The organism is Aquibium pacificum (genome assembly GCF_040839445.1).
Lineage (GTDB): Bacteria > Pseudomonadota > Alphaproteobacteria > Rhizobiales > Rhizobiaceae > Aquibium > Aquibium pacificus.
The window spans coordinates 336177-392129 of the sequence record NZ_JBDPGJ010000001.1 but is presented as its reverse complement, the minus strand read 5'-3'; the positions used below and the strand labels follow the sequence as shown (position 1 = coordinate 392129).

General features: G+C 62.9%; 54 protein-coding genes, 1 tRNA gene, 2 pseudogenes and 1 riboswitch (1 of these 58 cut by a window edge). Of the genes and pseudogenes, 21 read left to right on the top strand and 36 right to left on the bottom strand.

All coding sequences use genetic code 11. The features are described from left to right. The 7 genes from ABGN05_RS01925 to ABGN05_RS01895 all read left to right on the top strand — a co-directional run. On the top strand, window positions 1-416 hold the final stretch of the coding sequence (locus ABGN05_RS01925) for an IclR family transcriptional regulator (RefSeq protein WP_367952300.1). It extends 550 nt beyond the left edge of the window; the window shows 416 of its 966 coding nt (coding positions 551-966); its start codon lies off the left edge, out of view; its stop codon occupies window positions 414-416. A gap of 207 nt (window positions 417-623) precedes the next feature. Next, entirely contained in the window at window positions 624-2078 is a 1455-nt protein-coding gene (locus tag ABGN05_RS01920; RefSeq protein WP_367952299.1) for an FAD-binding oxidoreductase, read from the top strand. Beyond that, complete coding sequence (locus ABGN05_RS01915; protein WP_367952298.1) at window positions 2075-2824, top strand: FadR/GntR family transcriptional regulator; 750 nt, start codon at window positions 2075-2077, stop codon at window positions 2822-2824. Before ABGN05_RS01920 ends, ABGN05_RS01915 begins: the two co-directional genes overlap by 4 nt. Then, complete coding sequence (locus tag ABGN05_RS01910; protein WP_367952297.1) at window positions 2821-3258, top strand: VOC family protein; 438 nt, start codon at window positions 2821-2823, stop codon at window positions 3256-3258. The genes ABGN05_RS01915 and ABGN05_RS01910 overlap by 4 nt, the downstream gene beginning before the upstream one ends. A gap of 56 nt (window positions 3259-3314) precedes the next feature. Beyond that, entirely contained in the window at window positions 3315-4370 is a 1056-nt protein-coding gene (locus ABGN05_RS01905; RefSeq protein ID WP_367952296.1) for an ABC transporter substrate-binding protein, read from the top strand. A gap of 4 nt (window positions 4371-4374) precedes the next feature. Further along, window positions 4375-5148, top strand: coding sequence for an ABC transporter ATP-binding protein (locus tag ABGN05_RS01900; protein ID WP_367952295.1), 774 nt, complete (start codon window positions 4375-4377; stop codon window positions 5146-5148). Continuing rightward, window positions 5145-5897 carry an ABC transporter permease gene (locus tag ABGN05_RS01895; protein WP_367952294.1) on the top strand — a complete coding sequence of 251 codons (753 nt, stop codon included), beginning with the start codon at window positions 5145-5147 and terminating at the stop codon, window positions 5895-5897. Before ABGN05_RS01900 ends, ABGN05_RS01895 begins: the two co-directional genes overlap by 4 nt. A 43-nt stretch (window positions 5898-5940) precedes the next feature. On the opposite strand, the gene ABGN05_RS01890 is transcribed toward ABGN05_RS01895, so the two are convergent. Beyond that, window positions 5941-6237, bottom strand: a complete 297-nt coding sequence (locus tag ABGN05_RS01890) for a type I restriction-modification enzyme R subunit C-terminal domain-containing protein (protein ID WP_367952293.1) — start codon at window positions 6235-6237, stop codon at window positions 5941-5943. A 300-nt stretch (window positions 6238-6537) separates the two neighbouring features. Between ABGN05_RS01890 and ABGN05_RS01885 the strand changes: the two genes are divergently transcribed. From ABGN05_RS01885 to ABGN05_RS01870, 4 genes are all read left to right on the top strand, one after another. Then, window positions 6538-7422 (top strand): alpha/beta hydrolase family protein, encoded by an 885-nt coding sequence (locus tag ABGN05_RS01885; RefSeq protein ID WP_367952292.1) that lies wholly within the window; start codon window positions 6538-6540, stop codon window positions 7420-7422. 626 nt (window positions 7423-8048) lie between these two features. Further along, window positions 8049-11717: a GAF domain-containing protein gene (locus ABGN05_RS01880; RefSeq protein WP_367952291.1), complete on the top strand. Its 3669-nt coding sequence runs from the start codon at window positions 8049-8051 to the stop codon at window positions 11715-11717. Beyond that, on the top strand, window positions 11714-12103 hold the full coding sequence (locus ABGN05_RS01875; RefSeq protein WP_367952290.1) for a response regulator: 390 nt from the start codon (window positions 11714-11716) through the stop codon (window positions 12101-12103). Before ABGN05_RS01880 ends, ABGN05_RS01875 begins: the two co-directional genes overlap by 4 nt. Then, window positions 12100-13347 carry an adenylate/guanylate cyclase domain-containing protein gene (locus ABGN05_RS01870; RefSeq protein ID WP_367952289.1) on the top strand — a complete coding sequence of 416 codons (1248 nt, stop codon included), beginning with the start codon at window positions 12100-12102 and terminating at the stop codon, window positions 13345-13347. Before ABGN05_RS01875 ends, ABGN05_RS01870 begins: the two co-directional genes overlap by 4 nt. A 42-nt stretch (window positions 13348-13389) precedes the next feature. On the opposite strand, the gene ABGN05_RS01865 is transcribed toward ABGN05_RS01870, so the two are convergent. From ABGN05_RS01865 to ABGN05_RS01830, 8 genes are all read right to left on the bottom strand, one after another. Next, entirely contained in the window at window positions 13390-13731 is a 342-nt protein-coding gene (locus ABGN05_RS01865; RefSeq protein WP_367952288.1) for a cytochrome P450, read from the bottom strand. A gap of 236 nt (window positions 13732-13967) precedes the next feature. Then, complete coding sequence (locus ABGN05_RS01860) at window positions 13968-14756, bottom strand: adenylate/guanylate cyclase domain-containing protein (protein ID WP_367952287.1); 789 nt, start codon at window positions 14754-14756, stop codon at window positions 13968-13970. Window positions 14757-14791: 35 nt separating this feature from the next. Further along, on the bottom strand, window positions 14792-15607 hold the full coding sequence (locus tag ABGN05_RS01855; protein ID WP_367952286.1) for a DUF2182 domain-containing protein: 816 nt from the start codon (window positions 15605-15607) through the stop codon (window positions 14792-14794). A gap of 14 nt (window positions 15608-15621) precedes the next feature. Next, complete coding sequence (locus ABGN05_RS01850) at window positions 15622-16260, bottom strand: DUF1326 domain-containing protein (RefSeq protein WP_367952285.1); 639 nt, start codon at window positions 16258-16260, stop codon at window positions 15622-15624. A gap of 546 nt (window positions 16261-16806) precedes the next feature. After that, window positions 16807-17304 (bottom strand): YHS domain-containing (seleno)protein, encoded by a 498-nt coding sequence (locus tag ABGN05_RS01845; RefSeq protein WP_367952284.1) that lies wholly within the window; start codon window positions 17302-17304, stop codon window positions 16807-16809. Window positions 17305-17549: 245 nt separating this feature from the next. After that, window positions 17550-18023, bottom strand: a complete 474-nt coding sequence (locus ABGN05_RS01840; RefSeq protein WP_367952283.1) for a nuclear transport factor 2 family protein — start codon at window positions 18021-18023, stop codon at window positions 17550-17552. Window positions 18024-18025: 2 nt separating this feature from the next. Continuing rightward, complete coding sequence (locus ABGN05_RS01835) at window positions 18026-18649, bottom strand: pyridoxamine 5'-phosphate oxidase family protein (RefSeq protein ID WP_367952282.1); 624 nt, start codon at window positions 18647-18649, stop codon at window positions 18026-18028. Window positions 18650-18705: 56 nt separating this feature from the next. Next, entirely contained in the window at window positions 18706-19251 is a 546-nt protein-coding gene (locus ABGN05_RS01830) for a carboxymuconolactone decarboxylase family protein (protein WP_367952281.1), read from the bottom strand. A gap of 123 nt (window positions 19252-19374) precedes the next feature. Here ABGN05_RS01830 and ABGN05_RS01825 point away from each other — a divergent pair, with 123 nt between their 5' ends. Together ABGN05_RS01825 and ABGN05_RS01820 are read left to right on the top strand one after the other, a co-directional pair. Then, window positions 19375-20280, top strand: a complete 906-nt coding sequence (locus ABGN05_RS01825) for a LysR family transcriptional regulator (RefSeq protein WP_367952280.1) — start codon at window positions 19375-19377, stop codon at window positions 20278-20280. Between the two features lie 533 nt (window positions 20281-20813). After that, a complete protein-coding gene (locus tag ABGN05_RS01820) occupies window positions 20814-21068 on the top strand; it encodes a Fic family protein (protein ID WP_367952279.1) in 255 nt (84 codons plus the stop codon). 225 nt (window positions 21069-21293) lie between these two features. Here ABGN05_RS01820 and ABGN05_RS01815 read toward each other — a convergent pair whose 3' ends face one another. Both ABGN05_RS01815 and ABGN05_RS01810 read right to left on the bottom strand, forming a co-directional pair. After that, window positions 21294-23147, bottom strand: coding sequence for an alpha/beta fold hydrolase (locus ABGN05_RS01815; RefSeq protein WP_367952278.1), 1854 nt, complete (start codon window positions 23145-23147; stop codon window positions 21294-21296). A 1098-nt stretch (window positions 23148-24245) separates the two neighbouring features. Further along, window positions 24246-24368: a type I restriction-modification enzyme R subunit C-terminal domain-containing protein gene (locus ABGN05_RS01810; protein WP_367952277.1), complete on the bottom strand. Its 123-nt coding sequence runs from the start codon at window positions 24366-24368 to the stop codon at window positions 24246-24248. A gap of 101 nt (window positions 24369-24469) precedes the next feature. On the opposite strand from ABGN05_RS01810, the pseudogene ABGN05_RS01805 reads away from it, so the two are divergent. Beyond that, window positions 24470-24640, top strand: a pseudogene (locus ABGN05_RS01805) (tyrosine-type recombinase/integrase); the annotation flags it as partial. Between the two features lie 72 nt (window positions 24641-24712). Here ABGN05_RS01805 and ABGN05_RS01800 read toward each other — a convergent pair. Then, window positions 24713-24786, bottom strand: a tRNA-Gly gene (locus ABGN05_RS01800). A gap of 537 nt (window positions 24787-25323) precedes the next feature. Here ABGN05_RS01800 and ABGN05_RS01795 point away from each other — a divergent pair. After that, window positions 25324-26109, top strand: a complete 786-nt coding sequence (locus ABGN05_RS01795) for an ion transporter (RefSeq protein ID WP_367952276.1) — start codon at window positions 25324-25326, stop codon at window positions 26107-26109. Window positions 26110-26113: 4 nt separating this feature from the next. Here ABGN05_RS01795 and ABGN05_RS01790 read toward each other — a convergent pair whose 3' ends face one another. Further along, window positions 26114-27241, bottom strand: coding sequence for a 2'-deoxycytidine 5'-triphosphate deaminase (locus ABGN05_RS01790; RefSeq protein WP_367952275.1), 1128 nt, complete (start codon window positions 27239-27241; stop codon window positions 26114-26116). A 61-nt stretch (window positions 27242-27302) separates the two neighbouring features. Beyond that, a riboswitch (SAM riboswitch) is annotated at window positions 27303-27380 on the top strand. 46 nt (window positions 27381-27426) lie between these two features. Here ABGN05_RS01790 and ABGN05_RS01785 point away from each other — a divergent pair. Next, window positions 27427-28617 carry an O-succinylhomoserine sulfhydrylase gene (locus ABGN05_RS01785; protein ID WP_367952274.1) on the top strand — a complete coding sequence of 397 codons (1191 nt, stop codon included), beginning with the start codon at window positions 27427-27429 and terminating at the stop codon, window positions 28615-28617. Here the strand turns inward: ABGN05_RS01785 and ABGN05_RS01780 are convergent, their stop codons facing one another. Next, a complete protein-coding gene (locus tag ABGN05_RS01780) occupies window positions 28618-29223 on the bottom strand; it encodes a CDP-alcohol phosphatidyltransferase family protein (protein ID WP_367952273.1) in 606 nt (201 codons plus the stop codon). Between the two features lie 131 nt (window positions 29224-29354). On the opposite strand from ABGN05_RS01780, the gene apaG reads away from it, so the two are divergent. Next, window positions 29355-29747 (top strand): Co2+/Mg2+ efflux facilitator ApaG/CorD, encoded by a 393-nt coding sequence (gene apaG, locus ABGN05_RS01775; protein ID WP_367952272.1) that lies wholly within the window; start codon window positions 29355-29357, stop codon window positions 29745-29747. A gap of 6 nt (window positions 29748-29753) precedes the next feature. Here the strand turns inward: apaG and ABGN05_RS01770 are convergent, their stop codons facing one another. From ABGN05_RS01770 to ABGN05_RS01760, 3 genes are read right to left on the bottom strand one after another with little or no spacing between them, the layout of a single operon-like run. Beyond that, window positions 29754-30794: an Hsp33 family molecular chaperone gene (locus tag ABGN05_RS01770; RefSeq protein ID WP_367952271.1), complete on the bottom strand. Its 1041-nt coding sequence runs from the start codon at window positions 30792-30794 to the stop codon at window positions 29754-29756. Next, a complete protein-coding gene (argF, locus tag ABGN05_RS01765) occupies window positions 30751-31671 on the bottom strand; it encodes an ornithine carbamoyltransferase (protein WP_367953122.1) in 921 nt (306 codons plus the stop codon). The genes ABGN05_RS01770 and argF overlap by 44 nt, the downstream gene beginning before the upstream one ends. A gap of 17 nt (window positions 31672-31688) precedes the next feature. After that, window positions 31689-32879, bottom strand: a complete 1191-nt coding sequence (locus ABGN05_RS01760; RefSeq protein WP_367952270.1) for an aspartate aminotransferase family protein — start codon at window positions 32877-32879, stop codon at window positions 31689-31691. Between the two features lie 393 nt (window positions 32880-33272). Between ABGN05_RS01760 and ABGN05_RS01755 the strand changes: the two genes are divergently transcribed. After that, window positions 33273-33782 carry a GcrA family cell cycle regulator gene (locus ABGN05_RS01755; protein ID WP_367952269.1) on the top strand — a complete coding sequence of 170 codons (510 nt, stop codon included), beginning with the start codon at window positions 33273-33275 and terminating at the stop codon, window positions 33780-33782. A 34-nt stretch (window positions 33783-33816) separates the two neighbouring features. Here ABGN05_RS01755 and phoU read toward each other — a convergent pair whose 3' ends face one another. Beyond that, window positions 33817-34530: a phosphate signaling complex protein PhoU gene (gene phoU / locus ABGN05_RS01750; RefSeq protein WP_367952268.1), complete on the bottom strand. Its 714-nt coding sequence runs from the start codon at window positions 34528-34530 to the stop codon at window positions 33817-33819. Window positions 34531-34615: 85 nt separating this feature from the next. After that, a complete protein-coding gene (locus tag ABGN05_RS01745) occupies window positions 34616-35884 on the bottom strand; it encodes an ATP-binding protein (protein WP_367952267.1) in 1269 nt (422 codons plus the stop codon). A 130-nt stretch (window positions 35885-36014) separates the two neighbouring features. Here ABGN05_RS01745 and ppk2 point away from each other — a divergent pair, with 130 nt between their 5' ends. Further along, the gene (gene ppk2 / locus ABGN05_RS01740) at window positions 36015-36899 is read left to right on the top strand and encodes a polyphosphate kinase 2 (protein ID WP_373695888.1); all 885 of its coding nucleotides are present in this window, start codon (window positions 36015-36017) and stop codon (window positions 36897-36899) included. Here the strand turns inward: ppk2 and ABGN05_RS01735 are convergent. The 4 genes from ABGN05_RS01735 to ABGN05_RS01720 all read right to left on the bottom strand — a co-directional run bounded on the left by ABGN05_RS01735 (window position 36818) and on the right by ABGN05_RS01720 (window position 41349). Further along, window positions 36818-38899 carry a glycosyltransferase family 2 protein gene (locus ABGN05_RS01735; RefSeq protein ID WP_367952265.1) on the bottom strand — a complete coding sequence of 694 codons (2082 nt, stop codon included), beginning with the start codon at window positions 38897-38899 and terminating at the stop codon, window positions 36818-36820. The genes ppk2 and ABGN05_RS01735 overlap by 82 nt on opposite strands. A gap of 77 nt (window positions 38900-38976) precedes the next feature. Continuing rightward, a complete protein-coding gene (locus ABGN05_RS01730; RefSeq protein WP_367952264.1) occupies window positions 38977-39726 on the bottom strand; it encodes an enoyl-CoA hydratase-related protein in 750 nt (249 codons plus the stop codon). 54 nt (window positions 39727-39780) lie between these two features. Next, window positions 39781-40419, bottom strand: coding sequence for an acyl-homoserine-lactone synthase (locus ABGN05_RS01725; protein WP_367952263.1), 639 nt, complete (start codon window positions 40417-40419; stop codon window positions 39781-39783). 198 nt (window positions 40420-40617) lie between these two features. Beyond that, on the bottom strand, window positions 40618-41349 hold the full coding sequence (locus ABGN05_RS01720; RefSeq protein WP_367952262.1) for a helix-turn-helix transcriptional regulator: 732 nt from the start codon (window positions 41347-41349) through the stop codon (window positions 40618-40620). Window positions 41350-41528: 179 nt separating this feature from the next. Here ABGN05_RS01720 and ABGN05_RS01715 point away from each other — a divergent pair, with 179 nt between their 5' ends. Beyond that, window positions 41529-42362 (top strand): ABC transporter substrate-binding protein, encoded by an 834-nt coding sequence (locus ABGN05_RS01715; RefSeq protein WP_367952261.1) that lies wholly within the window; start codon window positions 41529-41531, stop codon window positions 42360-42362. Window positions 42363-42387: 25 nt separating this feature from the next. Here ABGN05_RS01715 and ABGN05_RS01710 read toward each other — a convergent pair whose 3' ends face one another. Next, the gene (locus tag ABGN05_RS01710) at window positions 42388-42804 is read right to left on the bottom strand and encodes a tellurite resistance TerB family protein (RefSeq protein ID WP_367952260.1); all 417 of its coding nucleotides are present in this window, start codon (window positions 42802-42804) and stop codon (window positions 42388-42390) included. A 132-nt stretch (window positions 42805-42936) separates the two neighbouring features. Between ABGN05_RS01710 and ABGN05_RS01705 the strand changes: the two genes are divergently transcribed. Next, window positions 42937-44589, top strand: a complete 1653-nt coding sequence (locus ABGN05_RS01705; protein ID WP_367952259.1) for a lysine--tRNA ligase — start codon at window positions 42937-42939, stop codon at window positions 44587-44589. Here the strand turns inward: ABGN05_RS01705 and ABGN05_RS01700 are convergent. The 12 genes and pseudogenes from ABGN05_RS01700 to ABGN05_RS01645 all read right to left on the bottom strand — a co-directional run bounded on the left by ABGN05_RS01700 (window position 44586) and on the right by ABGN05_RS01645 (window position 55849). After that, window positions 44586-45413 (bottom strand): thermonuclease family protein, encoded by an 828-nt coding sequence (locus ABGN05_RS01700; RefSeq protein WP_367952258.1) that lies wholly within the window; start codon window positions 45411-45413, stop codon window positions 44586-44588. The genes ABGN05_RS01705 and ABGN05_RS01700 overlap by 4 nt on opposite strands. A 2-nt stretch (window positions 45414-45415) precedes the next feature. Further along, window positions 45416-46081, bottom strand: a complete 666-nt coding sequence (locus ABGN05_RS01695) for a S24 family peptidase (protein WP_367952257.1) — start codon at window positions 46079-46081, stop codon at window positions 45416-45418. 82 nt (window positions 46082-46163) lie between these two features. Then, a complete protein-coding gene (locus ABGN05_RS01690) occupies window positions 46164-46787 on the bottom strand; it encodes a 2-hydroxychromene-2-carboxylate isomerase (protein WP_367952256.1) in 624 nt (207 codons plus the stop codon). 6 nt (window positions 46788-46793) lie between these two features. Next, entirely contained in the window at window positions 46794-47102 is a 309-nt protein-coding gene (locus ABGN05_RS01685) for a type II toxin-antitoxin system RelE/ParE family toxin (protein ID WP_367952255.1), read from the bottom strand. After that, on the bottom strand, window positions 47092-47298 hold the full coding sequence (locus ABGN05_RS01680) for a hypothetical protein (protein WP_367952254.1): 207 nt from the start codon (window positions 47296-47298) through the stop codon (window positions 47092-47094). The genes ABGN05_RS01685 and ABGN05_RS01680 overlap by 11 nt, the downstream gene beginning before the upstream one ends. A 79-nt stretch (window positions 47299-47377) precedes the next feature. Then, window positions 47378-47919: pseudogene (locus ABGN05_RS01675) on the bottom strand (thioesterase family protein). A 152-nt stretch (window positions 47920-48071) separates the two neighbouring features. After that, window positions 48072-50288, bottom strand: coding sequence for a 3-hydroxyacyl-CoA dehydrogenase NAD-binding domain-containing protein (locus tag ABGN05_RS01670; protein ID WP_367952253.1), 2217 nt, complete (start codon window positions 50286-50288; stop codon window positions 48072-48074). Window positions 50289-50515: 227 nt separating this feature from the next. Then, a complete protein-coding gene (locus ABGN05_RS01665) occupies window positions 50516-51724 on the bottom strand; it encodes an acetyl-CoA C-acetyltransferase (RefSeq protein WP_367952252.1) in 1209 nt (402 codons plus the stop codon). 17 nt (window positions 51725-51741) lie between these two features. Beyond that, window positions 51742-52197 carry an OsmC family protein gene (locus ABGN05_RS01660; RefSeq protein WP_367952251.1) on the bottom strand — a complete coding sequence of 152 codons (456 nt, stop codon included), beginning with the start codon at window positions 52195-52197 and terminating at the stop codon, window positions 51742-51744. Window positions 52198-52207: 10 nt separating this feature from the next. Continuing rightward, window positions 52208-53380, bottom strand: coding sequence for an acyl-CoA dehydrogenase family protein (locus ABGN05_RS01655; protein WP_367952250.1), 1173 nt, complete (start codon window positions 53378-53380; stop codon window positions 52208-52210). A 75-nt stretch (window positions 53381-53455) separates the two neighbouring features. Further along, complete coding sequence (locus tag ABGN05_RS01650) at window positions 53456-55240, bottom strand: acyl-CoA dehydrogenase C-terminal domain-containing protein (RefSeq protein ID WP_367952249.1); 1785 nt, start codon at window positions 55238-55240, stop codon at window positions 53456-53458. A 156-nt stretch (window positions 55241-55396) separates the two neighbouring features. Further along, complete coding sequence (locus tag ABGN05_RS01645) at window positions 55397-55849, bottom strand: MerR family transcriptional regulator (RefSeq protein ID WP_367953121.1); 453 nt, start codon at window positions 55847-55849, stop codon at window positions 55397-55399. Window positions 55850-55953: the final 104 nt, after the last annotated feature.

Here is a 55953-nt window from a genome sequence, read left to right as displayed (position 1 = left end):
GGCGCTACACGATCATGCACATGCGGCCGGGCAACAGGCCGTTCAGGATCAGTTCGGCGGTCGGTCTTCAAATCCCTATCCCTTGGACGGCGTCCGGGCGCCTGCTACTCGCTGGCTTCAGCGGCCCCGAAATCGAGGAGTTGATCGCGGACGAGGACTTGATCCTGCCGGATGGACGACGAATCGACATCGATGAGTTCATCGAGGCAATAGGCGCGGCACAGCGTGATGGCTTCTGCCTGACCAAGGGCTTGGTCGATGCGGTCACCCAGTGCCTGGCCGCACCCATCTATGGCGCAGATGGAAAGGTCGAGGCCACGATTTGTCTCGTGCTGCCCGTAGACCTCTCGGAAGACCAGACCGCAGTCCTGCGAGAGCGACTGCTGGAAAGTGGACGGAAGCTCTCCTCGCGATAGATCCTCCGGTGAGGCTGCAGCCGACCGCAGAGAGGGAGTATCGATGATGTGATGTTCCCAACGATCGGCATCACCGTACCGGGTCGGCTTTAGGCGCTTGCGGGAAGCGCCAACTCTTCCACCATGGCTAGCTTCTGAAACGCAAAGCGACCTCTTGCGAAGTTGTAGGATGACAGTATGATCCGACCTCAGAACGGAGAGTCGATCTTGCTCGCTGCCGCCGCCACCACCACCATCGAGAGCCTTTGCGCCGATCTCGAAGGATCAATGGGCGGAGCCGGCGTGCTCGTGAAGTCGGAAGACAAGGTCGGCTTTCTGACAGACTGGTCGGGCGACTTGATCGGAAATGCCGTAGCGGTGGTGAGACCTCGCTCGATCGCGGAGGTTCAGGAGTGCGTGGAAATCTGCCGCCGGCACGGAATCGGCGTCGTGCCCCAAGGCGGGAACTCGGGGCTGGTCGGCGGTGGGTTCCCGCCTGCCGGAAGCCGGGAAATGGTGATCATCAATCTCTCTCGGCTGAACGCGATCCGCCGGGCCGACGCGGCTAATGCGACTCTCGAATTGGACGCCGGCTGCACACTCCAGAAGGCGAAGGACGCGGCACATGCGACCGGCCTGCAGTTTCCGCTCGCGCTCGGAGCACAGGGAAGTTGCCAGATCGGTGGCAATGCGGCCACCAATGCTGGTGGTGTCAACGTGCTGCGCTTCGGCATGGCGCGCGAACTGATCCTTGGACTTGAAGCGGTGCTTCCCGACGGATCGTTGTGGAGTTCAATGCGTGGCCTTCGAAAGGACAATCGTGGCTACGACTTGAAACAGCTCTTCATCGGATCCGAAGGCACGCTGGGAATCATCACTGGGCTCTGCCTCAAATTGCATCCAAGACCCGCTAGAATCGAAACCGCGTATGCCGGCGTCGGCTCCATCGAGGATGCCATGACGATCAGCGCTCTGGCGCGATGCGAACTCTCTGAACTCGTCACTGCCTTCGAACTCATAGGCACCGAATGCCTTCCGCTGGCGCGGCTTATCGACAAGGGGCTGACCTCGCCCGTCTCATCGGTCTATCCCTTCCACCTGTTGATCGAGCTTTCTTGCGGAAAGCGCCTGGACGGCCGAGCCCTTTTGGAGGGCTTTCTGGCCGACATGCTTGCGCGAGGCCTCATCGGAGATGCCGTAGTGGCGCAGAGCGAGCGGCAGGCGCGCAGCTTTTGGGCCATTAGGGAAGGCCTCGTTGAAGGACAGGCGCGACGCGGCTATCACGTGCGCAGCGACGTCTCGGTCAGGCTCGGTGATGTGCCGGCCTTCGTTGCCGCGGCGCGAGCTTTCGCCGCGCGCGACTGGCCCGACTGGACGCCGCAGGTCTATGGCCATGCCGGCGACGGAAACATCCATTTCAATCTCCTGCCGCCGCTCGGGATGCACCGCCGAGATGCACTGGAACTCGGCCTGCGCATCACCGAAAGCCTCTTTGCGATCGTCGAAGACTTCAAAGGCTCGATCAGCGCGGAGCATGGCATCGGCAGAGCGCGGATAGGAGCCTTCTGGGAAGGGCTGGGCGAGGTGGAGCGGCGGACGATGCGCGCGATAAAGAACACCCTTGATCCGCACGATCTGATGAATCCGGGATGTCTAATCCCGGTCCTAGAGGAGCAGGAATGAGAGAACGATCCAGCAGCATCGGTGTCTTCGAGGCGCTTCCCGGGCGTGTTGCTTCCCTGCTGTCCCGGGAGATCCAGACCGGAGGTTTCAAGCCAGGCCATCGGCTGCCGACCGAGCAGCAACTCGCCGACCGATTCGGCGTCAGTCGCAATGTCGTGCGCGAAGCCGTCGCGCAATTGCGCGCCGACGGGGTCATCGAGGCGCGCCAGGGCGTCGGCGCCTTCGTGCTCGCACCCGAGCAGCGGGCCGCGATCCGCATCGACCGCGATACGCTTATGGACGGCGACAACATGGAGCGGCTGTTCGAGCTGCGCTGCATCCTGGAAGCGGAGGCGGCGGGGCTGGCCGCCGAGCGACGCACGTCGGAACATCTCGTAGCCATCAAGACCGCGCTCGACCGCATGAGCGGGGAAGAGCGATGGGAAGACGGAAGTATCGAAGCGGACCTAGCCTTTCATCGGGAAATCGCGCGCGCAACCGGCAACAGCTACATCCACACCTTCATCTCCTTCATCTGTGAGCAGATTCGGCGTTCAATCCACTATGCGCGCGCGGTGAACCCCCTTCACGATCTGGTGGAAGTGAATGTCGGCGAGCACGTGCTGATCTACGAGGCGCTGGTCGCCGGCGATGCGGACGCCGCCGCGGACGCCATGCGCAGCCACATCGTCGGCGCAGCCGAGCGTGTCGGCGTGCGCTTGAAGAACACCAGAAGCAACCAGGAAACGCGGAGTGGCCGTCCATGACTTTCGGAACCGAGCAGCGCATCTCCGACATCTGCCTGCTGGTGGAGGATATTCAGCGCACGGTCGATTTCTATGTCGACAAGCTTGGCTTCCGGCTGCGCCGCCGGGCCGAAGGGTTCGCGGATTTCCACGGGGTGGGTGTCACCCTCGCCGCCTGGGAGATCGACCACATCAACCGCCACACCGGTGTATCCAACGCGCGCGCTCCACGCTCCGCCCACAAGGCGTGCGTGGCGGTAAATCTCGCATCGCCCGACGATATCGACCGGATCCACGGAGAGCTGTCGGCGAAAGGCATCCCCTTCTACGGGCCGCCGGCCGACTACGTCTGGAACGCGCGATGCGCCTATTTCACCGATCCCGATGGCACACTCTGGGAGCTCTACGCCTGGCTCGACGGCGGCCCCGGCGACTATCACGACGAACAGCCGTGACCCACACCGCCGGACGTGGGACCGGCGGGACGCAACAATGACAAAGGGGAAAGATCATGACAGGACATTTCGACCACCGCATCGACCGCAGGACCCTCCTCAAATCCGGCGCGGCGGCAGGCCTTCTCGCCGTTGCGCCGGGCATCCAGCTTCTCTCCGCGACATCCGCGAGGGCCGCTGCCAAGCTTGTCATCCAGTATGACTGGCTGATGTCGAACGGCCAGATCGGCGACATCGCTGCATTGAAGAACGGCTACTTCGAGGACGCCGGCTTCGAGGTCGCGTTTAGCCCCGGCGGACCGAACTCGGCGACCGTGCCGCCGGTGATCTCGGGCTCGGCGCAACTCGGACAATTTTCCGAAACACCCCAGCTCTTCGCCGCCCGTGCGAGCGGTGTGCCCGTCCGCATCATCGCCTGCGGCTTCCGCACCGGCCCCTATGCGCTGACCTCCAAGCCAGGCAAGCCGATCAATGGCGTGGCCGACCTGAAGGGCAAGACGATCGGCATCCAGCCGACGGCACGCTTCCTGATGGACGCCATCCTGTCCAAGAACGGCATAGCGCCCGCCGACGTGAACGTCATCAATGTCGGTTTTGACAAGGGGCCGCTGGTGCGCGGCGAGGTGGACGCCATCGGTGGATGGATCACCAACACCCAGGCGCTCTCTGTCGTCGGCGAGGATCGCGTCGATCTCCTCGTGCGCGACCTTGGTCTGGAGTCCTACGCCAACGTCTACTTCGCCACCGACGGCGCGATCGACAGCGACGCCGAGAGGCTGGCGAAGTTCATTGGCGCGGTGGCTAAAGGCTGGGGCTGGGTGCACGCCAACCCGCAGGAAGCCGTCAAGACGATGGTCGGCGCCTATCCGGAAATGGATCTCGGCTGGGAGCAGAAGACGATCGACCTGATCCTCAAGCTCGCCTTCGACGAGAACACCGCCGCCGAGGGATGGGGCACGTTCAGCCCGGACTCGCTCGACAGCCAACTGTCGCTGCTCGACAAGGTCGGCCAGTATCCGAATGGTCGACCGAAGACCGAGGACGTTTACACCACAGCGATCCTCGACCTGACGGCCGACAGCCGGCCGAAGCTCGCCGCGCCCGGCGCCTGAGCCGATGCCGCAAGCCGTCCGGACGGTCGGTCTCGACGTAGGCTATCCGACGGGAAAAACCCCCGTCACCGTCATCACCGGCCTCGACCTCACCGTCGAGGCCGGTTCCTTCTTGTCGATCCTCGGCCCCTCGGGGTGCGGCAAGTCGACCCTGCTTCGCGTGGTGGCGGACCTCCTGCCGCCGCTCTCCGGAACCGTCGAGGTGCTCGGCGAAACCGCCGCCGCCGTGCGCAGCAGGCGCGACGTCGCCTTCGTCTTCCAGGATTCCACCTTGCTGCCGTGGCGCTCGGTCAGGGAAAACGTCTGTCTGCCGCTCCAGGTCGGACGGGCGAGCCTGACACGCGCCATCTCCGACCAGAGCGAAGCCCTGCTCGACCTCATGGGTCTGTCCGGCTTTGGCGACCGCTATCCCAACCAGCTGTCCGGTGGTCAGCGGCAACGCGTCGCGATCGCCCGGGCGCTGATGGGTGAGCCCAAGCTGCTCCTCATGGACGAGCCGTTCGGTGCGCTCGACGAGATCACCCGCGACCGCCTGAACGACGAACTGCTCAACCTCTGGCGACGGACGGGAACGACGATCCTATTCGTCACGCACTCGATCGCCGAGGCGGCCTATCTCGGAGAGCGCGTCATCGTGCTCGCCGCCAACCCCGGGCGTATCTGTCTCGACCGCGACTTGAAGCCCATCAAGCAATCACAAAACCGCTGCACCCGCGAGGACCCCGCCCTGGTCGCCGCGATGGCGGAACTGCGCGCCGCGCTGGCGGAGGCATCGTGACACCGCTCCCGCCCCTTGCCCGGACCGTGCTGCCCGTCGCGGGAGCCGCCTCGCTCGTCGTCGCCTGGCAATTTCTCCTGCCGATGGCCGGCGTTCCCGCCTACATCGTGCCGACGCCGACCGCGGTCTTTGCCGTGCTGGCACGCGACGCGGCTCTCCTGTCGGGCCACTTCTGGCCGACCGCCATCGAAGCCGGCGCCGGCTTCCTGATCGGCAACCTCGCCGCCATCCTGCTGGCGGTCGTCTTCGTTCACAGCCGCGTGCTGCAGGCGGCATATTTTCCGGTCGTGCTGTTCTTCAACACGATCCCGGTGCTGGCGCTCTCGCCCATCATCATACTGATCTTCGGGCTTGGAATGACGCCCAAGATCGTCATCGCAGCGGTGATCTGCTTCTTCCCCACGCTGATCAACATGATCAGGGGCCTGGATTCGGCGGGGATTAACGAGCACGAACTGTTCCGCATGCTGTCGGCGAGCCGCTGGGAGGTATTCTGGCGCCTGCGCCTACCTCGCTCCATGCCGCTGCTCTTCTCCTCGCTCCGGATCAGTTCGGCAACAGCCGTCATCGGTGCGATCGTCGGCGAATGGATCGGCTCCGACAAGGGGCTCGGCGCGCTGATAATCCAGGCGACCTTCAACTACCAGTCCGACCGCCTGTATGCCGCGATCGTGCTGTCCTCCCTGCTGGCTATCGGCATCTTCGCCATGGTCGTGACGGCCGAGAGGCTCGTCGTCCGGGAGCCATGATCCCAAGGGGACTCTGTCCCCCGCCTTCAAGTGTGGAGTGTACTCACACTGCCTGCAAAGGCGGGTCGGCGGCGAGATCGAAGCCCCGGATCACCTCGACCAGCCGCTTCGTCTTTTCGAAGTCGAAGACCTGCCGCCGCACCTCCGGGGCCTTGTCGATGGACGGGCTTTCGTCCAGCAGTCCAGGATCCATCGCGCCTTTCTCGGTCAGATGTTCGATCACCATGTCGATTAACTCGATCTGTTCCGCCGTCGCCAAACGGCGGCGACGCAGGCCGTAATCGAACAACTCGCAAGAGCAAATCGGGAACGTCGTGTGTAAAACCTGCGGTAAAGCCACCGCCTCGAAGCGAGGCCGGTTTGCAACCAACCCGTTGATGCGAAAGCTGGAGCGGGTGAAGGGAATCGAACCCTCGTATGCAGCTTGGGAAGCTCAGGTTTCTTCACCCTTTTCAATGATACATAAGTAAAACTGAGATCTAGATCAGTCGAAAACACGCAATGGTTTTTATGCGTCTGTAAAGCGATGAGGAGGCCCAGGGGCTTGTCCCGAGGAGGTTTTCACGAGGTCTTTTGACTTTACGCCCACATCGGCCGGGTCCTCAATCATGGGCACTGCCACGAAACCGGGGAGCCTCACATGACCGCTCGTGCTCGCCTCACCATAATCCTCGCCCTTTCCTCCATTCCTGTCTTCGCGGGGGCCGCCGAGGAACGGGTGACCTTTTCCGTCGACGGCCTGACCGTCGTCGGCACGCTGAACTTGCCAAACGGAGTGGACAACCCCCCTGCAATCCTGCTGCTGCATGGCTTCACTGGTAGCCGCGACAAACTCGAGATCCCGGCGGTCGGCGAAGGCATCTACAAGCGCGCCGCACGGGCTTGGGCCGAGCAGGGCATCGCCAGCCTGCGCATCGACTACCGCAACAGCGGCGAGAGCGACGGCGACTTCGCCGATTCGACCATGAACGCCCACGTGGCGGACGGTCTTGCAGCGCTTGACTGGCTGGCGCAGAACCGCACCGTCGACGCCAGCCGCCTGGCGCTCGTCGGCTGGAGCATAGGCGGCGCAGTGGGTGCGGCGGTCGCCGCCCGAACCTCGCATTCGCTCAACGCTGTGGCTCTCTGGGCACCGGGCACGAACATGGCTTCCGCCATCGCCCTGATGTTCGGCGTGGAGAGGTTCAAGCAAGGGTTGGCTTCTGGCGGGGAGCCGGTCAAGGTCACGTTGCCTTGGGGCGCCGAGATAGCGCTCAAGTCCGGCTTCTTCGAAAGCCTCTACGCCATCGATCCCGTGGCTGAGATCACCCGCTATACCGGTCCGCTTCTGGTGGCGGTGGGCACGAAGGACGATGTCGTCTTTCCCCAGCCGATCTCGGGCCAGATCCTGCTCGACTACCATACGGGCGAGGAAGAACTTTTCGTTCGCGACATGGACCACGTCTTCAACGCGTTCGCAGGCGTCGAGCAAGTCGACGAACTGATCGAAGCAACCGCAGTGTTTGTTGGAAAGAACCTGCGGTAGATGGCGTTCTGCACCGCCGACGTTGGAAAGGCGCCGAGGTCATCGCGAAAACCGCTGCCGTGCCTTGAGCGCTGCTGTCATGATCCTCGCAAAGCATGTATCATGGGGCTTCGGAACGGATTCTTAGGGCTGCTGATCCTCATTGATAGGAACATCCCAGAGCGTCAGAACGCGGTCGGCGAAGTCTAGAATGATTGTCGTGGGTAACCATGACCGTGGTGTCCTTCGTGCCTGTCGCAGCCTTTTTCAGCAGGTCGACAACGTTCCGGCCGATTTCGCGATCGAGCGCAGCGGTCGGTTCGTCGGCCAGCACCACGTCGAGGATTACCCACCAGCGCGCGGGCGATCGCAACGGGCTGTTTCTGCCAGCCCGACAGGTTCGTCGGCAGAAGACCGAGCACATGGGTGGCCGCACGTTCGGCCGATTCCCGACTTGGCGACTGGCGTGGTCTAGCGCGGAGGCTGGTAGATGGGCTCTGACATTGGTAGCAGCCTAGGTGGATCGACTTCCACGGCGAGCGCCAGTTGAATTGCTTTGCGCGTGCATTGCTCTCGCTGAAACAGCGCGGATGATGTAGTGTAATTATTCTGCGGCGAGCGCCAGGTTGCGATGCGCCCGCCCCGAAGTGGAAGCCAGGCTGTGGCCTTCAGCTGAGCTCATATCGGAAGCGCTTTCGGTCGAAGAGCGCGAGGTGGAGGGGCGCGAGGTGGAGCAGTTGAGCGTCGATCTCAGTCGCCAGATCGATCTGCTGAAGCGAGAACTGAGTGAAGCACTCGAACAGCAGGCATCCACTAGCGCCATCCTGCACGTCATCTCCACCTCGCCTGCTGATTTGCAGCCAGTTTTCGATGCTATTGCGTTGCACTCGGCCAGGCTTTGCGCCGCCCAATTCTGCCATGTGTTTAGATACGATGGACAGCTGCTTCACTTCGTTGCGCACCATCGGCTTGAACCCGAAGGCGTGGAGGCCGTCCGACTTCTTTTCCCGGCTCCGCCCGATACAGGAAGTGCTGCCGGTCGTTCGATCCTCAATCGGTCAGTGGAACAGATACCCGACCGGATCACCGATCGTGACTACAAGGCCCATGCCACCCTTGACGCCAAATCTGCAGATTACCGCAGCTTGATCGGGGTTCCCATTTTGCGTGACGGGGATCCGATCGGGAGCATCGTTGTCGCGCGGTCCCAATCTGGAACTTTTCCCGCTCGCCAGATCGAACTCCTTAAGACATTCGCCGACCAAGCAGTCATAGCGATAGAAAATGTTCGCCTTTTCGAGCGCATCGAGAGCAGCAACGAGGAACTCAAGGAAGCACTCCAGCAACAGACGGCGACGGCAGATGTGCTAAAGGCAATCAGCCGTTCGACTTTCAACCTAGACGCCGTGTTGGGGACGCTCGTCGATACGGCGGCCGAGTTGTGCGAGACGGGTCCCGCCCAGATCTGGCGGCGCCAGGGTGATGTCTTTCGATATGCCCAGGGTCGGGTGCTGGACCCACGCTACGAAAAATTCGAGAAGGCCAAGATCATCCGACCCGGTCGCGAGACGCTGGTCGGTCGAGTTGCCCTCGCTCACGCCACCGTTGAAATTGCCGACATTCGAGAGGACGCCGAATACGAAGACAAGGAGGAAGCCGCCCTCGGCGGACTACGCTCAATGCTTGGTGTTCCGCTCCTTCGCGAGGGGCAGATCATCGGCGCGTTCGCGCTGGCACGAACCAGTGTCACTCCATTTTCACGCAAGCAGATCGAACTGATCGAGTCATTCGCTGATCAGGCGGTGATTGCCATCGAGAACGCCCGGCTGTTCGATGAGGTCAAGCTACGGACGGAGGAACTGAGCCGCGCATTGCAGCAGCAGACGGCGACAGCCGATGTGCTGAAAGTCATCAGCCGTTCCGCCTTCGATCTGCAGACGGTTCTGGATACTCTCGTCCGATCAGCTGTTTCTTTGTGCGAAGCCTATGACGCCGTGATCTTTCTAAGAGAAGGCGACACGCTACATTTAGAAGCTCATCACGGACCTATTCCAGTCGACTTTCCAGACTGGCCGGTTTCCCGGAGATGGGTCACGGGCAGGTGTGTAGCGGATCGAATTCCTGTGCACGTAACTGATCTTACCGCTGTAGCGGACGAATTCCCTGAAGGCTCAGATATGGCGATCCGGATGGGCCATCGGGCAATTGTCGCCACGCCTCTCATGCGTGGCGAGGACGCGATAGGGGCGTTGGTGATACGGCGCAACGAAGTGCGCCCTTTCACGGATAAGCAGGTCGAGTTGGTTCAGACGTTCGCCGATCAGGCGGTTATCGCAATTGAAAACGTGCGGCTCTTTGAAGAGGTGCAAGCACGGACGGAAGAACTCAGTCGCGCCTTGCAACAGCAGACTGCTACTGCCGATGTTCTGAAAGTCATCAGCCGTTCCGCCTTCGATCTGCAGACCGTGCTCGACACGCTCACCGCGTCGGCTGCACGGCTTTGCGATGCCGACATGGCGGGGATAACCCGGCGCGACGGTGATGCATTCTACTACGCCAGCAGCTTTGGCTTTCCTGACGGTTGGAACGAAGTGACCCGCGCGATGGAACTCAGGGCTGGCCGTAACAGCGTTGTCGGCCGTGCTCTCATGGAAGGGACCATAGTTCAAGTGGCCGATGTTTTGGCCGACCCGGATTTCACCTATCGTGAAGCTCAAAGGGTAGCCGGCTTCCGCACGGTTGTTGGCGTCCCGCTTCTGCGCGAGGGATCGCCGATTGGCGTTCTGTTGATGGGACGGAAAAGGGTGGCTCCGTTCACCTCGGGCCAAATCGAGCTTCTGCAAACCTTTGCCGACCAAGCCGTAATCGCGATCGAGAACGTTCGCCTGTTTCATGAAGTCCAGGCGCGCACCGTGGACCTCGAGGAGGCGCTCGCCTTCCAAGAAGGAACCAGTGGTGTGCTTGAGGTTATCGGCCGTTCTGCCTCGACTTTGCAGCCGGTGCTGGATGCCATCATCGAGACATCTACCGAACTCTGCCGTGCCGACATGGCAGTCATGCGCCTCCTTAAGAACGAGAAGCTCCACCACGTGGCCTCCAGCCGGCGCAACGATCCCGCGCTCTCCCGTCACTCGATCGACAATCCAATCCTCCCGAACGACCGCTCATCGATAGCCGGACGCGTGGCGCAGGCCCGACAGACGATCCATGTTCACGATCTGACGGCTGATCCGGAATACAGTTACCTCGCCGGGATGGCGGGAACCCCGGTGCGGACCGCTCTCGGTGTTCCTCTGCTACAGGAGGGAGCGGTCGTGGGCGTCATCGCGCTGCTGCGCAAGCAGGTGGAGCCGTTCACAGAACGCCAGATACGTTTGGTGCAGACGTTCGCGGATCAGGCTGTCATTGCGTTCGCCAACGTGCAACTTTACGAAAAGCTGGAGACCCGCACGCGGGAACTGGCGCGGTCGCTGGACGATCTTCGCGCGACCCAGGACAGGCTGATACAGACGGAGAAGCTCGCATCGCTGGGCCAATTGACAGCCGGTATTGCGCACGAGATCAAAAACCCGCTCAACTTCGTCAATAATTTCTCCTCGATCTCCGAGGAACTGGTGGAGGAACTGACGGACCTGCTCGTGCAGGCACCGCTCGACACGGCGTTGCGAGAGCAAGTGGCCGAACTCACCGGACTTATCAAAGGCAATCTGGACAAGGTCGTCCAACATGGCAAACGGGCCGATTCCATAGTCAAGAACATGCTGATGCATTCGCGTCAGGGCACGGGCGAGCATCGTCCGGCCGACATCAACGCCATCGTGGAGGAGAGCCTGAGCCTGGCTTATCACGGAGCACGTGCCGAGCGGAAAGGCTTCAACGTCACGTTCGAGCGCGACTTCGATCCGGGCGCGGGTGAAGTAGATGTGTTTCCGCAGGAGATCACGCGCGTGCTTCTGAACCTGATCTCCAACGGCTTCCATGCAACCGGCAAGCGAGCGGCAGAGCTTGTTGGAGACGGCTATGAGCCGACCATTACGGCCGCGACGCGAGACCTTGGAGATCGCGTCGAGATCCGGATCCGCGACAATGGAACGGGAATTCCCGACCACGTGCTGGACAAGATGTTCAATCCCTTCTTCACCACCAAGCCCGCCGGGGAAGGCACGGGGCTGGGCTTGTCATTGTGCCACGACATCGTCGTGAAGCAGCATTCCGGAGGGATCGAAGTGACGACAGAGGAAGGGGTGTTCACAGAGTTCCGCATTGAGCTGCCGCGCAACGCCGCCGCTCTGGCGCTACAGGGGAGACAAGAATGACCTTGCTCATCCTGGTAGTCGACGACGAGCCTGACGTTGAATCGCTATTTCGCCAGCATTTCCGGCGCGATATCAAGACGGGACGCTTCATGATGGATTTCGCATTATCGGCGGCCGACGCACTGCACATCATTCGTGAGACGGTGGAAGCGAAACTTATTCTCATCCTCTCGGACATTAACATGCCCGGCATGACTGGGCTGGACCTCCTCCCACTGGCCAAGGCCGTTCGCCCCGAGGTTCCCATCATCATGATCACCGCTTATGGCGATGCCGAAACGAGACGCGTGGCGCTCAATAGCGGAGCCGAGGCATTGCTCACCAAGCCGATCGATTTTTCGGCCCTGCGCGGCGAGATCGAAGCACGCATCGGTCTCGCGGGATGACAGCCCAGATCCTCGTCGTCGATGACGAACCCGACCTCGAATTGCTGGTCGTTCAGAAGTTCCGCCGGCAGATAAGAGCCGGCGACATCGGCTTCCTTTTTGCTCACGATGGGATCGAAGCGCTAGGTATGATCGCCGATCATCAGGACATCGACATCGTGCTAAGCGATATCAACATGCCACGAATGGATGGGCTAACGCTTCTGGAGCGGCTGCAGAACGAGGAGAGCCCCCTTTCCACCGTAATCGTCTCGGCCTATGGTGACATGGCCAACATACGCACGGCGATGAACCGCGGCGCGTTTGATTTCCTCACCAAGCCGATTGATTTCTCCGATCTCGAGATCACGATCGCCAAGACGCTGCGCCACCGGGAGATTTTGCGGGAAGCGCGGTACCGGCAGGCGGAAGCCGAGCGGGCACATGCCTCGCTATCGCGATATTTCTCGCCCAATCTGGCGCTGAGGCTCGTTTCTTCGACAGATGGTGTCGATTTGGCTGGGCAGCGCCGTGAAGTAGCTTCACTGTTCACCGACGTGGCGGACTTCACCAGACTCGCCGAGTCGCTCGAGCCGAATCTTCTCAGCGAATTGCTCAACGAGTATTTGGTCGGAATGACTGACGTCGTTTTCGCTCATGAGGGGACGGTAGCGAAAATTGTGGGCGACGCCCTGCATGTTTTATTCGGCGCGCCGACGGACCAGCCGGACCATGCCACACGCGCCGTTGCCTGCGCACTTGATCTGGACGCATTTGCCGAGGAGTTTCGCCGGCGTATGTTCACAAAGGGAGTGGCACTCGGGGCCACACGAATCGGCGTCCACGCGGGACCGGCGATCGTCGGTAATTTTGGCGGTGGTCGGTTCTTCGACTACACCGCCTATGGTGACACAATCAACACGGCGGCTCGGCTCGAAGCTGCGAACAAGCAACTCGGAACCCGTGTGTGCATCAGCAGCGTGGTCGCAGACCAGGCGGAAGGTTTCATGGGCCGCCCGGTAGGCGATCTCATGCTGAGAGGTCGCATGACGCCTCTGCGGGCGTTTGAGCCTTTGCGACCGGATTCAGAGGACAACTCGGGAGTGGCGACTTATCTTGCGGCGTTCGCGAGGCTCGAGACCAAGGATCCCGGCGCAATCGCAGCATTCGCTGCCGAAGTGGGACTGCGCCCCGAGGATCCGCTCGCGAGCTTTCACCTCAAACGTCTGCTAAACGGCGGGAAAGGTATACAAATAGAAATCTAATAAGTGGTTCCCGCCTTCCCGATCCGCTGGCGAGGCGACACATTACACCAACAGTATGATGGCGAAGGAGACCGGCAACAGCAAAAGCGCCGTCAGGCGCATCGTCCCTCGCCAGATCAGCTCGTTCTTGACGAAGTTCCGGTGGTCCTTGACGAGGATCTTTTCGATGGCTGCCATGTCGCTCACGACCAGCGTCGGCCAGCCTGCGAAATTGGCGGTGACGAGATCGCCGTAGTCCCGGGTCGCGTTGACGAAGAAACCTAGCTGGTCTTTCGCGAAGTCGAGCATGTTGCCGAGAAGTGGCAGCCCCTTCGGTCCGGGTGGCTTGCCCGTGCTGCTGCCAAGCTCGCGATGGAATTCCTGTGGAAGCGAGAAGGTGGACACCTCCGGAAACCTCCTTCGCCCAAATCGCGGGGGAGCACACCTGAGGGCTTGATTCTGGTCCGTTTCTGTTTCGATTCCTCAATGTTCCTGTGCATCGAGGCCGATTTGGATAACGGCGGAGGTTTCCGGAAGTGTCCAGGTCATTTCGGGCGTCTCGCGCTCGGTTGATTTCCAGCCTCTACTGTATTTACGCTCCTGCATTCCTGCCACGCAAAAATGCGTAGGTCTATTGGGTTCTAGATTCCCAGCGAACGCACCATGACAGCGTCTTGTTTGCCCTTGAGAGTCAGGGGATAGGCTTTGCTTGCCGATACATCGCAACTGAGGGCGTCGAATGCCGCAGTGCTGATCAATATCTGCCCTGCACCTGCCCGCGACTGGATACGCTTGGCAACGTTCACCGGGTCGCCCAACGCGGTAAAATCTACCAGGAATTCGCTGCCCACGTTCCCGATGTAAGCCAACCCAGCATCGATCCCGATACCCACGGGTATCCACGGATCTTGCGGATATCCAAAAGCACGCATTAGAGCCAGCCCGGCATGCGTCGCTTTGTTTTCGAACTCTTCGCCAGCAAAACCTGAAACGAAGAATGCCATTACTTCATCCCCGATAAGTTTATCTACAGTCGCATCGTAAGCAATCAGAATCTCGGTAGAGACTCTGTAGAACCTGTTCAGCAGTTTGGCATATGATGTTGGGCCAAGATCTGCTGCCAGTGCTGTCGATCCACGTATGTCGGCAAACAGAACAACTGCCTCAACCTCTGCACCACCCCTAGGCATTTTCTCGCAGCACAGTGTGCATATCCGCGGATTTTTCCTGGAAGGACGGAAACCGGCAATTCGGCACACACTGCCTCCAAACCCACCGAAAGGATTGTTGCATATCTTACAGCGCGGATGGCCGGGTAGTAGCCGCATTATTCGCTTCAAATTTTTCAGCGATCGCGCAGAGTGGCCTTGCGTTAGTATTTCACGCCACTCTTCCTCGTGCTGATCTTCTATGCCGGCAACATTCGACATTTTCGTTACCTCAGATGAGGTAAATCTTAGCGCGACTAGGACGTCAGCATTCCAACAAGCAGATACCCACCCCACAGCATCAGAAAGGTTCCTGCTGCCTTGCTTACCAGATCTCCGCGAGGCAGCAGCTTCTCGATTGCCACGAAGCCTGCAAGAGCGGCAATCCAGTAGAGATTCATAACGCCGCCGACGAACAAGAGCGCCATGAGTGACCAGCAGCATCCGAGACAATAGGAGCCATGCTGGAGCCCCATCCGGAACGCGCCCATAGCGCCGGGGCGTCTGCTCCTAGTGATGAACTCAGCCGGAGAACGACAATGCTGAAGGCATATGTGTTTGAGCGTAGAAAACTGGAACAAGCCTGCTGTAATCAGCAGCAAAGCCCCAGGAACCGTGTTGATGAGCGTCATCATCGTTGAGGATACGAGCCCCCACGTTTCCAGCGCATGGTGTAGGATCGTGGCCATGACGCTAAACGCTGCCCACGCTGTGAGATACCCGGACAAAAACACAGCTGATAGTGCAGGTGCATGGCGAGCGGCGGCTCCTCGCCGTAAAAGCGCCGAATACAACAACACGGTTGGCGATGCGCTCGGTAACATCATGGCGATCATCATGATCCACCACATGAGGAAGACGAGCAGCATGTAGTCTGTGCTCCAGGACCCCGGAACATCGCTACTCGGCATGTCGCGCATGCCGTCCATCGCGGTCATTTCGAGTGCGCTCATCTTCATGCCGATGCCAGACACCGTATACAGGCTAGCAACACCGAACAGCGTCGCGATCAGCATGGCGACGACCAGTCTGTCTCTCCGCAGCAAGCGCTCGATGCCGCCCGTCTGTTCCATCGACTTCGATCAGGTCATGCTGCTTCGAGGACACCTTGGTTGGACAGATGTATCTCCACTATGTGCACGTGGCTGTCGCGGTTGTTCGCGAGATTGATTGTTCCGCTTGTCTTGGTCGTCCCTTTTGCCATTTCAGCTACGTGAAACTCGAAACCGTTAGGGAGATTGATCCGAGCTCGGTGCTCGGCGCCGGTCACAGGATTCGTAATCGGGTGGGCCTCCGTTTCGAAGACACCGCGCACATTGATCCGGCCCGTGCGGGTTTCGAAGTCCATCTCGATATCGATCGGTCTGTAGAGAGTTTCGAGCTTGCTCGGGGACATGGCAGAGAAAACCCACCACATCGTCGCCATTTCTTCGGTATCTTCACCTGTCATGATCCGATAAAGCGCATCGCGCTGCTTGGGCGTGGCATTCTCGTCGATTATGATCTGCATGGTCCCATTTCCCTCGTGGATTGGGCCAGGCCAACGAACGACGAGTGCAGATTTGGTCCCGCTGAGATCAACATCGCCGAAGTGGCCGGAATCAAACTGGAAACCGGCAACGGCTTCGCAGTTTCCATGCGTAGGCAACGCCATGAACTGACATGGGCATCCGGTTGCGCAATTGCAGTTGGCCAGTTCACGGCCGTGCACTTCCCAAGGTGTCATTGGAGATCCTCCCACGAAATTGCCGCAACGTAAGAATACCAGATAAGTTGACCTCAAACCATAGGATCTGAGACCTTTTCAAACGCGACCTCCGGGTGAACTACGTTATCGTCGAAAGAGCGGTTGGGCGGTGGAAGTGCTGCTTAACAAAGGCGGCACTCCAGCAAATCCGGTCCCGGGGTTGTTGTGCCTGGTCGATCAAGAAGTTCTGAGGGAAGGCTGCCTTCCGAAGTGACCGGGCTCGATCCCGGTTGCGAAAAGCCCTCCTTGGCGATCCGGGCTTCCCCCGATTCGATGCCTCGTGGACTAACGTTTCTGGCGCGAGACCGCCACTCTTGTGAACTCTGACTTCGCTTTTGTTGCAAGAGAGCGATGAAAAACGCTGGTGCCGATTAGGGGAAATCGCCACCAGCGCTTCGGGGTCGGCTCCCGGCGATAGATGCCGGGTCCTGGAGGCAACGCGCGAAAAGGGGACGGTTTTCGCGGGAGATGCCTCCAGGATCGGTCGATGCGGAATGGTGCGAACGTGTCCGGTCGCAGCATGCATCAGAGGCCGTTCACGTCCTCCACGGTGCGGTGTTCCATGCCCAGCCAGTTGGCTTCGGCCTTGGCGATGATGCCGGCCTTGTCCTTCTTGTAGGCCTCGAACACATCGGCGTTGAGGAAGAGGTAGAGCTTGCCGTCGACGACGTCGGCGAAGCGCGGACTGCCGTCCAGTTTCAGGCCCTTGGCGACGCCGAAGGCGCAGAAGCCGCCATATTGCGGAATGAAGGCTACCGGATCCGCCGCGAACTGCTCCATCGTCTCTTTGGACGAGAAGTAATAGGCGACATTGTCATGCACGACCGTGAACTTGGCGTGGCCGGGGGTCACATCCAGGCCGGTGATCAGCGCAACGGAATCGTTGCCGCGCAGGGCGACGCCCTGGCCGTCAACGGTGGTGCCGGTCGAGACATTGTATTCGTCGGCGGCCAATGCGGCCGACGCTGCGGAGATCGTGCCGATGACACAGGCAATCGCCATGATGGTGTTCAGGTTCTTCATGTCAGTCTTCCTTTCGGTTTGCGCCACACGGGCTGTGGGGTGAAGCCGCCGGCGACATGCCGTCGGCTCGATCCGCCGGACGTCCGGCGGCTCCGGCGCGCAATCGGGTCTCGAAAGGCGATTGCGGCGCCGAACTGATCGGACCGGCCGGAATCCGGCACGACCGATCCCTTGACGGCGAGGAGGTCCTCGCCGGCCGCGCCTGCCCGAGCGGGCCGGCGGAAACTGGTGGTGCTTGCGCGGCCCTAGAGGCCGAGGTCGCTCAGACCCGGATGGGTTTCCGGACGCGGCCCGAGCGGCCAGTGGAACTTCCGGTCGGCAGCGCCGATCAACGCATCGTTGATGCTGGCGACGCGGCGGCGCATCAGGCCGCGCTCGTCGAACTCCCACAACTCGTTGCCATAGGAGCGGAACCAGCTGCTGCTATCGTCGCGCCATTCGTAGGCGAACCGGACTGCGATGCGGTTTTCGCGGAAGCCCCAGAGCTCCTTGACCAGGCGGTAATCGAGCTCGCGATCCCATTTCCGGGCGAGGAAGGCGACGATAGCGTCGCGGCCCTGCAGGAACTCGGCACGGTTGCGCCATTGGCTAGCAGGTGAGTAGGCGAGCGCGACGCGTTGCGGGTCCCGGCTGTTCCAGGCGTTTTCGGCGAGCCGGACCTTGCTCTCGGCGTCTTCGACGCGGGTGAAGGGCGGCAGCGGCGGGCGTTCGGGTTCCATCGTCAGTGTCCTTCTGCATTGGCGAGCCGGGCTCGCAACTCTACGTTTTCGGTTTCGAGCGAGGCGATGCGGTCGCGCAGCGGTGTCATCGCCGCGGCGATCTCGGTTTGCGCGAAACGGGGTGTGATGTGCCGGGGGCAGTTCCAGTCGAACGCGGCGAGGCGCAGCACGAAGACGCGCTCGGGTCTCGCCTTGCAGTCCGGCTCCGCGACGAGCGCCGCGAGGTCGCCGTCGATCGGAACCGTCTCGACATAGGCGTAGATCTTGAGGCGGGCGCGGGCGGGGTAGTCGACCAGGATCAGCGCCGCGCGGGCGTCGGCGGCGAGATTGCCGGCGCTGATATACTGGCGGTTGCCGCGATAATCGGCGAAGGCGAGCGTCCTGTCGTCGACGACCCTCAGGAAACCCCGGGGACCACCGCGGTGCTGGACATAGGGCCAGCCGGTTTCCGAGGCGGTGGCCATGTAGAAACTGTCGCGCGCCGCGATGAAGGCTACTTCATCAGCTGTGAACCTGTCGAAGGTACGATCGGCCCTGTAGTCCCGGTAGACCCGGTCGCTGCCCGCGGCCTGCTGCTCCGCGCGGACGCTGGGTGTCGTGGCGATGTCGAGAAATCCATAGGGCATGGCGGTGTCTCCGGGGCGATGGCGGGCGGGTCGGGGAAACTCGCCCGCGTCTTGCGTCAGGCGGCTTCGGCGGCGCGGACGACGGGGAAATCGATCTCGGTGCCGGCGACCACGTTGAGCAGGTTCGTGAACACGTTCTCGGCGGCGACAGCGATGATCTCGACGATCTGGCCGTCGGAGAAACCGGCTTCGCGGACGGCCTCGACATCGGCGGCGACGACGCGGCCGCGATCGCGAACGACGTTGACGGCGAAGCGGACGGCGGCGTCGGCCTTGGCGTCGCCCGACCGGCCCATGCGGTTCAGCGCGATCTCCTCGCTCGAGATCTTCGCCATGTTCATGCCGAGATAGCTGTGCGCAGACAGGCAGTAGTCACAGCCATTGACCTCGGCGACGGCCAGCGCGATGCGTTCGCGCGTCTTGACGTCCAGCGCCTTGGCGAGCGCGGCGTTGTTGGCGGTGTAGCCCTTGAGGGCGGCGGGGCTGGAGGCGATCAGCCGCAACATGTTCGGCACCACGCCGAGCTGGCTCTGGACGGCGTCGAGGATCGGTTTGGATTCGGCGGGGACATCGTCGCGCGCCGGGATGGTCAGACGGGGCATTGCTGTTTCTCCTTTCGAGTGCCGGAACCCGGTGGGCTCCGTTCGAAAGGAGGATTAGTACATTCCAATTTCGGGGATAATCGCCTACTATCGGGAATTAGTGTCTCGAATATTGGAATAATGATGGATCGGCTGGACGCCATGCGGCTGCTGCTCAGCGTCGCCGACAAGGGCAGTTTCTCGGCGGCCAGCCGCGAACTGGGCGTGCCGCTCGCCACCGTCAGCCGCAAGATCAACGAGTTGGAAACGCATCTGGGCGCGAAGCTCCTGATCCGCACGACGCGCAAGGTCGCGCTGACCGATACCGGCGCGGCCTACCTGGCCTCGGCGCGGCGCATTCTTGAGGATGTCGAGGAGGCCGAGCGCATCGCAGCGGGCGAGTTCCAGTCGCCGCGCGGCGAACTGACCCTGACGGCCCCGGTGCTGTTCGGCCGGCTGCATATCCTGCCGGTCGTCATCGATTTCCTCGCGGCCCATCCAGATATCAATGTCCGGCTTGTCCTGTCGGACAGCAACCTTCATCTGCTCGACGAGCATGTCGACATGGCGGCGCGGATCGGCCGGCTGCCGGACAGCACCATGATCGCCACCAATATCGGCGCAATGCGGACCGTCGTCTGCGCCAGCCCGAAACTGATCGAGACATATGGCACGCCCGCGCGGCCGGAGGATGCCGCGGCGCTACCGAGCGTTAATTTCGAATTCCTGTCGCCGGCCTCGAGCTGGCCCTTCCGGCTGGCGGAAACCGGGCGGGTCATCGATGTGGACATCTTCCCGCGCCTATCTGTTTCGACGGCGGAAGCTGCTGTCGGGGCTGCCGTCCGGGATGTCGGCGCTACGCGCGTTCTTCACTATCAATGCGCCGAACAGGTTCGCGACGGCAAGCTGCGGATTGTTTTGGATGGCTTCGAGTTGGAGCCCGCCCCAGTCCATTTAATCCATGCAGCACGTGGAAAGCTCCCCTCGAAAATGCGGGTCTTTCTTGATTTCGCGGTTCCCGTTCTAAGGACGAAACTTATGTCGCTGTAGTCATCAACGCTAAGCGGGCACCCCGATCCGTTATCGTGTATTCTTGATGGAGCGCTTCCGGGATCAGGCAGCACTCCGGCAAATCCGGTCCCGGTTTGATGTCCCTGGCCGATCACGAGGTTCCGAGGAAAAGCTGCCGTCTGATGTGTCGGTGGCGCGCCACACGAAGTCTTGCCTCGCCAGGACGGCTCTGTTGCAGGTCATGCTCGCGGCACGCTGCCGCCACTCGGGGGCACTGATACCGCGTGGCTCTATCTGAGGCGCCAATTCCCCTCTCGCGAGAATCGTTCGGCAGCTTCAGAGAAATCGAAGCGACGCAAATGAATGCGGGCCGATGGGCTTGCGAAACGTAGCGTTTAATATATTGAAGGGATAATCTGCATATTATATTATGGCCTAGACAGACTTAAGACACTTCCTCTGTCAATCCGGCCTATTCGTGAGATCCACGAACAGCTATTAAGTAGCGTAAGAGGTAGAGAGAAGAATCCAGTGGAAATAAGGAATACCCAGAACTGGATTGGTCCCGGAGGATGCGCCCTCCGCGAGGCTATATTTGTTCCTCCGCCCCCGGAGAGGTTATGAACCTTCTGGGCGCTTTGAAAGAGTTCATGCACGCAGATATAGATCCTCCTGTCTTGATTAAGATTGGTTTGATACATGCGCAATTTGAGACAATTCACCCATTGCTCGATGGTAATAGACGCGCAGGTCGGCTTCTTATTACATTTTTACTATGTCAACATGAAGTAATTTTGCGTCCGGTTCTATATATCGCATTATTTTAAGAGAAATCGATCAGAGACGTGCGAGGTGTCAGTCGATTGATATGACCTTCTCCGGCACGAAGTCCACGACGCGCTTGAGCCACTGATCATGCCCTCCGCGTAGCGAGGTTCCGTCAAGCCTCCCTTAAGCCAGCATTGCTTCTACATCCTGGTGAAGGTGAAGCGACGCGGGAGCCGTTTTTGCTCAGCCCTATGCAGCACCGGAAACCACACGTCGGGGTTCCGTCAGCGACTAAGGATTGACGCGCTCGGCCGATAAACCGCATGTAACGTCCAAGTCCCAGGCAACTCCTTGAGGATGGTTGACTTCTTCTTGGAAAGTCGAAAATCGGAGCCGACGACAAGGTCCTTGACCGTCTGCGAAACAAGGATTTCGTCGTCTTCGGCGTGACGGGCGACGTCGGCGGCGGCATTGATGGCAACGCCAGTCCAATCGTTGCCGCGACGTTCGCTCTCGCCGGTATGGAGGCCGATACGGCTGACACATCCTGCCTTGCCAAATCGCTCCACCAGCACGATCGCAAACCGCACCGCCGCCGTCGGACTTTCGAAGGCGGCCACGATCAAATCGGCGGCTTCTGTCAGCGTATTGCCGCCGTAGGAGCGGATCTCCTCCGCGAGCGCATTTCGCGGCTTACCGGCAATGCCATCTTCCCCTTGGTGTTGAGAACTGGCCGTGTCCGGCCGAGATATCAAGACGTTCATGTGGAGGATGGTTGCCAGCACACGCGTTGGTGGCGGCATTCTAGGAACTGTCGTCAGGAATAACCGGATCTCGTTGAGCACTTTCTCGGTATCACCAGCCCAGAGAACATGGTCTTCGCCGGGCAGTTCGACGAGTTTCGCCCCATCGATATGCTCTGCAAGAAACCGTCCCTCCTCTATCCGCGCCCAGCGATCTCCGATCCGGTGCAGGATAAGGGTCGGCACGTGAATGGCGCCGAGGATGCTTCGCACATCGGTGCTAGCACCCCACCGCCACAGTGCGGTCGCGTCTTGCGGGCTGGCGGATGCGCGCAGAAAGCCGGCAAACCATTCAGCTTCCGCAGGATCGTCAGCCAAACTGGGAGCGCCATCCACAAGATCGAAAGGACCACCCCAATTGCGCTCGACCTCGGCGATCTCTTCCTCCGTTTCCGCAACAGTTGGACGCCATGGGTAGTCTTTAGCCCACAGGCCCCGCGCGTAGGATCCGCACAGCACAAGCGCAGACGTCCTTTCAGGATACGTTGCAGCAAATAAGATGCTCATGCCGCCGGCTTCAGAAGAGCCAATCAAGGCGGCCCGCTCCGATCCCACAGCATCCATGACTGCCCGAATGTCTTCGGCCCGATCCCCGAGGGTTGGAGAACCGACGTCCCGGTCCGACAGACCGGTCCCGCTTTTATCGAAGCGGATCAAGCGCGCGAACGAGCCGAGGCGTTGGAATATGTGAGCCATCCTTGGATGAGTCCAGGCGAAATCAAGGTTCGAGACCCATCCTGGAACCCAGATGACATCAATGGGACCGCTACCGGATACCTGATAGGCGATGTTCAACCGCCCGCGTTTGGCATAGCGGGTCGGCGGATGAGAAGGCGATTGCTCAAGCGAAGGTGCCACGAAGGCGGATTCGGTCGCCGCCTTCCGGTCCGCATCCGCCGCCCCGGAGGCAACGGAGAGTGTGCGGCTCTGACGCCGAGCTCGAATGGCACGCACCAGATCGAGTGTGGCGCGCTCGGGCCGAACGTCCAGTTCTGTCGACAAGAGGACCTCCAGCCGCTTGAACATTCGCAACGCTTCGGTGGTCCGGCCTTGGGTCGCGTAGATGCTCATCAAGCGGCGATGGAAGACTTCGTTCAGTGGATCAAGCGCGAGTGCACCGCTCAGAAGTCTCGCCGCTTCGCCAGTTCGACACTCGGCCTCGGCGCGATCGGCAAGTTCTTCGAGAAGGCCGAGTCTCAGCACCAGCCATCGCTCACCCTCGGTGTTGCACCAATTGTCGAAGTCGGTCGAGAAGCCCCGGAGACCTTCCAGGAAGGTGCTCTCAGTGGGGATATCCTCAATCGTCAATCCGCGCTGGGTCTGGGACAGCGACATGATCCGCCCCGCATCCGTTGTTACAGCATCTTGCTGAATCGCAACAGTATCGCGGCTCGCGCTGATGACACGATCCGCCTCTTCGCCAAGGCTCTTCCTAATGACGCTGAGGGCTTGGCGAAGGCTTGCTCTCGCAGCGCTGTCGGTGGCGTCCGGCCAGAAGAGGGCGGCGAGCCGGTCTCGCGACAAGTGAACCCCTGGATGAAGCGCTAAGTAGGCAAGCAGAGCCCGCGCCCTGCGCTCCTGCAGCGCGACTGTCCCACCATGCCCCCAGCTGAAATCCGGCACACCGAGAAGACGGACATGGAGGATGTCCTTTTTCGATTGAGGGCGATTTTGCATTTCGTTGACGATCAGACCCCGTCACTCGTTGCGGGCTTGCTGCAGCCTCTCGCTTGGAAACACTTCAACAAGAGGACCCAGCAAATGTATCCGACCTACGATCAAAACCCAATTGCAACGGAACACATGCTCCGGGAACGTCTCGCGGCAGACGTGGCCTTCATCGACGGCAAGCGACCCCATCGGCTTAGCTCACAAGTAGGATGGTTGGCCCTAACAGTGGTTCTGTTGTTTCTGGCCCTGGGACTTCTTGGATAGATTGCTCGGCTGTTAGCATCTGGAGCCGCAGTCATCGGTAGAGAAGTGGATTGACGCTGACGCCGCGCGTGCATCCATTCCGATCGTGGCTTCCGCCGCGCGATCATCTGGCGATTGTGCCATATGCCGGTTGATGCTGTCCGAACGCGCTGCGCAGCGTTTTAGCGAGTGCGAGCGCGACGAGCAGAATGAATGTGCAATTTGCCGCGCCATACAGAGTCACTGGTGAGCGTGGATATTCCCGCTGCTGTGGGTGGACAGCTGATCGGCGCTGGCGCTCGCCAGTGAGCTTCTATGGCCGATTGGGGAGAGCCCCCGTTTGATTGTCGTATCCGACTCCGAAGCATTTGCAGACGTTGAAGCGCCGGGTTCATCCTGCCTCGGCGGCCGGCTCTGCGCTGTGTTGAAGCCTGAGATCTTGTCAATTAGGGCAACGACGCGGGCATCATCGAACACGTTCTCCGGCCCCTGCGGCGCGATGTCGATGACGGGGCTCTCTTAGAGCAAGCCGGGCTCCATCGCCCCACGCTCGATCAGGTGATCGACAATCATGTCGATGAACTCGATTTGCTCGGCTGTCGCGATCCCCTCCGCGAGGAACTCGGCGAAGGCCGCGTACACCGCTTATCGGTCGAAGCCGACGAGGGAGCGGACGAAGCGGCCGAAGCCCTCGCTCGTCTCGCGGGCGCGTTCGATCGCGCCGGCATCGGCGACGCGCAGACGGCACCGCCGCAACCAAGTTCTACACGGCCGGTCTTTCGGAACGAGTTATTGCCGAGACCATGGGTTGGGAAGAGCAGAGCGTCTCGAGGATTATCCGGCGCTATGTGGGTCGAGCGGCGGCAACTCGAGCCGCGATTGAGCAGCTCGCCAAGGGCAGATCGGGAACGTAGCCTGTAAAACAGGCTGTAAAACCGTCCCTCCCACCGGAGGCCGACATGGCTCTAACGCATTGAGAAGTCAGCTGGAGCGGGTGAAGGGAATCGAACCCTCGTATGCAGCTTGGGAAGCTGCCGTTCTGCCATTGAACTACACCCGCAGCGTCTCATTGAATCGTCCAACCAGGTCGCGCTGTCAAGCGGCATGCCTTCACGCGCCGGAGAGGACACGCGAAGGTATCCGCGAGGTCCCGGCCGGACCGTTTACCAATGGTTCACCATCTCGGCAGAATCGCGAGAACGCGAACGCGAATAGGGCATTAACGGTAGAGTTGCAAAGTCAGGAGACTGTCATGCTGCGAACTCAGGGAATTCCCGTTCGGGACGACTTAAATGTGGATGCATACGAGGTTTGGCGGGCATGCAAGGACGTCGAACGGCTGGTCTTCATATTCCAGTCGAACCGGCAACGCCCCCCGGCCGAACTCGAAAGGCTGCAGGCCTGGGTAAAGAAAATTGCTGCTGCAAACGACATAAACCTGCACAGCCAGTAAGATCACGCACGAGCGCTTCCAAGGGCTCCAACGGGATGAACCCGCATTTGGCAAGAGCGACGTCGAACGTGCCTGCTTGACGGGTCCGGTACGGGAGACCACTTGTGCCGGAGTTCTCGCCGATCCACCCGGAGCCTCCCCGCCGTGCCCGCCCTGAAGCGCCTCATCGAATCGCGCCGGTTTGATCTCGCCATCACCGTCCTCATCATCGTCAACGCCATCACGCTCGGGCTCGAGACCTCACAGGCCGCGATGGCCGAATGGGGACCGATTCTGGTAGTCCTCGACCGTGCGATCCTCGCCGTCTTCGTCGTCGAACTCCTGGCGCGTTTCGCCGTCTACCGCCTCGACTTCTTCCGCGATCCCTGGCGTATCTTCGATCTTGTCGTGGTGGGCATCGCCCTGTTCCCGGCGACCGGCAACCTGTCGGTGCTGCGCGCGCTGCGCATCCTGCGGGTGTTGCGTCTGGTTTCGATGGTGCCGTCGCTGCGCCGCGTCGTTGGCGGCCTGGTCGCCGCCCTGCCGGGGATGGGCTCGATCATGCTCCTCCTGACGCTCGTCTTCTACGTCTTTTCGGTGATGGCCACGAAGCTCTTCGGCGCCACCTTCCCCGACTGGTTCGGCACCATCGCGAAGTCTGCCTACTCGCTGTTCCAGATCATGACGCTGGAAAGCTGGTCGATGGGCATCGTGCGGCCGGTCATGGAGGTCTTCCCCATGGCCTGGCTGTTCTTCATCCCGTTCATCGTCTGCACGACCTTCACCGTGCTCAACCTGTTCATCGGCATCATCGTCTCGGCCATGCAGGAGGAACACGACGCCGAGGCCACGGCCGAGCGCGCCGCGCTGCAGGGCGAACAGGAGATGATTCTCGCCGAGATCAGGGCGCTGCGGGAGGAACTGCGCGCGATGGCGAGCGAGCGGCGGTAGCCCGTCAGCGGAAGTGCTTCGACAGCTTCAGGCCTTGCGCCTGATAGTTGGAGCCGAGATCGGTCCCGTAGAGCGCTTTCGGCTTGGAAAGCATGTGCTCGTAGACCAGCCGGCCGACGATCTGGCCGTGCTCGAGGATGAAGGGCACCTCGTGGCTGCGCACCTCCAGCACGGCTCGGCTGCCCGTGCCGCCGGCTCCGGAATGCCCGAAGCCGGGATCGAAGAACCCGGCGTAGTGCACGCGGAACTCGCCGACGAGCGGATCGTACGGCGTCATCTCGGCGGCGTATCCGGGCGGCACGTGCACCGCCTCGCGCGACACGAGGATGTAGAACTCGTCCGGGTCCAGGATCAGTTCGCGGCTGCCATGCGCGTGCAGCGGCTCCCAGAATTCGAGCACGTCGTGGGCGGCGCGCCTGTCGACGTCGACCAGCGCGGTATGGTGCTTGCCGCGGTAGCCGATCGGCTCCTGCGCCATGCCTTCCAGGTCGATCGACAGCGCGATGCCGCCTCCCGTCACGTTCGGCTGCTCGGACGCAACCAGCACGTCCGTGCGGTGTAGCTCCGCCAGTTCCGGCTCGGAGAGGATCGCGTTGCCCATACGGAACCGGATCTGCGACAGCCGCGAGCCGGTCCTGGCAACGATGGGGAAGGTTCGCGGGCTCACCTCGAGATAGAGGCCGCCCCTGTAGCCGGCCGCGATCTTGTCGAATTCCGGCCCGTGATCGGTCATGACGCGGGTGAAGATATCGAGCCGCCCGGTCGAGCTCTTCGGATTGGCGGAAGCCGCAACGCCGCGAGGCAATGCGAGGCTTTCCAGCAAGGGCACGATGTAGACGCAGCCGGTCTCCAGAACCGCGCCTGCCCGAAGGTCGATCTCGTGGAGCTTCAGCCGGTCGAGCTTTTCGGCGACCCTCTTGCCCGGTCCCGGCAGGAAGCTCGCGCGCACGCGGTAGGCCGTTTCCCCGAGCCTGAGGTCGAGGCTCGCCGGCTGGATCTGGTCGGCGTCGAGGGCACGCGGCGCCGACAGCGCACCGGCTTCGAAGAGGGCCGCGATCTCGTGGTCGGGAAGAATGCCTGTCGTGCGCAAGGTCTTCGCTCCGGTCGGCCCTGATGCGGCCGCGTGGCGCATCGGGCGATTCGACGTTTCATACGGCAACGATTGACGCAAGCCCGCCCCGGGTTTATGGGACCGTTTATCCCGTGGTGATTTGGCCGGTCGGCTTGCAGCCACGTTAAACAAGTCGCTAAAGGGCCGTACGCAAGCCGGCATGCGACTTTCGCGGCCGGTTTTTTTGTGCGTGAGGCAGGACGACGATGAACGAGACGCAGCGGAACTGGAGACCGGCGACGGCGCTGGTGCATGGCGGCACGGCACGGTCGGCCTTTGGCGAGACCTCCGAAGCGATCTTCCTGACACAGGGGTTCGTCTACGAGACGGCGGAAGCGGCCGAAGCCCGTTTCAAGGGCGAGGCGCCCGGCTTCATCTATTCCCGGTATGCCAATCCGACCGTGGATATGTTCGAGAAGCGCATGTGCCTGCTGGAAGGCGCGGAGGATGCCCGCGCCACCGCGTCCGGCATGGCGGCGGTCTCTGCCGCCCTGCTCTGCTCGGTCAGGTCCGGCGATCACGTCGTCGCCGCGCGTGCGCTCTTCGGCTCCTGCCGCTGGGTGATCGAGACCCTGATGCCGCGTTACGGTATCGAGACGACGCTGGTCGACGGCACGAAGATGGAGGAATGGGAGGCCGCGGTGCGGCCGAACACGAAACTCTTCTTCCTGGAAAGCCCCACCAATCCGACGCTGGAGGTGATCGACATCGCCGCGGTCGCGAAGGTCGCCAACGGCATCGGCGCCCGGGTCGTGGTCGACAACGTCTTCGCCACGCCGCTGCAGCAGAAGCCGCTGGAACTCGGCGCGCACGTCGTCGTCTATTCGGCGACGAAGCACATCGACGGGCAGGGCCGCTGCCTCGGCGGCATCGTGCTGTCGGACAAGAAGTGGATCGACGAGAACCTGCACGACTACTTCCGCCATACCGGACCGAGCCTTTCGCCGTTCAATGCCTGGACACTGCTCAAGGGTCTGGAGACGCTGCCGGTTCGCGTGCGGCAACAGACCGAGAGCGCGGCGCGCCTGGCCGGTCACCTCGCCTGCCACCCGGGCATCGCGAAGGTGATCTATCCCGGCCGCAACGACCATCCGCAGGCCGACATCATCGCCCGGCAGATGAAAGGCGGCTCGACGCTGATCTGCTTCGAGGTCAAGGGCGGCAAACAGGGCGCCTTCCGCATGCAGAACGCGCTGGAGACCATCCGCATTTCCAACAATCTCGGCGACGCCAAGAGCCTCATCACCCACCCCGCGACCACCACCCACAAGAACCTGACCGACGAGGCGCGCGCCGAGCTCGGGATCAATCCCGGAACGGTGCGGCTTTCGGTGGGCCTGGAGGACGCGGACGACCTGATCGATGATCTGGACCGGGCGCTGGAGAAGGCGGCGTAGTCAGCCGAAGCTCTTGGCGGCGAGCACGATCCTCGAAACGGCGGTATAGAGGGTCACCGCCGCGAAGGCATATGCGAGCACGGCGAACCAGCCCGGAAAAAGGCAGAACGCGACGAATACCGCGAGCGTCTCCGTCGCCTCCGCCAGTCCCGTGGTGAAGAAGATGGACTTCTCCCCGCGCGCGAGAGTGGAGAGTTTTCGCCGCTCGGCCAGAATGGAGAAGGCGAGGAAGCTCGCCCCGTTGACGTAGAAGCAGGAGATCAGGACGGCGGCGGCGAGTGCGTTGGCTGGCGGATCGGCGACGGCAAAGCCGAGCGGTATCGCACCGTAGAAGAAGAAGTCGAGCACGATGTCGAGGTAGCCGCCGAGATCGGTCTTGCCCCTGATCCTAGCCACCGCTCCGTCGAGCCCGTCTCCAAGCCGGCTCACAAGGATGAGGACGAGACCGATTGCCGTGTACCCGGCGGCGATCGCGGCGGCGGCAGCCATGCCGATGGCGAACGAGGCGAGCGTGACGGCGTTGGCGGATATCCCGGCGGACGCGAGGCCCGCTGCCAGCCGGTCGAGCAGAGGGTCGAGCCTGCGCCTTGCCCAGCCGTCAAGCACGGGAACCCGCCGGAAACGAAGGGCGTTGGAACGACCGTATTTCGGTCACCATTGCGCGAAAATCTCGGCGGTTGACCCGTCGGCGCCGTTCGTTGAAGGTTCCCCCCAGGAAGTCACCCGGAGCTTGTCTCATGTATCGGGCAATAACACGCAACATCGAAGTCAGCGTCGAACCCTTCTATCTCGGCGACCGTTCGGACCCCGACGACAATCACTATGTCTGGGCGTATCGGGTCACGATAGCCAATCACTCGGCCGAACACGTACAATTGCTGTCGCGCTACTGGCACATCACGGATGCCACCGGCCGGGTGGAAGAGGTCAGGGGCGCCGGCGTGGTGGGCGAGCAGCCGCAGCTCGGTCCGGGCGACAGCTATCAGTACACCTCCGGGTGCCCCCTCTCCACCCCGTCGGGGATCATGGTGGGCCGATACACCATGCGGGACACGCAAGGCCAGCGGTTCGATATCGCCATTCCGGCCTTCTCGCTCGACCTTCCCGACGGAATGCGTACCGTGAATTGAGGGCCGCTATTCCCGGTTTCCCGCGAACTCTGCAGGATCGAAGGTGTATTCGGTCGAGCAGAACTCGCAGGTGACGCGGATCTCTCCGTCCTCGATACTTTCGGCGATCTCCTCGTGCGAAAACCCGTCCAGCACGGACCGGATCTTCTCGCGCGAGCAGGAACAGTCGTCCGCGACCGGCACACCGGGGTAGACCACGACGCCATGTTCGTGGAACAGGCGGTAGAGCAGCCGTTCCGCACCGATTGTCGGATCTAGCATTTCGTCGGCTTCGATGGTGGCGAGCAAGGCGAGCACCTCCATCCACGCTCCGTCGATGACGCTCTCGTCGACGTCGCCCTCGTCGCCGTCTCCGCCGGGCAGGTCCGGCAACCGGAGACGTTCCGGCGCTTCGGGCAGGAACTGCGCCAGAACGCCGCCGGCGCGCCAGTGCTGGCTGCCGCCGTCGGCGCCAGGAATGATCTGCCGGGCGACCGACAGGCGTACCTCGGTCGGGATCTGCTCCGACTGGCGGAAATAGGTGCGCGCAACCTCTTCGAGCGAAGCGCCGTCCAGTTGCACGATGCCCTGGTAGCGCTGCGTATGGACGCCCTGGTCGATCGTCATGGCGAGAATGCCCTTGCCGAGCAATTCCGCGGGCGACGTCTGCCGGGCGGCTTCCGCCTCGGCGAGCCGCTCTGCATCGTAGCGCGCATAGCCGCGCATCGACCCCGGTGTGGCGAAGTCCGCCACCAGCATGTCTACCGGCCCGTCGGTCTGGGTCTGCAGGATGAACTTGCCGTCGAACTTGACGGAGCTTCCAAGCAGCGCCGTCAGCACGATGCACTCCGCCAGCAGCCTCGCCACGGGCTCGGGGTAGGAATGCCGTCCCAGCATCTGGTCGAGCATCGGGCCGAGCTGGACGGCGCGCCCGCGCATGTCGAGCGGCTCCACTTGGAAGGGTACGACCACGTCGTCGCCGGCGAAACCGAATTCGCCGAGCCTTGGTTCATTGATCAATCGTCTATGCTCCGGAAAGACACCAGGCGAGCACCGCCTTCTGCGCATGGAGCCGGTTTTCCGCCTCGTCGAAGACCACGGACTGCTGTCCGTCGATCACCTCGTCGGTGACCTCTTCACCGCGATGGGCGGGCAGGCAGTGCATGAAGAGCGCGTCCGGCTTGGCGTGGCGCATGAGTTCGGCGTTCACCTGATAAGGTAGAAAGACATTGTGACCGCGTGCCCGATGCTCCTGGCCCATCGAGATCCAGGTGTCCGTCACCACGCAGTCGGCTCCGCTGACGGCGTCAGCGGCATCGTCGAAGAAGCGGATGCGGGCGCCCTCGCCTTTCGCCCAGTCCACGAACCTCGTGTCGGGCTCGCTGCCCCCAGGCACCGCGATGTTCAGGTCGAAACTGAACCGGGCCGCGGCCTCGATCAGAGAATGAAGCACGTTGTTCCCGTCACCCGACCAGGCGAACAGCCTGCCCGCCACGTCTCCGCGATGCTCCTCGTATGTAAGAACGTCGGCCATGATCTGACAAGGGTGCGTCTCGTCGGTCAGTCCGTTGATGACGGGAACGGTCGCATTCTCGGAAAGCTCGATCAGGCGATCGTGCGATGTCGTCCGGATCATGATGATGTCGACGTAGCGCGACAGCACCTTGGCGGTGTCGGCGATGGTCTCGCTGCGGCCAAGCTGCATTTCCGTACCCGTCAGCATGATCGTCTCGCCGCCGAGCTGGCGCATGCCGACGTCGAAGGACACGCGGGTGCGCGTCGACGGCTTATCGAAGATCATGGCCAGCACCTTGCCCTCGAAGGGCTTGCTGCGCTTGCCTGCCTTCACCTCCGCCTTTCGCGCCTTGGCATCCTCAAGCATGGATCGCAGGCTGTCGGTCGAGATCGCCGAGAGATCGGTGAAATGGCGCGGCTTGCCGTTCATCATTATGCCACTTCCGCTCAGTTGCCGCCGGATTTCGAAGCCAGCTTCGACGCCGCGGCACGAATCCGCTCCAGCCCCGTGCGGATTTCCTCGTCCGTCACCGTCAGAGGGGGAAGGAGCCGAACCACGTTGTCGCCGCCCGGCACCGTCAGGAGCTTCTCTTCCCGGAAGGCCATGTTGACGCCGGCATTGGGCATCCGGCACTTGATGCCGAGGATCAGCCCGACGCCGCGGATCTCCTCGATGACCGAAGGGTACTCGTCCGCGATGGCGGCCAGGCCCTGCTTGATCAGCAGGGACTTGCGGCTCACTTCGTCGAGAAATCCCTCTTCGAGCACGACGTCCAGCACGGCGTTACCCACCGCCATCGCCAGCGGGTTTCCGCCGAACGTCGTGCCGTGCACCCCGGCCGTCATGCCGACCGCCGCCTCGTCCGTCGAAAGGCAGGCACCCAGCGGAAAGCCGCCGCCGATCCCCTTGGCGATCGCCATGATGTCGGGTTCCGCCCCGGACCACTCATAGGCGAAGAGCTTGCCGGTGCGGCCGACGCCGCACTGGACCTCGTCGTAGATCAGGAGGAGACCGTTGTCGTCGGCGAGCTTGCGCATCAGCTTGAGCATCTCCGCCGGCACGACGCGGATACCGCCCTCGCCCTGCACCGGCTCGACGAGGATCGCCGCGGTCTCTGCCGTGATCGCCTTCTTCAGCGCCTCCGCATCGCCGAGCGCGACCTGGTCGAAACCTTCGACCTTTGGACCGAAACCTTCGAGATACTTCGGCTGCCCGCCGGCGGCAATGGTGGCCAGTGTCCGGCCATGGAAGGCGCCTTCGAAGGTAATGATGCGGTAGCGTTCGGGATTGCCGTTCACATAATGGTAGCGCCTTGCCGTCTTGATGGCGCATTCCAGCGCTTCCGCACCGGAATTGGTGAAGAACACCTTGTCGGCGAAGCTGTTGGCGACGAGGCGCTCGCCGAGGCGGCGCTGTCCCGGAATTTCGTAGAGGTTCGAGACGTGCCAGAGCTTGCCCGCCTGCTCGGTCAGCGCTTCGACGAGATGCGGATGTCCATGGCCGAGCGAGTTCACCGCGATGCCGGCGGCGAAATCCAGGTATCGCTCGCCCTCGGTCGTGACCAGCCACGATCCCTCGCCGCGATCGAAGGCCAGGGGCGCCCTGGCGAAAGTTTCGTATAGCGCCGAACCGCTCATGCGAGAATGCTCCGGATGGGCCTGTGCGTGCGGAGATTCCCGCCATTCCCATGCATGCGCGGGTCCGCAAACTAAAAAGCCGCCCCCGGGGCGGCCTCTTCGGCCCATATTGGATTTTTTCGCTTGCAAGTCAACGGGAAGCTCCGGCCCCACCGGTGCAGCCGGCAGTCACATGAGCCGGCAAGTTGGGGAAAACCGAAAAAACAGATTCAGCTGACTCAGCGGACTCTTGTCACTGAGTCACCCGGTATTGTAGTTTGCCTTCACGAAATAACTAGATTTCGTGCGGCGGACCAAAAACTCACCCGAGTATCTGTGGCGTCCTCCTGGCGGCAGCCAGGGCGGGTACGGATTCGGATTCCGCCGGACGTGGCACCACCAGGAGCATACGGCATGAACTGGACAGACGAGCGGGTGGAACTCCTCCGAAAACTCTGGGCGGAGGGACTGAGCGCAAGCCAGATCGCGGCACAGCTGGGAGGCGTCAGCCGCAATGCCGTCATCGGCAAGGTCCACCGGCTGAAGCTCTCCAGCCGCGGACGCGCGGCGCCGGCGCAAACGCGCCAGAAGAAGCCGAAGCCCGCCGGAGCGAAGGCACCGAGAGCGGCCTCCTCGCCCCGGTCGATGCCGCAGACGGTCGGCGCCACGGCGCTCAAGGTCGATTACCAGTCAGAACCCGCCATCCGCCCTTCGGCGCGCCCGGTGGAGAGCGTGGTCGTCCCGATCTCGCGTCATCTGAAGCTGGCGGAACTGACCGACAAGACCTGCAAGTGGCCGAACGGCGATCCGCTGACCGAGGAGTTCCATTTCTGCGGCAATGACTCGCTCGATACGGGTCCCTACTGCACATACCACGCCAGGCTCGCGTTCCAGCCGGCATCCGAGCGTCGCAGGCAGCGCTGAACCGCGGCGACCGAGGCGCCTGCGAGCGGACGCCTTACTCTCCGGACAGGACGATCCGGTGGCTCTTGTCCTCCTTGGGCCGATCGAGCGGCATCTGGACGCCTGTGATGATGTAGTGGACGGTTTCCGCGATGTTGGTCGCGTGATCGCCGATGCGCTCGATGTTCTTCGCGCAGAACAGGAGATGGGTACAGGCGGCGATGTTGCGCGGGTCTTCCATCATGTAGGTGAGCAGTTCGCGGAAGAGCGACGTGTACATCGCGTCGATGTCGTCGTCGCGGTCGCGAACGAAGCCGATGCGTTCCACCGAACTCGTCGCATAGCAGTCGAGCACTTCCTTCAACTGGACCAGGGCGAGTTGCGCCAGCGCCTCCAGGCCGCGTGACAGCCGCACCGGCTGCGGCGTCTCCAGGATGGAGAGCACGCGCTTGGCGATGTTCTTGCCGAGGTCTCCAACCCGTTCGAGATCTGACGAGATGCGGATGGCGCCGATGATCTCGCGCAGGTCGTCGGCCATCGGCTGGCGCCGGGCGATGATGACGATCGCCTTGTCGTCGATCTCCCGCTGGCCTTCATCCAGCAGGTCGTCGTCGGCGATTACCTTCCGGGCGAGTGCCGGGTCGTGATGCACGAGCGCCTTGACGGACTCGTCCACCATCCTCTCCGCCAGCCCTCCCATGCTGGCGATGCGACTCGCCAGGAACTTCAGCTCCTGATCGTAGGCGTTCATGATATGCACTGTGGGCATCGGTCCGACTCCGCCGCGAATCATGATTGTATACGGCAGTCACATGACCGAAAGACGAAAACCGGTCCTGCCGGTCAAGAAACGGTCAGGTGGAGGGAAAGTTGACCGTGAAGGTGGCGCCTTCGCCGATCTTCGATTTGATCGTCAGCCGCGCGTTGTGTCTTGTCAGGATGTGCTTGACGATGGCAAGCCCGAGGCCGGTACCTTTCTGGGAGCGGCTCGTCTCGACGTCCACGCGATAGAAGCGCTCGGTGACGCGCGGGATGTGCTCTTCCGCGATGCCCGGACCATGGTCGGTGAAGCTCACCCGCGGTCCGGTCCCGGTTCCCGGCTCCGCGGGGGTGACAGATACGTCGACCTTGCCGCCCGACTGGCCGTACTTGATGGCATTCTCCAGCAGGTTCTCGAAGACCTGGGTGAGTTCGTCGCCGTTGCCTCGCACCTCGACGGGGTCGGACGAAATCTCCTTGGAGATTGCGACGCCGTTGTCCGCCGCGAGATGACGGAGGGAATCGATGACGCTCTCGACCAGTGGCCGGACGTCGATCTTGCCCGGAGCCGGCGCATAGGTCTTCATTTCCAGTCGCGACAGCGAAAGCAGATCGTCGATGAGGCGCGCCATGCGCGCGGTCTGGTTCTGCATGATCTGGAGAAACTGTTCGCGCGCCTTCGGATCGTTTCGCGCGGGTCCCCGCAAGGTGTCGATGAACCCGGCTATGGAAGCCAGCGGCGTGCGCAGTTCGTGGCTGGCATTGGCGATGAAGTCGGCGCGCATGCGGTCGATGCGCCGGATCTCGCTCTGGTCCTTGAAGACCAGCACGTAGAGCCCGCTCCCCTCCCCGACCGCCGTGCCCGCGATGCGGAACCACCGCTCGATCGGCACCCGCTCCACATACTCGCAGATCAGCGGCCCCGCGCCGCCGGCCAGCAGCGTGGCGAGCAGGTCCTGGAATTCCGGCGTTCGAAAGCGAAGGTTGAGGAGCGTTCCTGCATCGAGCTTGCCGAAGGCCGATCGCGCGGCTTCGTTGCGGGTTACCACGATGCCGTGCTGGTCGAAGACGATCATCGGGTCCGGCACGGCTTCCGCGAGCGCCTGCGCCGAAAGGCCCTGGAAACCGAGGGTCGCGGCGGCGTCCGCTTCCGCCCTGGCGCCCCGTGCCGTCTTCCTGCGCGCGAGGGCCGCCACGAGCACCACGAACGCGACGGCGAGCGCGATCCAGGCGAACGAGAGATCACCCGCGTAGCCCAGCGCGACGATCGCCACGGCAGCTGCCACGAGCACCCACCGCGCCTCCGTCAGGCGCCTGCGCACCATCCCGGCCGCGCTCGCTCCTCCCTCCTCCGTTTCGGTCATGGCAATCCTCTGAAGCACGGGGGCCTTGTCCAGGCCTCGTTGTCGGTCGGCGACTGGACGCCGTTGGATACGCTCAATAGCATGGCTCGCCAGCCAACGAGGAGAAGCGGGAATGACGGCTCACAGCCATATGCGGAACCTGCCGGACACCGCGCCGGTGCGCATCACCGTGGCGGGAACCGAACGCGTGTTCGACATCGACGACCCGGTCCTGCCCGACTGGATCAAGGACGCCGCGATGTCGTCCGGCGGGTATCCGCACGGAAAGAAGATGGACAAGGACGAGTACGAGAAGACGCTGGAGCGGCTGCAGATCGAACTCGTCAAGCTCCAGCTGTGGCTCCAGGCGACGGGCGAACGCGTCATGGCGATCTTCGAGGGGCGGGACGCGGCCGGCAAGGGCGGCACCATCTTCGTCCTGCGCCAGTACATGAATCCGCGCAGCGCCCGCAACGTCGCCCTCCCCAAGCCGACCGAACGCGAGCGCGGACAATGGTACTACCAGCGCTACGTCGAGCATTTCCCGACGGCCGGCGAGTTCGTGACCTTCGACCGCTCCTGGTACAACCGCGGCGTTGTCGAACCGGTGATGGGCTTCTGCACCGCGGAGCAATGCGACCGTTTCCTGGAGGAGACGCCGACCTTCGAGCACATGATCGTCAACGACGGCATCCACTTCTTCAAGTTCTGGCTCAACATAGGTCAGGAGATGCAGCTCGAGCGATTCCACGACCGCCGCCACGATCCGCTGAAGATCTGGAAATTCTCGCCGATCGACGTCGCGGGCATGTCCAAATGGGACGAGTACACGCAGGCGCGTGACAGGATGATGAAGCATACGCATACCGACCACGCGCCATGGATCGTCTTGAGGGCAAACGACAAGCGCCGCTCGCGTCTGGCGGCGATCAGGCGGATCCTGAAGACGCTCCCCTATGACGGCCGCGACGACGCGGCGATCGGAGAGGAAGACGAAAAGATCATCCTGAGCGGCGCGGACGTCATCGGCATGTGACCCGCTTCCGCGCCCGCTGAATGCGCACGGGCCGACGTGTCATCCACCTGCTTCGCCGGTCTACTGCTGCGGCGGAACCGCCGGTGCGGCGTTTTTTCCCAATGATGCGGCCGGCGCACCAGCTGCCCGATCGCCCGGTAGGCGGCAACCGACATCAGCAGCCAGTAGGGCACGGTCAGGAGTGCCGTCCTCCAGTAGCCGGCACGCTCCTTGGGCCGCAGGCAGCGCCATCCCAGCAACAGGAACGAGCCGTATCCGGCAGCGATGTTCATCCCGGACAGGCCGAGCAGCCAGCGCTCGGTCGGCAGGAGAGAACCCCAAAGGGCAGACTTTCCGCAAAGCAGTATCGTCGTGCCCCACAGCAGCGGATGCAGCAGCGCCGACGCAATCAGCCCTCCGAACAGGATCTGGAAGATCAGGAAGGATCCGGCGCCGAGATCGCGGTAGAGCCGGATCGGCTGGCGCATGTGGACGAGCCAGGTCTGCATCCAGCCCTTGTACCAGCGCGTCCGCTGCCGGAGCCAAACCATGAGTTCCTCGGGCGCATCCTCCAGGGTCGGAAGCGAGATGGTTCCGGTCCTGTATCCGAAGCGGCGCAGGCGCACGCCGAGATCGGCGTCCTCGGTGACGTTGTGCGGATCCCATCCACCGACGTCGAGCAGGGCTTCGCGGCGGAAATGGTTGGACGTTCCGCCGAGCGGAATGAGCAGGTCGTTCGACGACAGCCATGGGAGAATGCCGCGGAACAGGGCCGCATACTCGAGCCTGAACATGAAGGGCAGGATCCCGTAACCCGCATTGGCAATCGTTAGCGGCGCCTGCACGCAGGCGAGATCATCGCCCTCGTCGCGGAACCGCGCCCATGCCTCGCGAAGCTGCATCGGGTGCGGCCGGTCTTCCGCGTCGTAGAGCGCGATCAGCTCCCCACCCGCGAGCGGCAGGGCGAAGGACAGCGCCTTCGGCTTGGTGCGGGGTTCGCTCGCCGGCACCTTGACGACTTCCACCCAGGGCCGAAGCTTCTGCCTCCCGATCGCCGCCAGCGTGTCCTCGTCGTCGTCCTCGCACACGAGCTTGACCTCCAGCTTGCTGCGCGGCCAGTCGAGCCGGGCGAGCGCCGCCAGGAGGTCCGGAACCACCTCCGCTTCCCTATGGAGCGCGACGAGTACGGTGTAGGTGGGAAGGCCGGCATCGGACGGACGCCCGCCGAAACGCACCTCTTCGCCGATTGCGTCGGAAACGGCGGACGCCAGCCGCAGGCCGATGCAGCCGAGGAAAAGCGTCGACAGGCAGGCATAGACCGACAGGGCGGTGAGGACGGGCGCGAGGAACAGCAGGACGGGTACGGCGATGATCGCCACGCCGACGAGGAACGCCTGCCAGGAATCGGTGATGAACCGGGCCGACATGGCCGGCCAGAGATTGAAGAGCCCGCGGCAGGCCTCCTCGAGAAGGCGACCTCGCACGCGGGCAAGGAGCGCCCCCCGCAGCGTGGCCGGACAGGCGAGCACGAGGCGTGAGGCAAGCCGCGGTCGGCGCGCCAGCAGCGCCTTGAGCGCGACGATGTCGAGTTTCACCGGAGCGATGACCAGGAGCGTCTCGGCGCCTCCGTTCTCCAGCAGGGACATGCTGCTGCCGCGCGGGCTCCTGAGCGCGGCAAGGGCACCGGCCTCTCCCGCGAGCAATCGGTTCGGATCGATCTCGTCCTGCAATGGCAATCCGAGTTCGGCGGCAAGCGCACGATATTGCGCGTCCTCCGGCACGATCCCGGACGACAGCAGTTCGGAATGCAGGCACGTCCGGTTGACCCGGGCGCGCTCGGCAAGACGCATGGCGACGTCGTCGGAAAGTTTGAGCCGGGTCAGGAAACCTTCCCAGCCGTTCAGCAGGCGAAGGCGATCGAGAAGCCGAGCGCCTTCCGACCAGCCGCCGATCCCCGACGGCGGGCCGGCTGCCGGATCGCGCCGGCGGCCATGGTTCGGCGGAAGACCCCCGTCCCCCATCCTGTTCCCCCGAACGGCACTCCGGCGCCCGGCGGAATCGGTGAGCGTCCCTCGCGCTCACCGGTTCCGCCGACGGTTCACGCGGCCATGCGCGACACGCGTTTCAGCCGCCGGATAGTTGCTTCATCCTGCAACGCATTGTGGAACAGGGAAATCTCCCTGTCTATACGGTTGCACAACTCTGCGCTGTCGCCCTTGAGCAGCATCCTCGTCTGCGAAAGGGCGCGTGCGGGCTTCTTTGCCAAGCGGCGTGCCGTCTCGCGTGCCCTCGACTCGGGATCGGCATCCTCGACCAGATCCGAGATGAGGCCGAGCCTCAGCGCCTCGGCCGCGTCCAGGGTCTCCCCCAGGCAGAAGAAGCGGAAGGCTGTGGCGTAGCCGAGCTTTTCGGGGGCAAGCAGGCTGGTTGCGGCATCCGGGACGAGCCCAAGGTCCACGAAGGGAACGCGGAAGGTACTCTTGGGGGAAGCATAGACGAGGTCGCAGTGGAACAGCACAGTGCAGCCCACCCCGATCGCGTCGCCGTCCACGCAGCCGAGCATCGGCTTCGTGAACCTCGCCAAACGCCGGAACATGCCCGAGACGGCCTTGATGAGCGTCTCGTGCTTGGTCGGGTCAAGGAATTCCGAAAGGTCCCCACCCAGGCAGAAACACCCTGAAAGCCCCTTCAGGATGACCACCCGGACCTCATCGTCGGCCTCGGCGCGGTCCAGTTCCCGCGAAAGCCGCTCATAGGCGCTGTGGTCGAGGATCGGGCGGCCGCCGTCGCCCGACAAGGTCAATGCAAGCGTGTGATTGCGAAATTCGGATTCGTGCAGGATCTCCATGGATACTTTCTCCGATGTATTCAGCTTCTTGTGAGGCAGTCGATCTGCGGGCACTCAGGAAGCTTGCTTGTAGGAAAACGCGTCCGGCAGGCCTTTGCTCAGGACCGGGGCGTGCTGGTTGCGGCGGTTGCGCACGACGTCGAGCGTGTTCTCGTTGAACGTCAGCAACGTGGCGACGACCTGCTGGCGGCCGTAGGTGCGCTGGTATCCGAGCGGCCGGGCAAGGAAGCTCAGTTGCAGCGCCCGCAGCACCCACATCGGCTCGAACTCGATGATCACCTGGTCCACCTTGTTGTGCAGACCCCATTCGACGAAGCCCGCGATGAGCTCCGTGCCAACGGTGGAGACGCCGCGCCGGCCGTCGCGGAATGCCGGTGCGACCGCGTAGCGCGTCAGTTCGTAGATGTTGGGGCCCTTCGGCGAGGTTCCTTCGCAAAGATCCTGCAGCACGTCGGTCAGCAGATGCGGTCGCGTCGTGGGCAGCATCCGCTGATATCCGGCGACGCGGCCGTTGCGCATGCACAGGTGATGAACCGCCTCTTCGTGATCGAACTGGTCGATCTCCATCTGGTCGGACCGGCGAAGATCGTCCCAACCCATTTCCTCGACGAAGATCTGGTAGCGCAGACGATGGACCTCTTCCCACAGGTCGGGACGTTCGGTCAGTTCGGTAGTGGTCATTGCATAGATCATGATGATCGCTCCTTGGTTGCGGCGCAAAAAAACTACGATGCGCATGGCAGCCGAGTATTACGCGATCGCGTAATCAGGTTTCACCGGGCGGCGAGACGAGCACCTGCGAAATTCGCGGCGCGAAGAAGCCCCGTCCGCGAAGCGCGGACGAAGCGAATGGCGATCAGGAATTTTCTAAGGCTTTGAAGCGCGGAGAGGCTAGGAGATGTAGCCCAGCCGGATCGCTTCGGCGACGGCGTGCACGCGGTTCACCGCGCCCAGCTTGCGCTTGGCGTTGAGGAGATGCTTCTCCGAAGTATGCTCGGAAATTCCCAGTATCTGGGAAATCTCCCACTCGGATTTTCCCTCCGCGGCCCATTTGAGACATTCCGTCTCGCGCGGCGTGAGATCCGGCCGCCGGGCGAAGATCTCATGGGCGTTCTGCAACTGGAGGGCCCGTCCCACCGCATAGGTCGCGGCGAGTTCGATGACGCCGAGGCTTTCCGGAGAGATGTCGACCATCTCCCCGCCCAGGGACACCATCACGACGGTGCCTTCCAGGGTGATCAGCGGAAAGGCCAGTCCGTCGTTCAGCTTGAATTCGCCGGCATCGCCCATGACGCGCTGCCCGCTTCGGCCGACCTGCAGCTTGTCGGCCGCCGTGCTCCAGCGCACCAGCGAGGGCTGGCGCTTCATGTAGGTGACGACCGGATCCTGATCGACGTAGTTGCGCGAGACGTACCGCTCGAGCCACGATTCGGGCCATTCGCAGAGCATTGCATGGCTTCTCTGCCGCGATTTGGGCGTGCCGGGAGCGGGTACGGTCCCGGCCATGAGCGCGGTGAGGCCGTAGTTTCCCGTCAGCCGGAGAAGGAGCCGGCTTACGCCTTCCGGCGTAGAGGCGTGCTGCAGCTCGTCGATGAACTGCAAGGTGTCGTCGAATTGCCCCATCAATATCTCCGACGCTACAGGATTCCACTTATATCGAGTGTGGCGCCCGTTGTTCCATTAACCTATGGTTGCATTCGTGCGAGAACCGAGCGGATTTGCCCGATCGGACGGTTTCATTCCATCTTGCGCCTCTGTAAAGCCGCTGGCAACGGTCGCCTGACCGCCTGAAGGAACCGAAGTTGAAGCGCATCGTCCCCGCATTGGCCGTTCTTGCAGCACTTCTGGGCCCCTCCGTGTCCGCCGAGCCAACGATCCCCTATTTCTGGGATTCGCGCGAACGGCTTCCGAAGCCGGAACTGTCGGATTTTCCGCGGCTTCGATTCCTCACCACGATCGATTTCCCCCCCTTCAATTTCCTTGACGGGAGCGGACGACTCACTGGCTTTCACGTGGACCTCGCCCGCGCGATCTGCGCAAAGATCGACCTCACGGATACCTGCGAGATTCAGGCCGTGCCGTGGGAGGAACTTCCGCAGGCACTCCAGGCAGGCGACGGAGAGGCCATCATCGCGGGGCTCGCGATGAGCGCCGAATCACGCCAGCGCTTCGCGTTCTCGCGCCCCTACCTGCAACTGCCGGCCCGCTTCGTCATGGCGAAAGGCAACGCGGTCGAAGAACCGGTGTACCAGAAGCTCGTAGACAGGCGTGTGGGCGTCATCGACGGCTCGGCGCACGAGCGGGCGCTCAGAGACCTGTTTCCCGGCGTCAGGGTAGTTACCTACTCCCGCGCCGAGTGGATGCTCGGCGACCTTCGCGAGGGCAAGACCGATGCGGTGTTCGGCGACGGGATGCGGCTCTCGTTCTGGCTGGCGGGGACCGGATCGCAGGCTTGCTGCCGCTTCGCGGGTGGCCCCTATCTCCTGCCCGAATACCTTGGCACCGGAATGGCCGTCGCGGTGGACCCGGGGGACGACCAGTTGCTTGCGGCGATCAACTATGCGCTGCGCGAGATCGAGGCCGACGGCACTTTCGCGGAACTTTACCTGCGATATTTTCCGCTCGGATTCTTCTGATAGCCCGGCGACATTCCGAGTGGCCTCAGACGAGCGTCCGATGCCTGATGACGGCGGCCCTCTCGATGGCTGCCGCGGTAAGCGTGTCGATCCCGAGGTGGCCGCGCAGGATCTGTAGAATGCGCAGTTCCTCGGGCCTGACGCGGCGGTCGGCGGCGGCTATCTCAACCGCGACGGAATAGGCCGTATCCCTCAGCCGGCCGGGTATCACTTCGACGATGGATGCAACGATGTCGTTGAGGGTCTCGTCCTGCTGGAGCACCTGCTGGCTCTTGCGGGCGACGTCGAGCAGGCTCTCGGGCTCGAAGTCGATGAAGACGGGCATGGTCCGCACGACGGTTCCCATCTTGGCCAGTTCGCGGTCCGTCATGTTGCTGTCGGAAGCGGACACCGCGACCATGATGTGGACGAGTGCTTCCTGCACATTGGCCGGCTGGATCAAGATCGACTCCTCGGGGTTTCGAAGTTGGCCGCAACGTAGGAACCGCACCCGCATGCCGCAAGCAAAAACGCCCTGCGCGATTGACGCTTCGGCCGGCCATGCATAGACGAGGGCACAATCCGGATTGATACCATGACGCACGCGACCGAAAGCCTCGATCTATCGCCCGAAATGCTGGAGGCTGCGGCCGAAAGCAAAGCCTGGCCTTTCGAGGAAGCGAGGAAGATCGTAGCCCGCTACCGGGGCGGCGCCTATCCGGAAACGGTGCTGTTCGAGACCGGCTACGGCCCGTCCGGCTTGCCGCATATCGGCACGTTCGGGGAGGTGGCGCGCACCACCATGGTGCGCCACGCCTTCCGCGTGCTGACCGAAGACAAGGTGCCGACGCGGTTGCTCTGCTTCTCCGACGATATGGACGGCATGCGCAAGATTCCGGACAACGTACCCGACCGCTCGTTCCTGGAACCGCATCTCCACAAGCCGCTGACGGTGGTGCCCGACCCGTTCGGCGGCGGCTTTGTGAGTTTCGGCCACCACAACAACGCGATGCTGCGCCGTTTCCTCGACGCCTTCGGCTTCGACTACGAGTTCGCCAGCGCCACCGATTACTACAGGTCCGGCCGTTTCGACGCGATCCTGAAGCGGGTGGCCGAGCGCTACGACGCCATCATGGCCATCATGCTGCCGACGCTCGGCGAGGAGCGCCGCGCCACCTATTCGCCCTTCCTGCCGATTTCTCCGATGAGCGGCCGCGTGCTGTACGTGCCGATGAAGAAGGTGGACGCGGAGGCCGGCACCATCACCTTCGACGACGAGGACGGCGCGGAGACCACCCTGCCCGTCACCGGCGGCAGGGTGAAGCTGCAGTGGAAGCCGGACTTCGGCGCGCGCTGGGCCGCACTCGGCGTGGACTTCGAGATGTTCGGCAAGGACCACGGCCCGAACATGGGCGTTTACGACCGCATCTGCGAGGCGCTGGGAGGACGCGCGCCCGAACACTTCGTCTACGAACTGTTCCTCGACGAGAACGGCCAGAAGATATCCAAGTCGAAGGGCAACGGGCTGACCATCGACGAATGGCTGACCTACGCCCCGACGGAGAGCCTGGCGCTCTACATGTTCCAGCGGCCACGACAGGCCAAGAAGCTCTATTTCGATGTGATTCCGCGCGCCGTCGACGAATACTATCAGTTCCTCGCCGCCTACCAGCGTCAGGACTGGAAGGAACGGCTGGGCAACCCGGTCTGGCACATACATTCGGGCAATCCGCCGGCCATCGAACTGCCGGTCTCCTTCGCGCTGCTGCTCAATCTCGTCAGCGCCTCCAACGCGCACGACAAGTCCGTGTTGTGGGGCTTCATCGAGCGTCACGTGCCGGGCGCGACGCCGCAGACACACCCCGAACTCGACCGGCTGGTCGGCTACGCCATCCGCTACTTCGACGATTTCGTCAAACCCGCCAAGACCTTCCGCGCGCCCGACGCGGAGGAGGCGGCGGCACTCGATGCGCTGTCGCGGAGGCTCGCCGCATTGCCGGCCGACGCGGACGGCGAGACGATACAGAACGCCGCTCTCGACGTGGCGCGCGGGATCGAACGCTACCAGGATCATTCGAAGAAGAGCCCGACCGGCGGGCCCGGCGTGTCCGTCGCCTTCTTCCAGATGATCTACCAGGTGCTGCTCGGCCAGGAACGCGGTCCGCGCTTCGGCTCGTTCGCGGCGCTCTATGGCATTGCCGAGACCCGTGCCCTGATCCGGGAGCGGCTCGCCTCGGTGGCCGCCTAATAGAGTCCCTTGGGCTCGCGCAGAAACGGCTCGATCGCGGCGGGTCGCGATACCGGCGTGCCGCTTTCCGGTTCGGCGGTCGCCTCGGCGGCTCCGTCCAAGGCGGGAACCGGTGGCAGGGGCTGGCCTTCCGCAACCGGCTCGTCCGGTAGCCCGGTTCCGGGAAGCCTCTCGGGGCCTGGCCCGAATATGCCGCGCCGTTCGGCCAGCGCCTCGTTCTGCTGCTCGGCATAGGGACCGGTACTGGAGACCTTGGCCCAGCCATTGGCCACCAGCCAGGCGCCAAGGTCCTGCGAGCCGAGCCGGCAGGCAACGGAAAGGCGCGCGGGTAGCTCTCCTTCGGGGATGTCGCAATCAAGCGCGCGGCCGCGCAGGAATGATCGGAACGCGGTCCGGGCTGCCATACCGCAGGGCCAGTCGCCTTTGCTGCCGTGACAGGTGTGCTCCGGCTCGACGATCTCGATGCCGGCGATCGCGATGACCATGCCTTCGGCTTCGAGCCGTCCGGCGGCCGTCGCCACCGGACCGAAGATCATGTTCCTGCCCTCCTTCGCATCGGCGGTAGCGTTCGCCGTCGCCGGTGCCGCGGGCGCGGCTGGCCCGATGTCGCTCAACGGCGCGCGAGGATCGGTGCGCCGCAGCTCGCCACCGCCGATCTGCGGCGGAGCGATGAGGTCGGGGGCGATCTGGCGGACCGGGCGCGACGCGCCGCACTCCGCTTGGGCCAACTGGAAAGATTTCACCTCCCGGTCAGGCGCCTCCCCTGCCGCCGCCAACGAGGCGGTGACGGCCATGAGGATTGTCGCAAGCAGTTTGCTCGGCACGTCTACTGGCTCGCCCATACGATGCGCGCAATCCACTCGACTTCGCCTAGCGGCACGGTTCTGCGCGGGTGGTCGCGGTTGAGCGACAGGAGTTCGACGCTCCGGTTCGTCTGTCTCGCGAGTATCTTGGCCGTGACCTCTCCCGCAGTGGTCTTGACGACGACGCGGTCGCCCTTGCGGATGGTCGCCCCCGGCTCCACGATCAGGACGTCGCCGTCCCGGTAGAGCGGCAGCATGGAATCGCCCTGCACCCCGAGCGCAAAGGCGCCTTCGCTCGACCGCTCCGGGATCTCCACCAGGTCCCACCCCTGGCCGGCCGGAAACCCTGCATCGTCGAAGAAGCCGCCTGCCCCCGCCTGGGCGAAGCCTATCAGCGGCACGGTGGCGCGCTGCACCGGCAGCGGGCGATCTGGAACGGCTTTCGCGGGCTTCGCGCGCCCCGGCTCCACGAGTTCCATGAACTCGTCCAGGCTCGCGCCGGTCGCCTCCATGATCTTGGCGAGCGACTCGGTCGAGGGCCAACGCGGACGCCCGTCCGCCGAAAGCCTCTTGGACTTGTTGAACGCGGTCGAATCCAGTCCCGCCCGCTTCGCAAGACCGGAAGCAGACAGTGAATAGCGCTCGGCAAGCGCGTCGATCGCGGCCCAGACGCGTTCGTGCGACAGCATGGGCCCCCTCGGCTCAACAGGAAAAAATACCTTTCGGCGACTTCTAGCGTCCCGCTCCCGCCTTGTCCATACGGGTCCGGCGCTAAACGTCGGAGGTAAAGGGTCCGCGTCCGGTCGACAAGGCCCGATCCAGCATGTCGAGCCGATCCTGGCCCCAGTAGGGCTCTCCGTTGAGGACGAAGGACGGCACTCCCGTAGCATCGCAGGCGATGGCGTCCTCGGTATTCCTGGTCCTTATCGCCGCGATCTCCGGCGACTTTGCCCGCTCGATCACCACTTTCGGATCGAAGCCCGCCTCGGCCAGCAGCGGCGACAACGTGTCTTCCTCGGCAATGTTCTTCTCTTCCGCCCAGACCGACGCGAAGACGCGCCCCATGTAGTCCATGGGATCGCCGCCATCGGCCAGGATCGCGCATATCGTGTGGTCGGCAAGAGCCGGATTGGTCGGGAAATGCTTCGGCCTGAGGTTCAGTTTCTTGCCGCGCATCTCCGCATAGCGCTGCAACTCGATGAGACGGTAGCGCTGGCGCACCGCCGGCCGGTCGGCGAGCCCGACCTGTCCGGAGACCTTGAACATCTCGCCGAGGTTGACGGGGCGCACGGCGAGCGTCGCTTCATGTCGCGCCGCGATCTCGCGCGCCGCGTCATGCCCGAGATAGGTCCAGGGCGATACGCAAGTGAGAAAGTAGTCGATGGTGACGGGCATGGATTATCATTTCCTCGGGAAGAGTTCGGGGTCGGTCAGGTCGCGAGCGCCGTGTAGCACGCGGACGACCTGCAGTTCGTTCAGCTTGATGCGATAGAAGACGATATGCGGAGGGATGGACATCTTCCTAAGATCACGCAAGCCCGCCGCGTGGAAATCGGAACCGAGGAAAGGCCTTTCGGCGAGACGCCCTATCACGGCGATGATCCTTTCGAGCACCCTGTCCGCCGCGCTCCGATCATTAGCCCCGATGTACTCGTGGATGTCCTCGATATCCTTTTTCGCCAAGGGCGAAATGAAGACATCAAGAACCAAGTCTCTTCCTCAATCCTGCAAACACCACATCGCCCGGGATACCCTCTCCGGCGTCGAGTTGGCGTAGTCCCGCCCTCAGGTCGTCACGAAGCGCGAGATAACGGTCAATGTAATGAAGAAGATCATCCCCAAGCTTCTCGCGAAGCTCTTCGGGAAGCTGTTCGGCGGCCTTCACGGCTCTCTCGAGCTTGGTCATGAGCATTCGTCTCCTGCGGCGAAGATTAGCAGGCGCGGCGCGCCGGGCAAAGGCCAATCGCGCTATGTGAACGTTCGCGTCAGGACCCCTTCGCCAGTTTCCGCAGCCCGGTATGCGAGGCCATGAATATCCGCTCCTCTTCGCTCGGCGGGCGCGGCTCGATCACCTGTCCGAGGGTCGGACGATCTCTTCGATCGGTACGAAACGGCGGTTGCGGAAGTCGTAGACGCCGGCGGTGGTCATCACCAGCGCCGCCGTCTGGCCATCCTCCAGCACGAAGCGATGTCGGCCGATGACCTGCGTGTCCTCCCATGTCTCGACCGTGGAGACGACCTCGAACCTCTTCCACAGCCGTATCTCGCGAACGTAGACGGTCTGCAGCCCGCCCATCATCGGCGCCCAGCCGTTCTTGCGCGCCAGCCCGAGCAGTCCGGCGCGCAGGAAGATGTCGATACGCCCGACATCTGCCATCATCATGTAACGGGCATTGTTGAGATGAAAATTGGAATCGATGTCGGTCGGCAGGCAACGGAAGGTCAGCCTGCTTTCCTCGCCCATGCGGTAGGTCCCGCGCGAGCTCGCGGTAATAACCATGCGTGCCAGTCGCGCCCAGACATACATGATCGGCTCCGGCTGTTCCTTCTCCCCGTTCACGGGGAGAAGGTGGCCCGTAGGCCGGATGAGGGGCGGTACGAACCCGGGAGGGTGGGCACTGCCCCTCAACTGCTTGCCGGCATCCTCTCCCCGTGAACGGGGAGAGGAAAGCCAACCTTTTACGCCGCCTTCTTCATCGCCTTGTAGGGATCGAAGCGGCCGTAGAAGGTCTGGCCCTTGTCGGCCATCTCGACCAGCAGCTTCGGCGCCTTGTACTGCGGCCCGTACTTCTTCTGGAGCTTCTTTGCGAGCGCCACGAACTCCGTCAGGCCCATGCCCTCGATGTAGGACAATGCGCCGCCCGTGTACGGCGCGAAGCCGAAGGCGAGGATCGATCCGACATCCGCCTCACGCGGGTCGGTGACGATGCCCTCCTCCATCACGCGCGCCGCCTCGAGCGCGATCGTGACGAGGAAGCGCTGCTTCAGCTCCTCGACGTCGATCTTGTCCGGGTCCTGCTGCGGATAGAGGTCCTTGAGTTCGGGCCACAGGTGCTTCTTGGCCGGCTTGGCCGGATAGTCGTAGAAGCCCTTGCCGTTCTTGCGGCCGTGGCGGCCATGGGTGTCGACCATCGTGTTGATCAGTGCGAACTGGTCCTTGTCGACGGCCTTCTCGCCGAGGTCGCGGATCGTCTGCTTCATGATCTTCTGCGCGAGGTCGATCGCCGTCTCGTCAGTAAGCGCCAGCGGGCCGACCGGCATGCCGGCCATCTTCGCCGTGTTCTCGATCATTGCCGGCGGCACGCCCTCGATCAGCATCTGGAACGCCTCCGCCATGTAGCGCAAGACGCAGCGGTTGACGTAGAAGCCGCGCGTGTCGTTGACCACGATCGGCGTCTTCCTGATCGCACGAACATAGTCGATGGCGACCGCGAGCGCCTTGTCCTCGGTCTTCTTGCCCAGAATGATCTCGACCAGCATCATGCGGTCGACCGGCGAGAAGAAGTGGATGCCGATGAAGTTCTTCGGCCGTTTCGAGTTTTTCGCCAGGCCGGTGATCGGGATGGTCGAGGTGTTGGAGGCGAAGATCGCGTCCGCGGCGATGACGGCTTCCGTCTGTTCGGTGGCGCCCTTCTTGACTTCCGAATCCTCGAACACCGCCTCGATGACGAGGTCGCAGCCGTCGAGATCGGAGTAGTCGACCGTCGGCGTGATCAGCGACAGGAGCTTTTCCTTCTCCTCGGCCGTGGCCCGGCCCTTCTTCATCGCTGCGTCCAGCAGACCTTCCGAATGCGCCTTGCCCTTCTCGGCCGACGGCATGTCGCGGTCGAGCAGCACGACCGGGATGCCGGCCTTGGCGGTGACGTAAGCGATGCCCGCGCCCATGAAGCCTGCGCCGAGAACGCCGATCTTCTTGAACTTGGTCTCGGGAACGCCGGCAGGACGGCGCGCACCCTTGTTGAGTTCCTGCAGCGAGATGAACAGCGAGCGGATCATCATCGCCGCTTCCGTGGTCTGCATGATCTCGGTGAAATAGCGCTGCTCGATCCTCAACGCCGTGTCGAAGGGCACCAGCAGGCCCTCATAGACGCATTTCAGAATCGCGCTGGCGGCAGGATAGTTCCCATAGGTCTCGCGGCGCAGTATGGCGATGGCCGGCGGCCAAAGATTGGCGCCCGCAGCCGAGTAGATCGGGCCGCCCGGCAGCTTGAAGCCCTTCACGTCCCAGGGAGCGACGGCCTTGAGCCCGCCCTTGATCAGCCCCTTTGCCGTTTCGACCAGCGCCTCAGGCGCGGCGATCTCGGTGATCAGGCCCATCTGCTTGGCCTTCTTCGGCGATAGTGACTGCCCGGAGGTCAGCATCTGGAGCGCGCTCTGCCCGTCCGTCAGCCGCGGCACCCGCTGGGTTCCGCCTGCGCCCGGGAACAGGCCGACCTTCACTTCCGGCAGGCCCATCTTGACCTTGTCCGAATCCGCCGCGACGCGGGCGTGGCAGGCGAGCGAAAGCTCGAAGGCGCCGCCCATGCAGGTGCCGTTGATCGCCGATACCCAGGGCTTGCCTGAGGTCTCGAGCTTGCGGAACAGCCAGCTCATTCGGCCGGCACCCTCGAACAGCATCTTTATCGCCGCGTCGGCATCCTTGGCCTTCTCGTCCTTGAAGAGCTTCAGCATGCGCTGCAGCATGGTGAGGTCCGCGCCGCCGGAAAAACTTTCCTTGCCGGAGGTGACGACGGCACCCTTGATGTTGTCGTCGGCGACGACCTGGTCGACGATCTTCTCCAGCTCGTCCATCACCTGCTCGGTGAAGACGTTCATCGACTTGCCCGGCATGTCCCAGGTGACGAGCGCGATGCCGTCGGCGTCGGTTTCGACTTTGAAGTTGGTGTACTTGGCCATTGGAGAAGTCCTCCTTGAAATCGGTTGCGTCAGCGGACGGGCGCGACGGTGAAACTGCGTGCCTCTCCCGTTCACGGGAGAGGATGCCCGAAGGCAAATGAGGAGCGGCGCTGGTCGAGACCGCTGGCTCTGCCCCTCATCCGGCATGGAGCCTGTCCTTGGTCTTGCCGACGGCAAAACCCGAAGAGGCTACCTTCTCCCCGCGAGCGGGGAGAAGGGAAGGAGCGTCAGACCCGCTCGATGATGGTCGCCGTGCCCATGCCGGCGCCGATGCACAGCGTCACCAGCGCGGTGTTCAGGTCGCGGCGCTCCAGTTCGTCGAGCACCGTGCCGAAGATCATCGCGCCGGTCGCACCCAGCGGATGGCCCATGGCGATCGCGCCGCCGTTGACGTTCATCTTCTTGTGGTCGATGTCGAAGGCCTGCATGTAGCGCAGCACGACCGAGGCGAAGGCCTCGTTGAGCTCGAAGAGGTCGATGTCGGAGAGCTTCATCTTCGCCCGCTTCAGGAGCTTCTCGGTAACGTCGACCGGTCCGGTCAGCATGATCGCCGGCTCGGAGCCGATATTGGTGAAGGCGCGGATGCGCGCGCGCGGCTTCAGCCCCATTGCCTTGCCGCCCTTCTTGGAGCCGAGCAGCACCGCGGCAGCGCCATCGACGATGCCGGAGGAATTGCCGGCGTGGTGGACGTGCTTGACCGCCTCGACCTCCGGATAGCGCTGGACGGCGACGGCATCGAAGCCGCCCATCTCGCCGGGCATCACGAAGGACGGGTTGAGCGAGGCCAGCGACTGCATGTCTGTCGAGGGGCGCATGTGCTCGTCATGGTCGAGGATCTTGAGGCCGTTCTGGTCCTTGATCTCGATGACGGAGTTCTTGAACCAGCCCTTCTCCCAGGCCTTGGCGGCCCGCTTCTGGCTTTCCACCGCATAGGCGTCGACGTCGTCACGCGAAAAACCATACTTGGTGGCGATCAGGTCGGCCGAAACGCCCTGCGGCACGAAATAGGATGGCAGGCCGACCGAGGGATCCATGAACCAGGCGCCGCCCGACATGCCCATGCCGACACGCGACATGGATTCCACGCCGCCCGCGATCACGATGTCGTCCGAGCCGCCCGCGATCTTGGCTGCGCCCAGATTGATGGCGTCGAGGCCTGACGCGCAGAAGCGCGACAGCTGGATGCCGGGCGCCTCGGTCGCGTAGCGCGCCTCGAAGGCTGCCGCGCGCGGGATCACCGAACCGGCCTCGCCTACCGGATCGACGCAGCCGAAGACGATGTCGTCCACCGTGGAGGTGTCGAGCCCGTTGCGGTCGCGCACCGCTTCCAGTGCCTTCGCCGCCAGCCTGACGGCCGGAACCTCGTGCAGCGATCCGTCCTTCTTGCCGCGGCCGCGCGGCGTGCGCACGGCGTCGTAGACATATGCATCGGCCATTGTGGCGTCTCCTTCGTTCAGACTTGCGGTTCGACGAGCACTTGCGCGCTCACCGAATTCGCTATGAAACAGGCGTCGTGCGCCTTGTGGTGCAGGTCCGCGAGCGCGGCCGGGTCGGCGTCGCACTCGACCTGCGGGCGCAGCGTCACCTTCAGCATCGCGATGCGCCCCTGCGCGTTTTTGCCCAGCTCGCCCACCGCCTGGTCGCGGTAGGAGCGGATGTCGTGGCCCGCCCGGCGGGCGAAATCCAGAAACCACAGCATGTGGCAGGATGCCAAGGAGGCGACGAACAATTCCTCGGGATCGACCGCAGTTTCCGACGAGAACTGCGCCGGCACGTTCTGCGGCGCGCCCGTTGCCTGGATCGTCGTTCCACCGTCGAAGGCGATCTCGTGCACGCGCGTGTAGCGCCCGAGGGTGAAATGATCGTCCTCGTCCTGTTGCCAGCGTATGTCGGCGGTGTGCGTGGACATCCTCGTCTCCTCACAGGCTCCTGGCGATGAGCAGCTTCATGATCTCGTTCGTGCCGCCGTAGATGCGCTGCACGCGCGCATCGCGCCACATGCGGGCGATCGGATACTCGTTCATGTAGCCGTAGCCGCCATGAAGTTGCAGGCACTCGTCTATGATCTTGCCCTGCAGGTCGCTGAGCCAGTACTTGGCCATCGATGCGGTCACCGGATCGAGGCCGCCGTCGATGTGGCGCGCCACGCAGTCGTTGTAGAAGACGCGGCCGACCGTTGCCTCGGTCTTCAGTTCGGCGAGCTTGAACTGCGTGTTCTGGAATTCCATCACGGCCTTGCCGAAGGCCTTGCGCTCCCTGACGTAGTCGATCGTCAGCGCCAGCGCCTTCTCGATCGCTGCGATCGCCGTGCCGCCGATCTGAAGCCGCTCCTGCGGAAGCTGCTGCATGAGCTGCACGAACCCCTGCCCTTCCTCGGTGCCGAGCAGGTTGGAGGTCGGAACGCGCACGTCGTTGAAAAAGAGTTCCGACGTGTCGTTCGACTTCAGCCCGACCTTGTCGAGGTTGCGGCCGCGCTCGAAACCCTCGACCTCGTCGGTCTCCACAACGATCAGCGACGTGCCCTTGGCGCCCTTCGCCGGATCGGTCTTGGTGACGACGACGATCAGGTTGGCGAGCTGGCCGTTGGTAATGAAGGTCTTCGAGCCGCTCACCTTGTAGTGGTTGCCATCCTTCTCCGCGCGGGTCTTCACCCCTTGCAGGTCGGAGCCGGCGCCGGGCTCGGTCATCGCGATGGCGCCGATCAGTTCGCCGGACGCCATTCTCGGCAGCCACTTCTTCTTCTGCTCTTCCGAGCCGTAGTGAAGGATGTAGGGAGCCACGATCGAGTTGTGCAGCGCGATGCCGAAGCCATCGACGCCGACATGGCTGATCGCCTCTATGATGGCGCTCTCATGCGCATAGGTGCCGCCCGAGCCGCCGTATTCTTCGGGCATCGAGGCGCAGAGCAGGCCGTTCTCGCCCGCCTTCTTCCAGCTTTCGCGGTCGAAGATCTCGGCCTTCTCGAATTCCGCGTAGCGCGGCTCGATCTCGGTCTCGAGGAACTTCCGCGCCATGTCGTAGAGCATGCCGACGTCCTCGCCGGCCCACGGGGCCTTCGGCAGGCCCAGGACGGATGCGGGATCGTGCGACATGAACAGGTCCTCCGGATGTCGGCCGCTATAGCAAGAAAGTTCAAGGATGAACAGACCGGGCGATGCCCCGCCCGGTCAGAATGCCTCCGCGGGCAGCGCCATCATGGTCTCCGAACCGGCGGAGATGCGGGCGAGATGCGCGCCGGTTTCCGGCATGATCCGTTCCATGAAGAACTTCGCCGTGACCAGCTTGGTCTCATAGAAGGAACCGTCGCCGTTCGCGCCTTCCGCAAGCTTCGCCTGGGCCGACTTGGCCATCTGCGCCCACATGTAGCCGAGCGCGACAAGGCCGAACAGGTGCATGTAGTCGGTCGAGGCTGCACCGGCATTGTCCGGGTTCTTCATGCCGTTCTGCATCAGCCACATGGTTGCGGCCTGGAGGTCGTTGAGACCCTTTTTAAGGCCCTTTGTGTAGCCCGACATCTTCTCGTCGGAGCGGTTTTCCTCGCAGAACTCGCCGACATCCTTGAAGAAAGTCTGGACGGCGCGGCCACCGTTCAATGCCAGCTTGCGGCCGACGAGATCGAGCGCCTGGATGCCGTTGGCGCCCTCGTAGATCATGGCGATGCGAGCATCGCGCACGAACTGGCTCATGCCCCATTCCTCGATGTAGCCGTGGCCGCCATAGACCTGCTGCGCCATCACCGCGTGCTCGAAGCCCTTGTCGGTCAGCACGCCCTTGATGATCGGGGTCATCAGGCCAAGCAGGTCGTCCGCAGCCTCGCGTTCCTTGTCGTCGCCGGACCGGTGCGCGACGTCCGACTTTATCGCGGTCCACAGGATCAGCGCGCGCCCGGCCTCGTTGAAGGCCTTCATCGTCATCAGCTTGCGGCGGATGTCGGGGTGGACGATGATCGGATCGGCTTTCTTGTCCTTTTCCTTCGCACCGGTCAGCGAGCGGCCCTGGAGGCGCTCGCGAGCATAGTTTGCGGCGTTCTGGTAGGCGACTTCCGAGATGGAGAGCCCCTGCAGGCCGACGCCGAGGCGCGCCTCGTTCATCATCACGAACATGGCCTTCAGGCCGCCGTTCTCCTGACCGATGAGGTAGCCCGTCGCCTCGTCATAGTTCATGACGCAGGTCGAGTTGCCGTGGATGCCCATCTTCTCCTCGATGGATCCGCAGGAGACGCCGTTGCGCTCGCCCGATTCGGGATCGAACTTCGGCACGATGAACAGCGAGATGCCCTTAACTCCGTCCGGCGCGCCCTCGATGCGGGCGAGCACCAGATGGATGATGTTTTCGGACATGTCGTGCTCGCCGGCCGAGATGAAGATCTTCTGGCCGGAAATCCTGTAGGCGCCGTCACCGGCCGGAACCGCCTTGGTGCGCAGCAGTCCGAGATCCGTGCCGCAATGCGGCTCGGTCAGGTTCATGGTGCCGGTCCACACGCCTTCGGCCATCTTCGGCACGTAGGTCTGCTTCTGCTCCTCGGTGCCGTGCGCCAGGATCGCCGCGATGGCGCCCTGCGTGAGGCCGGGATACATCATCAGCGCCATGTTGGCCGACGACATGTATTCGCCGACGGCCGAATGCACCGTATAGGGCAGTCCCTGCCCGCCATATTCGGGCGGCACCGGGAGCGCCAGCCAGCCGCCCTCGCGATACTGCTCGTAGGCTTCCTTGAACCCGGCGGGCGTCGTCACCGAGCCGTCGTCATGGCGAACGCAGCCTTCCTCGTCGCCCACCCTGTTCGTCGGCTGGATGACGTTTTCCGCGAGCTTGGCACCCTCGGCAAGAATTGCCTCGAGAATGTCGGGCGTAGCGTCGGAGAAGCCGGGCAGGTTGGAGTAGCGCTCGTAACCCAGCACGTCGTTGAGAACGAACAGCGTATCGCGCACGGGAGCGCGGTATGTCGGCATGGGAGACCTCCAGATAACCGAACGCTGCCCCGACGCTACCGGGGCAGTCAATTCCTCTTGGAGCGTCCCCTACCAAATATTGACGTTTGCGTAAACGTCAATTCGATGGCGCAAGAGATTTTTCCAGCACAAACGGAGATCGCTCCAGGCCTGGAGTCACGCGGCCGACTGCTTCTGCCGCTCTTCGAGCGCGTTGCGCACGACGTCCATCGCCTCGCGCAGCTGGCTGATCGCCTCGTCGAGCTGCTGCCGCTGCGTTTCGAGGCGCGAAAGCTGCTTCTCCGATTTTTCGAAAGCCACACGCAGCTGCTTGGTGTTGGTCCCGTGCGGATCGTACAGGTCCATCATCTGCTTCACTTCGCGCAGCGAGAAGCCGACGTTGCGGCCGAGCAGGATGAGCTGGAGACGCGCTCTTTCGCGACGGGAATAGAGACGCGTGTTCCCTTCCCGCTTCGGCTGGATGAGCCCTTTGTCCTCGTAGAAGCGAAGCGTGCGCAGCGTTACGCCGAAATTCTTCGCCATGTCGCCGATACGTACATAGTCGTCATGTCGTTCGGCAAATGCGTGGGATGCGTTGGCCATCACCTCGATGGCCGAGACTGTTTTCATCATGGGACGTGGTTTCCTTTGGCGAGACCGCAACGCGGCTCGCACATCTTCCTCAGCCCTCGGGGCTACTTGTATCCGTCAGATTTTTTCTGAGTCGGCCGCGC

Bases quoted from the DNA above. Each gene is read 5' to 3' on its own strand.
- ABGN05_RS01915 (WP_367952298.1), top strand. From the start codon at position 2,075: ATGAGAGAACGATCCAGCAGCATCGGTGTCTTCGAGGCGCTTCCCGGG.
- ABGN05_RS01910 (WP_367952297.1), top strand. From the start codon at position 2,821: ATGACTTTCGGAACCGAGCAGCGCATCTCCGACATCTGCCTGCTGGTG.
- ABGN05_RS01905 (WP_367952296.1), top strand. From the start codon at position 3,315: ATGACAGGACATTTCGACCACCGCATCGACCGCAGGACCCTCCTCAAA.
- ABGN05_RS01900 (WP_367952295.1), top strand. From the start codon at position 4,375: ATGCCGCAAGCCGTCCGGACGGTCGGTCTCGACGTAGGCTATCCGACG.
- ABGN05_RS01885 (WP_367952292.1), top strand. From the start codon at position 6,538: ATGACCGCTCGTGCTCGCCTCACCATAATCCTCGCCCTTTCCTCCATT.
- ABGN05_RS01875 (WP_367952290.1), top strand. From the start codon at position 11,714: ATGACCTTGCTCATCCTGGTAGTCGACGACGAGCCTGACGTTGAATCG.
- ABGN05_RS01870 (WP_367952289.1), top strand. From the start codon at position 12,100: ATGACAGCCCAGATCCTCGTCGTCGATGACGAACCCGACCTCGAATTG.
- ABGN05_RS01860 (WP_367952287.1), bottom strand. From the start codon at position 14,756: ATGTCGAATGTTGCCGGCATAGAAGATCAGCACGAGGAAGAGTGGCGT.
- ABGN05_RS01855 (WP_367952286.1), bottom strand. From the start codon at position 15,607: ATGGAACAGACGGGCGGCATCGAGCGCTTGCTGCGGAGAGACAGACTG.
- ABGN05_RS01850 (WP_367952285.1), bottom strand. From the start codon at position 16,260: ATGACACCTTGGGAAGTGCACGGCCGTGAACTGGCCAACTGCAATTGC.
- ABGN05_RS01845 (WP_367952284.1), bottom strand. From the start codon at position 17,304: ATGAAGAACCTGAACACCATCATGGCGATTGCCTGTGTCATCGGCACG.
- ABGN05_RS01840 (WP_367952283.1), bottom strand. From the start codon at position 18,023: ATGGAACCCGAACGCCCGCCGCTGCCGCCCTTCACCCGCGTCGAAGAC.
- ABGN05_RS01835 (WP_367952282.1), bottom strand. From the start codon at position 18,649: ATGCCCTATGGATTTCTCGACATCGCCACGACACCCAGCGTCCGCGCG.
- ABGN05_RS01830 (WP_367952281.1), bottom strand. From the start codon at position 19,251: ATGCCCCGTCTGACCATCCCGGCGCGCGACGATGTCCCCGCCGAATCC.
- ABGN05_RS01825 (WP_367952280.1), top strand. From the start codon at position 19,375: ATGGATCGGCTGGACGCCATGCGGCTGCTGCTCAGCGTCGCCGACAAG.
- ABGN05_RS01820 (WP_367952279.1), top strand. From the start codon at position 20,814: ATGCGCCCTCCGCGAGGCTATATTTGTTCCTCCGCCCCCGGAGAGGTT.
- ABGN05_RS01815 (WP_367952278.1), bottom strand. From the start codon at position 23,147: ATGTCGCTGTCCCAGACCCAGCGCGGATTGACGATTGAGGATATCCCC.
- ABGN05_RS01790 (WP_367952275.1), bottom strand. From the start codon at position 27,241: ATGCGCCACGCGGCCGCATCAGGGCCGACCGGAGCGAAGACCTTGCGC.
- ABGN05_RS01785 (WP_367952274.1), top strand. From the start codon at position 27,427: ATGAACGAGACGCAGCGGAACTGGAGACCGGCGACGGCGCTGGTGCAT.
- apaG (WP_367952272.1), top strand. From the start codon at position 29,355: ATGTATCGGGCAATAACACGCAACATCGAAGTCAGCGTCGAACCCTTC.
- ABGN05_RS01770 (WP_367952271.1), bottom strand. From the start codon at position 30,794: ATGCGCAGAAGGCGGTGCTCGCCTGGTGTCTTTCCGGAGCATAGACGA.
- argF (WP_367953122.1), bottom strand. From the start codon at position 31,671: ATGAACGGCAAGCCGCGCCATTTCACCGATCTCTCGGCGATCTCGACC.
- ABGN05_RS01760 (WP_367952270.1), bottom strand. From the start codon at position 32,879: ATGAGCGGTTCGGCGCTATACGAAACTTTCGCCAGGGCGCCCCTGGCC.
- ABGN05_RS01755 (WP_367952269.1), top strand. From the start codon at position 33,273: ATGAACTGGACAGACGAGCGGGTGGAACTCCTCCGAAAACTCTGGGCG.
- phoU (WP_367952268.1), bottom strand. From the start codon at position 34,530: ATGCCCACAGTGCATATCATGAACGCCTACGATCAGGAGCTGAAGTTC.
- ABGN05_RS01745 (WP_367952267.1), bottom strand. From the start codon at position 35,884: ATGACCGAAACGGAGGAGGGAGGAGCGAGCGCGGCCGGGATGGTGCGC.
- ppk2 (WP_373695888.1), top strand. From the start codon at position 36,015: ATGCGGAACCTGCCGGACACCGCGCCGGTGCGCATCACCGTGGCGGGA.
- ABGN05_RS01735 (WP_367952265.1), bottom strand. From the start codon at position 38,899: ATGGGGGACGGGGGTCTTCCGCCGAACCATGGCCGCCGGCGCGATCCG.
- ABGN05_RS01730 (WP_367952264.1), bottom strand. From the start codon at position 39,726: ATGGAGATCCTGCACGAATCCGAATTTCGCAATCACACGCTTGCATTG.
- ABGN05_RS01725 (WP_367952263.1), bottom strand. From the start codon at position 40,419: ATGATCTATGCAATGACCACTACCGAACTGACCGAACGTCCCGACCTG.
- ABGN05_RS01720 (WP_367952262.1), bottom strand. From the start codon at position 41,349: ATGGGGCAATTCGACGACACCTTGCAGTTCATCGACGAGCTGCAGCAC.
- ABGN05_RS01705 (WP_367952259.1), top strand. From the start codon at position 42,937: ATGACGCACGCGACCGAAAGCCTCGATCTATCGCCCGAAATGCTGGAG.
- ABGN05_RS01695 (WP_367952257.1), bottom strand. From the start codon at position 46,081: ATGCTGTCGCACGAACGCGTCTGGGCCGCGATCGACGCGCTTGCCGAG.
- ABGN05_RS01690 (WP_367952256.1), bottom strand. From the start codon at position 46,787: ATGCCCGTCACCATCGACTACTTTCTCACTTGCGTATCGCCCTGGACC.
- ABGN05_RS01680 (WP_367952254.1), bottom strand. From the start codon at position 47,298: ATGACCAAGCTCGAGAGAGCCGTGAAGGCCGCCGAACAGCTTCCCGAA.
- ABGN05_RS01670 (WP_367952253.1), bottom strand. From the start codon at position 50,288: ATGGCCAAGTACACCAACTTCAAAGTCGAAACCGACGCCGACGGCATC.
- ABGN05_RS01665 (WP_367952252.1), bottom strand. From the start codon at position 51,724: ATGGCCGATGCATATGTCTACGACGCCGTGCGCACGCCGCGCGGCCGC.
- ABGN05_RS01660 (WP_367952251.1), bottom strand. From the start codon at position 52,197: ATGTCCACGCACACCGCCGACATACGCTGGCAACAGGACGAGGACGAT.
- ABGN05_RS01655 (WP_367952250.1), bottom strand. From the start codon at position 53,380: ATGTCGCACGATCCCGCATCCGTCCTGGGCCTGCCGAAGGCCCCGTGG.
- ABGN05_RS01650 (WP_367952249.1), bottom strand. From the start codon at position 55,240: ATGCCGACATACCGCGCTCCCGTGCGCGATACGCTGTTCGTTCTCAAC.
- ABGN05_RS01645 (WP_367953121.1), bottom strand. From the start codon at position 55,849: ATGAAAACAGTCTCGGCCATCGAGGTGATGGCCAACGCATCCCACGCA.